General features: G+C 65.1%; 50 protein-coding genes, 1 pseudogene and 1 riboswitch (1 of these 52 running past the window's edge). Of the genes and pseudogenes, 26 read left to right on the forward strand and 25 right to left on the reverse strand.

Annotation, left to right across the window (positions count from 1 at the left end):
• The 8 genes from P7C00_RS12025 to P7C00_RS12060 form a co-directional block, all read right to left on the reverse strand.
• Window positions 1–105: the 5' end (the start) of a DEAD/DEAH box helicase gene (locus P7C00_RS12025; RefSeq protein ID WP_404939146.1), read on the reverse strand. 2,403 nt of this gene lie to the left of the window's left edge; only the first 105 of its 2,508 coding nucleotides appear in the window; the start codon lies at window positions 103–105; its stop codon lies beyond the left edge, outside the window.
• Between the two features lies 1 nt (window position 106).
• Window positions 107–1,033 (reverse strand): DUF1837 domain-containing protein, encoded by a 927-nt coding sequence (locus tag P7C00_RS12030; RefSeq protein WP_404939148.1) that lies wholly within the window; start codon window positions 1,031–1,033, stop codon window positions 107–109.
• A gap of 661 nt (window positions 1,034–1,694) precedes the next feature.
• A complete protein-coding gene (locus P7C00_RS12035) occupies window positions 1,695–2,495 on the reverse strand; it encodes an amino acid ABC transporter ATP-binding protein (protein ID WP_404939150.1) in 801 nt (266 codons plus the stop codon).
• A gap of 16 nt (window positions 2,496–2,511) precedes the next feature.
• On the reverse strand, window positions 2,512–3,753 hold the full coding sequence (locus P7C00_RS12040; protein ID WP_404939152.1) for an NAD(P)/FAD-dependent oxidoreductase: 1,242 nt from the start codon (window positions 3,751–3,753) through the stop codon (window positions 2,512–2,514).
• Window positions 3,754–3,799: 46 nt separating this feature from the next.
• Window positions 3,800–4,510 carry an ABC transporter permease gene (locus P7C00_RS12045; protein ID WP_350404616.1) on the reverse strand — a complete coding sequence of 237 codons (711 nt, stop codon included), beginning with the start codon at window positions 4,508–4,510 and terminating at the stop codon, window positions 3,800–3,802.
• Complete coding sequence (locus P7C00_RS12050) at window positions 4,507–5,226, reverse strand: ABC transporter permease (RefSeq protein ID WP_053150433.1); 720 nt, start codon at window positions 5,224–5,226, stop codon at window positions 4,507–4,509. The genes P7C00_RS12045 and P7C00_RS12050 overlap by 4 nt, the downstream gene beginning before the upstream one ends.
• Window positions 5,227–5,312: 86 nt before the next feature.
• Window positions 5,313–6,065, reverse strand: coding sequence for a transporter substrate-binding domain-containing protein (locus tag P7C00_RS12055; RefSeq protein ID WP_346631588.1), 753 nt, complete (start codon window positions 6,063–6,065; stop codon window positions 5,313–5,315).
• A gap of 16 nt (window positions 6,066–6,081) precedes the next feature.
• Complete coding sequence (locus P7C00_RS12060) at window positions 6,082–6,957, reverse strand: MurR/RpiR family transcriptional regulator (protein WP_047285528.1); 876 nt, start codon at window positions 6,955–6,957, stop codon at window positions 6,082–6,084.
• Between the two features lie 131 nt (window positions 6,958–7,088).
• Here P7C00_RS12060 and P7C00_RS12065 point away from each other — a divergent pair, with 131 nt between their 5' ends.
• The 4 genes from P7C00_RS12065 (at window position 7,089) to nahK (ending at window position 13,666) form a co-directional block, all read left to right on the forward strand.
• The gene (locus P7C00_RS12065; protein ID WP_404939154.1) at window positions 7,089–8,135 is read left to right on the forward strand and encodes an Ldh family oxidoreductase; all 1,047 of its coding nucleotides are present in this window, start codon (window positions 7,089–7,091) and stop codon (window positions 8,133–8,135) included.
• A 208-nt stretch (window positions 8,136–8,343) separates the two neighbouring features.
• Window positions 8,344–9,528 (forward strand): porin, encoded by a 1,185-nt coding sequence (locus P7C00_RS12070; RefSeq protein ID WP_404939156.1) that lies wholly within the window; start codon window positions 8,344–8,346, stop codon window positions 9,526–9,528.
• A 393-nt stretch (window positions 9,529–9,921) separates the two neighbouring features.
• Window positions 9,922–11,085, forward strand: a complete 1,164-nt coding sequence (gene nosP / locus P7C00_RS12075) for a nitric oxide-sensing protein NosP (protein WP_404939158.1) — start codon at window positions 9,922–9,924, stop codon at window positions 11,083–11,085.
• On the forward strand, window positions 11,015–13,666 hold the full coding sequence (gene nahK / locus P7C00_RS12080) for a hybrid sensor histidine kinase/response regulator NahK/ErcS' (RefSeq protein ID WP_346631584.1): 2,652 nt from the start codon (window positions 11,015–11,017) through the stop codon (window positions 13,664–13,666). Before nosP ends, nahK begins: the two co-directional genes overlap by 71 nt.
• A gap of 309 nt (window positions 13,667–13,975) precedes the next feature.
• Here nahK and P7C00_RS12085 read toward each other — a convergent pair whose 3' ends face one another.
• The 6 genes from P7C00_RS12085 to P7C00_RS12110 form a co-directional block, all read right to left on the reverse strand.
• Window positions 13,976–14,641 carry a response regulator gene (locus tag P7C00_RS12085; RefSeq protein ID WP_404939160.1) on the reverse strand — a complete coding sequence of 222 codons (666 nt, stop codon included), beginning with the start codon at window positions 14,639–14,641 and terminating at the stop codon, window positions 13,976–13,978.
• Between the two features lie 47 nt (window positions 14,642–14,688).
• Complete coding sequence (locus tag P7C00_RS12090; RefSeq protein WP_311168208.1) at window positions 14,689–15,231, reverse strand: PQQ-dependent catabolism-associated CXXCW motif protein; 543 nt, start codon at window positions 15,229–15,231, stop codon at window positions 14,689–14,691.
• A 231-nt stretch (window positions 15,232–15,462) separates the two neighbouring features.
• Window positions 15,463–16,254, reverse strand: coding sequence for an ABC transporter permease (locus tag P7C00_RS12095; RefSeq protein ID WP_233323636.1), 792 nt, complete (start codon window positions 16,252–16,254; stop codon window positions 15,463–15,465).
• Window positions 16,251–17,009, reverse strand: coding sequence for an ABC transporter ATP-binding protein (locus P7C00_RS12100; RefSeq protein WP_404939162.1), 759 nt, complete (start codon window positions 17,007–17,009; stop codon window positions 16,251–16,253). The genes P7C00_RS12095 and P7C00_RS12100 overlap by 4 nt, the downstream gene beginning before the upstream one ends.
• Entirely contained in the window at window positions 17,006–17,980 is a 975-nt protein-coding gene (locus P7C00_RS12105) for a YVTN family beta-propeller repeat protein (RefSeq protein ID WP_346631581.1), read from the reverse strand. The genes P7C00_RS12100 and P7C00_RS12105 overlap by 4 nt, the downstream gene beginning before the upstream one ends.
• A gap of 30 nt (window positions 17,981–18,010) precedes the next feature.
• Entirely contained in the window at window positions 18,011–19,195 is a 1,185-nt protein-coding gene (locus P7C00_RS12110) for an ABC transporter substrate-binding protein (protein WP_404939164.1), read from the reverse strand.
• A gap of 191 nt (window positions 19,196–19,386) precedes the next feature.
• Here P7C00_RS12110 and P7C00_RS12115 point away from each other — a divergent pair, with 191 nt between their 5' ends.
• From P7C00_RS12115 to P7C00_RS12135, 5 genes and pseudogenes are all read left to right on the forward strand, one after another.
• The gene (locus P7C00_RS12115) at window positions 19,387–19,509 is read left to right on the forward strand and encodes a hypothetical protein (protein WP_019092738.1); all 123 of its coding nucleotides are present in this window, start codon (window positions 19,387–19,389) and stop codon (window positions 19,507–19,509) included.
• A gap of 2 nt (window positions 19,510–19,511) precedes the next feature.
• Complete coding sequence (locus P7C00_RS12120; protein ID WP_346631579.1) at window positions 19,512–20,783, forward strand: HAMP domain-containing sensor histidine kinase; 1,272 nt, start codon at window positions 19,512–19,514, stop codon at window positions 20,781–20,783.
• Window positions 20,783–21,421: a response regulator gene (locus P7C00_RS12125; protein ID WP_404939166.1), complete on the forward strand. Its 639-nt coding sequence runs from the start codon at window positions 20,783–20,785 to the stop codon at window positions 21,419–21,421. Before P7C00_RS12120 ends, P7C00_RS12125 begins: the two co-directional genes overlap by 1 nt.
• 42 nt (window positions 21,422–21,463) lie before the next feature.
• Window positions 21,464–21,700, forward strand: coding sequence for a type II toxin-antitoxin system ParD family antitoxin (locus tag P7C00_RS12130; protein WP_011060512.1), 237 nt, complete (start codon window positions 21,464–21,466; stop codon window positions 21,698–21,700).
• A 101-nt stretch (window positions 21,701–21,801) separates the two neighbouring features.
• Window positions 21,802–22,027, forward strand: a pseudogene (locus P7C00_RS12135) (type II toxin-antitoxin system RelE/ParE family toxin).
• Window positions 22,028–23,264: 1,237 nt separating this feature from the next.
• On the opposite strand, the gene P7C00_RS12140 reads toward P7C00_RS12135, so the two are convergent.
• Both P7C00_RS12140 and exaA read right to left on the reverse strand, forming a co-directional pair.
• Window positions 23,265–23,924, reverse strand: coding sequence for a pentapeptide repeat-containing protein (locus tag P7C00_RS12140; protein ID WP_404939168.1), 660 nt, complete (start codon window positions 23,922–23,924; stop codon window positions 23,265–23,267).
• 208 nt (window positions 23,925–24,132) lie between these two features.
• On the reverse strand, window positions 24,133–26,028 hold the full coding sequence (gene exaA, locus P7C00_RS12145; RefSeq protein ID WP_346635698.1) for a quinoprotein ethanol dehydrogenase: 1,896 nt from the start codon (window positions 26,026–26,028) through the stop codon (window positions 24,133–24,135).
• 253 nt (window positions 26,029–26,281) lie between these two features.
• Between exaA and pedF the strand changes: the two genes are divergently transcribed.
• The 11 genes from pedF to P7C00_RS12200 all read left to right on the forward strand — a co-directional run bounded on the left by pedF (window position 26,282) and on the right by P7C00_RS12200 (window position 38,676).
• Window positions 26,282–26,743 carry a cytochrome c-550 PedF gene (gene pedF, locus P7C00_RS12150; RefSeq protein WP_346635699.1) on the forward strand — a complete coding sequence of 154 codons (462 nt, stop codon included), beginning with the start codon at window positions 26,282–26,284 and terminating at the stop codon, window positions 26,741–26,743.
• Window positions 26,744–26,748: 5 nt separating this feature from the next.
• Complete coding sequence (locus P7C00_RS12155) at window positions 26,749–27,624, forward strand: substrate-binding periplasmic protein (protein WP_404939170.1); 876 nt, start codon at window positions 26,749–26,751, stop codon at window positions 27,622–27,624.
• 8 nt (window positions 27,625–27,632) lie between these two features.
• Window positions 27,633–28,403 carry a quinoprotein dehydrogenase-associated SoxYZ-like carrier gene (locus tag P7C00_RS12160; RefSeq protein ID WP_404939172.1) on the forward strand — a complete coding sequence of 257 codons (771 nt, stop codon included), beginning with the start codon at window positions 27,633–27,635 and terminating at the stop codon, window positions 28,401–28,403.
• A gap of 35 nt (window positions 28,404–28,438) precedes the next feature.
• Window positions 28,439–29,368 carry a quinoprotein relay system zinc metallohydrolase 1 gene (locus tag P7C00_RS12165; RefSeq protein ID WP_404939174.1) on the forward strand — a complete coding sequence of 310 codons (930 nt, stop codon included), beginning with the start codon at window positions 28,439–28,441 and terminating at the stop codon, window positions 29,366–29,368.
• Between the two features lie 139 nt (window positions 29,369–29,507).
• A complete protein-coding gene (gene pedH, locus P7C00_RS12170; RefSeq protein ID WP_346635703.1) occupies window positions 29,508–31,283 on the forward strand; it encodes a PQQ-dependent alcohol dehydrogenase PedH in 1,776 nt (591 codons plus the stop codon).
• 288 nt (window positions 31,284–31,571) lie between these two features.
• Window positions 31,572–33,092, forward strand: coding sequence for an aldehyde dehydrogenase family protein (locus P7C00_RS12175; protein ID WP_402887818.1), 1,521 nt, complete (start codon window positions 31,572–31,574; stop codon window positions 33,090–33,092).
• A 313-nt stretch (window positions 33,093–33,405) separates the two neighbouring features.
• Entirely contained in the window at window positions 33,406–33,477 is a 72-nt protein-coding gene (pqqA, locus tag P7C00_RS12180; protein ID WP_011060521.1) for a pyrroloquinoline quinone precursor peptide PqqA, read from the forward strand.
• A 61-nt stretch (window positions 33,478–33,538) separates the two neighbouring features.
• Window positions 33,539–34,453, forward strand: coding sequence for a pyrroloquinoline quinone biosynthesis protein PqqB (gene pqqB / locus P7C00_RS12185; RefSeq protein WP_404939176.1), 915 nt, complete (start codon window positions 33,539–33,541; stop codon window positions 34,451–34,453).
• A 360-nt stretch (window positions 34,454–34,813) separates the two neighbouring features.
• The gene (ercA, locus tag P7C00_RS12190) at window positions 34,814–35,977 is read left to right on the forward strand and encodes an alcohol dehydrogenase-like regulatory protein ErcA (protein ID WP_346635706.1); all 1,164 of its coding nucleotides are present in this window, start codon (window positions 34,814–34,816) and stop codon (window positions 35,975–35,977) included.
• Window positions 35,961–37,688: a NahK/ErcS family hybrid sensor histidine kinase/response regulator gene (locus P7C00_RS12195; RefSeq protein ID WP_404939178.1), complete on the forward strand. Its 1,728-nt coding sequence runs from the start codon at window positions 35,961–35,963 to the stop codon at window positions 37,686–37,688. Before ercA ends, P7C00_RS12195 begins: the two co-directional genes overlap by 17 nt.
• 136 nt (window positions 37,689–37,824) lie before the next feature.
• Window positions 37,825–38,676 (forward strand): VanW family protein, encoded by an 852-nt coding sequence (locus tag P7C00_RS12200; protein ID WP_404939180.1) that lies wholly within the window; start codon window positions 37,825–37,827, stop codon window positions 38,674–38,676.
• Here the strand turns inward: P7C00_RS12200 and P7C00_RS12205 are convergent.
• Window positions 38,650–39,198: a YniB family protein gene (locus P7C00_RS12205; RefSeq protein ID WP_404939182.1), complete on the reverse strand. Its 549-nt coding sequence runs from the start codon at window positions 39,196–39,198 to the stop codon at window positions 38,650–38,652. The genes P7C00_RS12200 and P7C00_RS12205 overlap by 27 nt on opposite strands.
• 184 nt (window positions 39,199–39,382) lie before the next feature.
• Here P7C00_RS12205 and P7C00_RS12210 point away from each other — a divergent pair, with 184 nt between their 5' ends.
• The 4 genes from P7C00_RS12210 (at window position 39,383) to P7C00_RS12225 (ending at window position 44,297) form a co-directional block, all read left to right on the forward strand.
• A complete protein-coding gene (locus P7C00_RS12210; protein WP_346635710.1) occupies window positions 39,383–40,051 on the forward strand; it encodes an ABC transporter ATP-binding protein in 669 nt (222 codons plus the stop codon).
• A 1-nt stretch (window position 40,052) separates the two neighbouring features.
• Window positions 40,053–42,533, forward strand: a complete 2,481-nt coding sequence (locus P7C00_RS12215) for an FtsX-like permease family protein (protein ID WP_404939184.1) — start codon at window positions 40,053–40,055, stop codon at window positions 42,531–42,533.
• Window positions 42,523–43,605, forward strand: coding sequence for a lipocalin-like domain-containing protein (locus P7C00_RS12220; protein ID WP_404939186.1), 1,083 nt, complete (start codon window positions 42,523–42,525; stop codon window positions 43,603–43,605). The genes P7C00_RS12215 and P7C00_RS12220 overlap by 11 nt, the downstream gene beginning before the upstream one ends.
• Window positions 43,606–43,709: 104 nt before the next feature.
• Window positions 43,710–44,297: a hypothetical protein gene (locus P7C00_RS12225; RefSeq protein WP_404939188.1), complete on the forward strand. Its 588-nt coding sequence runs from the start codon at window positions 43,710–43,712 to the stop codon at window positions 44,295–44,297.
• 337 nt (window positions 44,298–44,634) lie between these two features.
• Here the strand turns inward: P7C00_RS12225 and P7C00_RS12230 are convergent, their stop codons facing one another.
• Window positions 44,635–45,021: a hypothetical protein gene (locus P7C00_RS12230; protein ID WP_404939190.1), complete on the reverse strand. Its 387-nt coding sequence runs from the start codon at window positions 45,019–45,021 to the stop codon at window positions 44,635–44,637.
• Window positions 45,022–45,229: 208 nt separating this feature from the next.
• Between P7C00_RS12230 and P7C00_RS12235 the strand changes: the two genes are divergently transcribed.
• Window positions 45,230–45,586: a hypothetical protein gene (locus P7C00_RS12235; RefSeq protein ID WP_317072614.1), complete on the forward strand. Its 357-nt coding sequence runs from the start codon at window positions 45,230–45,232 to the stop codon at window positions 45,584–45,586.
• A 15-nt stretch (window positions 45,587–45,601) separates the two neighbouring features.
• Here P7C00_RS12235 and P7C00_RS12240 read toward each other — a convergent pair whose 3' ends face one another.
• The gene (locus tag P7C00_RS12240; RefSeq protein ID WP_346635715.1) at window positions 45,602–47,008 is read right to left on the reverse strand and encodes an FAD-binding oxidoreductase; all 1,407 of its coding nucleotides are present in this window, start codon (window positions 47,006–47,008) and stop codon (window positions 45,602–45,604) included.
• A gap of 145 nt (window positions 47,009–47,153) precedes the next feature.
• Complete coding sequence (locus P7C00_RS12245; RefSeq protein ID WP_346635716.1) at window positions 47,154–48,548, reverse strand: VOC family protein; 1,395 nt, start codon at window positions 48,546–48,548, stop codon at window positions 47,154–47,156.
• Window positions 48,549–48,857: 309 nt separating this feature from the next.
• Here P7C00_RS12245 and P7C00_RS12250 point away from each other — a divergent pair, with 309 nt between their 5' ends.
• Window positions 48,858–49,940, forward strand: a complete 1,083-nt coding sequence (locus P7C00_RS12250; protein WP_346635717.1) for a diguanylate cyclase — start codon at window positions 48,858–48,860, stop codon at window positions 49,938–49,940.
• A 184-nt stretch (window positions 49,941–50,124) separates the two neighbouring features.
• Here the strand turns inward: P7C00_RS12250 and P7C00_RS12255 are convergent, their stop codons facing one another.
• The 5 genes from P7C00_RS12255 to P7C00_RS12275 all read right to left on the reverse strand — a co-directional run bounded on the left by P7C00_RS12255 (window position 50,125) and on the right by P7C00_RS12275 (window position 56,249).
• Window positions 50,125–51,039 (reverse strand): ABC transporter substrate-binding protein, encoded by a 915-nt coding sequence (locus P7C00_RS12255; RefSeq protein ID WP_404939192.1) that lies wholly within the window; start codon window positions 51,037–51,039, stop codon window positions 50,125–50,127.
• Window positions 51,032–51,784, reverse strand: coding sequence for a (2Fe-2S) ferredoxin domain-containing protein (locus P7C00_RS12260; RefSeq protein WP_404939194.1), 753 nt, complete (start codon window positions 51,782–51,784; stop codon window positions 51,032–51,034). Before P7C00_RS12260 ends, P7C00_RS12255 begins: the two co-directional genes overlap by 8 nt.
• Before the next feature lie 11 nt (window positions 51,785–51,795).
• The gene (locus tag P7C00_RS12265) at window positions 51,796–53,844 is read right to left on the reverse strand and encodes a TonB-dependent receptor plug domain-containing protein (protein ID WP_404939196.1); all 2,049 of its coding nucleotides are present in this window, start codon (window positions 53,842–53,844) and stop codon (window positions 51,796–51,798) included.
• 28 nt (window positions 53,845–53,872) lie between these two features.
• A riboswitch (cobalamin riboswitch) is annotated at window positions 53,873–54,076 on the reverse strand.
• Between the two features lie 33 nt (window positions 54,077–54,109).
• The gene (locus P7C00_RS12270) at window positions 54,110–55,183 is read right to left on the reverse strand and encodes an arginine N-succinyltransferase (protein ID WP_404939198.1); all 1,074 of its coding nucleotides are present in this window, start codon (window positions 55,181–55,183) and stop codon (window positions 54,110–54,112) included.
• Between the two features lie 49 nt (window positions 55,184–55,232).
• Complete coding sequence (locus P7C00_RS12275; RefSeq protein ID WP_404939200.1) at window positions 55,233–56,249, reverse strand: arginine N-succinyltransferase; 1,017 nt, start codon at window positions 56,247–56,249, stop codon at window positions 55,233–55,235.
• Window positions 56,250–56,349 lie beyond the last annotated feature (100 nt).

Raw genomic sequence — 56,349 nt, forward strand, 5'->3', positions numbered from 1 at the left:
TGAAGATATTTTCTTTGCCTCTGTATGGGCAGGGAGTAAGTGCAGAGTGCTATAGATGAAAAGTTTTTTGATGTCATTCTGAAAGTCTTGTGTATTAATATCCATATCAATCTAAGGCTTCGTTGAATTCGTTTCTGAAATTTTGCACTGAGGGAAAAGGAATAAAAAACACTTCTAGGCAAAGATGCTTTCTTGAGAAATTTTCTAGCTTTTTATCTAGTTGTGTTGCAATTATTGGGGTTTCGAGAATTAGCCTTTCTTTGAACTCCTGAGCAAGTTCTCTACTGCTTTTGTTGTTCTTGTTGTCATAGGCGTCCCAGTTGTACCCAATTAGGCAGGCATGATTTATTCTAGCCCCAGGTCCAGGCTCACCCAGTTTTATATGTTCGGTGACAGCTTTTTGAACCTCTGGCTCTGCATATTTGAAATGCTTGGTTATCATCGTAAATTCGTGCTTATAGATTTCATCTAAATGAAAGCTTTCAATGCTTTTCAAAGCAGATATGATCGCGTCATCTATCTTTTGGTATAACTTTGATTCGCCAAAATAAAAGTCTACGATTTCATCTTCTTCATTCCATCTTGCATGGATGCCGTCGGACCCATTTGCCTCAAGCTTTCTGTTGGTTTTTAGCTCCATTTTAGAGACTATTTGTGGGGCCTGTATTATTGACTCCATTAGAAAGAATAACAGTGTTTCTCCGGCTTCACCTGTTTTGTCTGGACTATCATCTGTGATGTCCGGGTGACGAAATAGCTTGCGTGCTTCCTTTATTAATTGTGCAGACTCTTTTGCAGTGATAGCTGAAGGCCTGTTTTTAGCGGCAATGCAATAGTGAATGATGTATTGATATAAAAGCTCCGCGAGAGCTTTGGACATTGGTCGACCGTTGCCATCAAACTTTAAATGATGAAATCTTAGTTTTGCATTTAAGCCTTTAATGGTCTGTGTATGCTCAACGGAGTCTAGGCAGTGTTTGTAATCTTCAATGTCAACGGCGATAAATTTATTTATATCTTTTAGATTGACCATTCCTTGTCTCTCATTTGGCGCTTCTGTCGTCGAGCTATTTTTTGTAATGACGGATTAGTTTACTAGGTATCTTAGCGGACAAATCGGATCATCGTTTACGAGTGATATCATGGTGGCATCATTCTTTACTCCAAGTAAATCCCCATTTCTTTAGTGACGGAACAATCCTTTTGCTTCCGGTATTGCGGTGGCGAGCTTACTTTTGGCGTTCGCGGATGCCTGGGCTAATGGATGGGATAAAGGTTGGTGTCGGTTGTGCTTTGAATCGGATAGATAGGCATTCTTGAGATCGCTGCGCTCGCTTTGTTGTCGTTCGCAGCCTTCGGCAGCGGCTATAGGTTAGGGGGCTTTATTTTTAGGGTGGTCGGGAGGCCGCTATCTTGCCTTGGCTTTTGATCTTCCTGCCCCCTTAGACACGACGGCCGAACGCAGGCATTGAGCCGTGGGTAACCCGGCAGGACGCCGGGTTAGCCGCACTGGGCCATGGATGGCCCATTGCGGCGGCCCACGGATCAATGCCGGAGTTCGGGCATGCCGAGCCTAGGCGAGGCACCGAGTGGAGGGGCAGGAGCCTTTGGTTACTTTGGGCTTTTCAAAGTGACTCGCTGTAAGAGCGAAACCATAAGTGGCCGTTACCGCAGCAACGGATATGCCTCCAATATCAATGCACAATCTGCGCAAGAAACGCCTTAGCCCTCTCACTCTTCGGCGCCCCAAAAAACGCCTCCGGCGGCGCATCTTCCACAATCCGCCCCCCATCCAAAAACAACACCCGCTCCGCCACCTGCCGTGCAAACCCCATCTCATGAGTCACGCACAACATGGTCATCCCACTCCCCGCCAACTTCACCATCACATCCAACACCTCACTCACCATCTCCGGGTCCAGCGCCGAAGTCGGTTCATCAAACAACATGATCTTCGGCTCCATGCACAACGCTCGGGCAATCGCCACGCGTTGTTGCTGCCCGCCAGAAAGCTGGCTCGGGTACTTATCCGCCTGATTCTCAATCCCCACCTTGGCCAGAAACCCCCGGGCCAGTTCTTCAGCCTTTTTCCGCGACAACCCGCGCACGGTCATCGGTGCCAGGGTGCAGTTGTCCAGCACGCTCATGTGCGGGAACAGGTTGAAGTGCTGGAACACCATGCCCACTTGGCTGCGTACCTGGGCGGCTTCGCGGGTGTTTTGCGAGAGGTCGGTGCGGTCCACCAGGATCCGGCCTTTTTCGGCAATCTCCAGGCGGTTGATGCAACGGATCAGGGTCGATTTGCCGGAGCCGGAAGGCCCGCAGAGGACGATGCGTTCGCCCTGGCGCACTTTGAGGTCGATGTCGTGCAGGACGTGGAAGGCGCCGTAGAACTTGTTCAGCCCGGCAATATCGATCACCACTTCGCGTGGGTCGGCAGCGGGGCGGGCTGGCGCTTCGGATGCGGCGGGAAGCGGGGCGGTCTGGGTCTGCATGGCGGTTCTCCGTCGGTCAGTTGAAGCGCTCGGCGCGGTAGGGGGTGGGGTCGGTGAAGGGCGTTTCGCCGGTGACCATTTGCGCCAGCAGGTGGCCGCTCACCGGGCCCAGGGTCAGGCCGTGGTGGGCGTGGCCGAAGTTGAACCACAGGCCGGGGTGGCGCGGGGCGGGGCCGATCACCGGGCACATGTCCGGCAGGCACGGGCGGCGGCCCAGCCAGGGTTCGGCGTCGAGGCGTTCGCCCAGGGGGTAGAAGTTTCGGGCCAGGGCTTCGCAGCGGCGCAGTTGGATTTCGTTGATGGGGTCGTCGCGGTCGGCGAATTCGATGCCGGTGGTCAGGCGGATGCCGCCCACCATCGGTGCCAGGACGTAGCCACCCACCGGGTCGAGGATCGGGTGCTGCAGGCGGGTGCCGGGCAGGGCGGCGTAGTGCATGTGGTAGCCGCGCTTGATCGCCAGGGGAATGCGGTAGCCCAGGGGTTCGAAGATGCCGCTGGCTTGCGGGCCCAGCGCCACCACCACTTCCTGGGCGCTGATCGGGCCGAGTTCGCTGTGCACCTGCCAGCCGCCTTCGACCTGGGTCAGGCTCAGGGCGTCGCCGATGATGAATTGGCCGCCGCGCTGCTTGAACAGTTCGGCGTAGCCGCGGGTCAGGCCGCCGGGGTCGCTGACGGTCTTGGGGTCGAGCCAGTGCAGGCCGCCCACGATGTCGGGGTGCAGGCCGGGTTCCAGGGCCAGCAGTTCGGCGCGGTCCAGTACCCGGTAGTTGAGTTCGTAGTCGCGCAGGTCGGCGGCGGCGCGCTGGGCGAAGTCGAAGGCCTCCTGGTCGTTGAAGGCTTCGAGCCAGCCGCCGTCGGCGATCAGCTCCAGCATGTTGGCCGGGCGGGCCAGGGCCAGGTGTTCGGTGACGCAGCGTTCGATCAGCGGCAGCATGGCGCGGGTGGCGGTAGCCAGGCCCTTGGGCGAGGAGTGGCGCCAGTATTGCAGCAGCCAGGGGCCGGCCTTGGGCAGGTGGCGCAGGCTGTAGCGCACGTCCGATTGCTGGTTGAGGCCGTAGCGCACCAGTTTGGTCACTTCCCGGGGGAAGGCGTATGGAATCACGCTGGCACGTTCGATCAGCCCGGCGTTGCCGTGGCTGGTGCCGTTGCCCGGAGGCTGGCGGTCCAGCAGTACCACTTGGCGGCCGCGGGCCTGCAGGTGCAGGGCGCTGCTGACGCCGACGATTCCGGCGCCCAGAACGAGGGTTTGGCAATGCATGTTTGGGTCCTTATGACAGGGGCCGCGCGGCGGCCCGCTAAAGGGTTCAGTTCAGGTGCCGGCCCAGGCGGCCTTCCAGGTATTTGAGGCTGCGCCGCACCACTTCGACGATGATCAGGTAGAGCACCGCGGCCCACAGGTAGATCTGGAAATCGAAGCTGCGGGAGAAGGCCAGTTTGGTCACCCCCATCAGGTCGTAGATGGTCACCAGGGAGGCGATGGCGCTGGCCTTGATCATCAAGATCAGCTCGTTGCCCAGAGGCCCGATGGCGATCAGCAGCGACTGCGGCAGTATCACTTTGCGAAACGCGGTCCAGCGCGACAGGCTCAGGGCCTTGCAGGCTTCGCGCTGGCCCTGGGCTACCGCCAGCAGGCTGCCGCGCAGGATCTCCGCCTGGTAGGCGGCGGTGTTCAGGGTGAAGGCCAGCAGGGTGCAGAACCAGGCGTCGCGGAAGAACCACCACAGGCCCACGTCCTGCCAGAAGCCTTTGAACGAGCCCAGGCCGTAATACAGCATGAACAGCTGGGCCAGCAGCGGCGAGCCACGGAAGAAGTACACGTAGGCCCCGGTGAAGCGCCGCAGGAAACGATTGCTGGACAGCCGCCCGAGGGCGATCAGCAGGCCGAGCACGGCGCCCAGGCTGAAGGAAATCGCCACCAGCTTGGCGGTCACCAGCAGGCCGTCGATAAAGCGCGGGCCGTAGCGCTCCAGCAGTTCCTGGTTGAGGAACAGGTTCAGCAGGTCATCCAGGTTCATGGCTGCAGGCTCCGTTGCGCACGGTTGAAGCGCCGTTCGAGAAAGCTGAACAAGTGCCCCGACAGCGCCGAGAAGAACAGGTAGCCAAAGCAGGCCACGCTGTAGAACAGCATGGGTTCCTTGGTCACGCTGACCGCGAGGTTGGTCTGGCGCATCAGGTCCACCAGGGAAATGGTCGAGACCAGGGAGGTGTCCTTGAGCAGCGACAGCCAGTTGTTGGACAGGCCGGGCAGGGCGATGCGCGTCAGTTGTGGCAGCAGCACCCGGCTGAAGGTGGTGCGCCGCGACAGGCTCAGGGCGCTGGCGGCTTCGTACTGGCCCTTGGGCAGGGTCTTGAACGCGGCCAGCCAGATCTCGCTGGAGAAGGCGGCGAACACCAGGCTGAAGGCGATCATCGCGGCGACAAAGGTGTTGATCGCCACTTCACCGGGGTAGCCCAGGGCGCCGAGGATTTTCTGCGCGGCGATCTGGCAGCCGTAGTAGATGATCAGCAGGGTCAACAGCTCCGGCAGGCCGCGAAACACCGTGGAAAAGGTTGTGGCCCAGGCCCGCGCCCAGCGGTTTTTCGAGCGTGCGGCCAGGGCCACGGCCAGGCCCAGGGGCAGGCCGATGGGCACGCAGGCCAGGGCCAGGGCGATGGTCACCAGGGCCCCGGCGAGCAGGGCCGAGCCCCAGCCGCCGCTGGCAAAGGACAGGAGTGACAGCTGTTCGAACATGCGCGAACCCTCTGGAAAAATGAACCGTGCAGGGCGCCGCCGCGCTCAAGGGAGCGCGGGGCAACGGCAGCGGCAAAGGCGGGCGGTCAGTAGATGTCGAAGGCGAAGTAGCGGCTGGAGATCTGCTTGTAGGTGCCGTCGGCGACGATCTCGTCCAGGGCCTTGTTCAGGCGCTCGCGCAGGGCGTTGTCTTCCTTGCGCACGGCGATCGAGGCGTCGGCGGTGGTGCCATTGACGTCACCGATGATCTTGCAGCAGTCCTTGCCGGTACTTTCAGCCCAGGCCAGCAGCGGGAACTTGTCGGCGATCACCCCGTCCACGCGCCCGGCGGCCAGGTCGCTGTTGGCTTCGTCCAGGGTCGGGTAGAACTTCACGTCGGCACCGGCCGGGCCGTAGTGGTCCTCGGCGTAGATGGCCTGGGTCGAGGAGGCCTGGGCGCCCACGGTGCGGCCCTTGAAGTTGGTCTGCGGGTCGCTGATGTCCGAGTCCTTGGGCACCGCCACCGACAGCGGGGTGCGGTAGTAGTGGTTGCTGAAGGCGATCTTCTTCTTGCGCTCGTCGGTGGCGATCATCGAGGCCACCACGGCGTCGTATTTCTTCGCCAGCAGCGCCGGGATGATGCCTTCCCAGTCCTGGGCGACGATGGTGCATTCGACCTTCATGCGCTCGCACAGGGCGTTGGCGATGTCGACGTCAAAGCCGTGCAGCTGGTTGTTGGAGTCCACGTAGTTGAAGGGCGGGTAGGCGCCTTCGGTGGCGATCTTCAAGGTTTCGGCCTGGGCCGTGGAGGCGGCGATGACCAGGGCGCAAGCGCCGGCGAAGCGGAGGACGTTGTTCATGGAGCACCTCGGTTATTTATTGTTTTGGTCGGGCGGACGATGTGTAACCAACAAACTCGTTATGCAGGGCGGCGGTGGCTTCCAGGCGTTTTTCCACCTCGGGCCCCAGGTGCTTGCACACCTCGTTGACCAACAGGTGCACCAGCGACAGCATGGCCGCGGTGGACTCCCAGAACAGGTTGAATTCGGTGGGCACGCGGAACACCTCGTCGGCGTTCTGCTCGGCCCAGTCGCAGAAGGTGTCGGTGACCAGGGTCACCGGAATCCCGGCCTCGCGGGCCTTGTGGCACAGGGTCAGGGCGTGGCGCGAATAGCGCCTTGCCTCGAACACCACCAGGGCGCAGTCCTCGGCGGGGCTGAGCAGTACGTCGGCGAAATGCCCGGCGGCGCCGTCCACCAGGTGCACGCCGTCGCGCAGGTATTGCAGCAGGTGGACCATGGAAGCGGCGATGCCGCGCTCGGTCTGGAACCCCGCCACGTACACCCGGCGCCGGCTGGCCAGGCGCTGGACCACGGTCTGCCAGGCCGGGGTCAGGCTGTATTCGTAGACCTTGACCAGCGCCGCCACTTCCAGCTCGAAGCTGCGGGGCAGGCCCTGGGCCGCCGGGTTGGGCTGTTGGCGAAATTCCTGCAGGCGGTCGCCCACCAGCCACGGGCCTTCGCCGAGGTCGTTCTTCAGGTCGTTTTTCAGATCCTTGAAATGGCTGTAGCCGATGGCGCGGCAGAACCGGCCGACGCTGGATTCGCTGACGCCGAGTTTTTCGGCGATGTCGGCGGCGGTCTGGAAGGGCAGTTCGTAGAGGTTGGCCAGCATGTAGCTGGCAATCGCCCGGCCCGATGCGGTGGCGCTGGACAGGCTGCTTTCAAGGCGTTGTTTGATGGGTTGGCTCATGGTTGTTTTCATTCTTGTGGGCCGTTGACAATGGAAAATGAATGTTTTCTGTCATGAAGTCAACATTTGACAGTTAACTGGCGTGACGCGATAGTCAGGCACCTTCCAATAACAATTCCAATGGAGCTGCAATGACCGACGCGAACCACGCGACCCCGGCGCAGGCTGACGTCGAGTACCTCGACCTGCCGGCCTTGACCGACTTGCTGCAACGGATTTTTCTTCGCCACGGCACCTCTGCCGAGGTAGCCCAGGTGCTGGCCGACAACTGCGCCCGCGCCGAGCGCGATGGCTCCCACAGCCACGGGGTGTTCCGCATTCCCGGTTACCTGTCGTCCCTGGCCAGCGGTTGGGTCAATGGGCAGGCCGTGCCGCAGGTCGAGGATGTGGCCCCCGGCGTGGTGGCGGTGGACGCCGCAGGCGGCTTTGCCCAGCCGGCCCTGGCGGCGGCCCGCGCGCTGCTGCTGAGCAAGGCCCGCAGCGCCGGGATCGCGGTGCTGGCGATTCGCAATTCCCATCACTTCGCGGCCTTGTGGCCGGATGTCGAGCCCTTCGCCGAAGAAGGCCTGGTGGCCCTGAGCCTGGTCAACAGCATGACCTGCGTGGTGCCCCACGGCGCCCAGCGTCCGCTGTTCGGCACCAATCCGATTGCCTTCGCCGCCCCCCGTGAAGGCGCCGAGCCCATCGTCTTCGACCTGGCCACCAGCGCCATCGCCCACGGTGATGTGCAGATCGCCAAGCGCCAGGGCGAGCAACTGCCACCGGGCATGGGGGTGGACCGCAACGGCCAGCCCACTTGCGATCCGGCAGCGATTCTCGACGGCGGCGCCTTGTTGCCCTTTGGCGGGCACAAGGGCTCGGCGCTGTCGATGATGGTGGAGCTGCTGGCGGCGGCGTTGACCGGCGGCAACTTCTCCTTCGAGTTCGACTGGTCGCAACACCCCGGGGCGCAAACGCCTTGGACTGGGCAACTGCTGATCGTCATCGACCCCAGCCACCTGGGCGGCGGGCGTTTTGCCCAACGCAGCGGCGAGCTGGTGCGGCAGATGCAGGCCGTGGGCCTGGAGCGCATGCCCGGGGACCGGCGCTACCGCACCCGGGCCAAATCGCTGGAGCACGGCATTCCCCTGGCTACCGCCGAGCTGGCGCGACTGCGCGCTTTGGCGGCCGAGGCTTAAGGCCTTATCCCTTGGCACCGGGGTCGCTAAACCCTTGGTGCTACTCCAGGTAGTGGGCCCGGTAGCGGGCCGGTCGTGGATCGGATTTGCCGGTCCCTGCCAGCCCCTCCAAAGCATGCTGAATTTGCCTCCAAGGCAGCCTATGGGCGGCCTTGCCCCGTTTCGATAATCGCCTCCGACATTTCGTCCCCCGTTTGCGGAGCGCGCCATGCATAACAATAAGAACTGCCAGTACCCTCTGATTCCGGCCCTGCTCGTCGGCCTGTCGACCCTTGGCCTGGGCACTGTCGCCGAAGCCGAGATCATGCTGTACGACAAGGACCAGACGACCTTTTCCACCGACGGCTACATCAACGCCTTCTACGTCAACAGCAAGGTCGACCGCGCCGGCGAGCAGTACGACCGCCGGCAGGCGCGGGTGAAGATGGGCTTTCTGCCCAACTACCTGGGCTTCAACATGGGCAAGCAGGTGGACGACCTCAAGCTCGGCGCCCGGGCCTCGTTCTGGGTGACCATCAATGACAGTGAAACCAACGGCACCGACACCGCCATCGACGTGCGCCAGTTCTACGGCACCGTGGCCAACCCGGAGTGGGGCGAGGTGCTGATCGGCAAGGACTTCGGCCTGTTCGCCCGTTCCAACATCCTGCTCGATGAAATGCTCGCCGGGTACGGTCAGGTCAGCGACAGCCTGGGGCTGGTGGACGGCGGCGGGGTGTCGTTCGGCAACATCGGCAGCGGTTATCCCTATCCCTTTCCTTCGTCGCAGATCACCTACCGCAGCCCGGTCATGGACGGCTTGCGGGTGGCGGTGGGCATCCTCGACCCGGTGGATACCAACGACAGCAGCGCCCTGGGCAAGGCCTACCAGAAGAACCCGCGCACCGAGAGCGAGATCACCTACCAGTTCGACCTGGGCGGGGCCAAGTTCTACAGCTGGCTCAACGGCAGCTACCAGACCTCCGACAACACCGACCCCAACGTGCAATCGGTGACTTCCAAGGGCCTGGGCTACGGCCTGCAGGCCAAGATGGGCGGCCTGTCCCTGACCGGTTCCGGGTTCCAGGCCAAGGGCATCAATCCGTTCTTCACCAACAACGCCGGCGAAGCCACGCTGCGCAACGTGGACAGCAAGGGCTACCTGCTGCAGGGCTCGTACAAGCTCGGCAAGAACCGCCTGGCGCTGTCCTATGGCAAGACCCGTGATGACGGCAACGGCGTGGTCGGCAGCGGCGCCGATTACCAGACCCGGGGCGTGGCGCTGTTCCACGACATCAACGACAACCTCAAGCTGGTGGCCGAGTACAACCAGTTCGAGATCGACGGCCACCACACCAGTGCCCAGAACGAAAACACCGACACCTTCGCCGTGGGTGCCGTGCTGACCTGGTAACCCCAGCGCCGGCCCTGGCGTGCGCATCGCGCCCGGGCCGGCGCCGCGCATTCCCATTTCTCCCATATTTGCGCCTTCCCCTGTAGGAGCCGGCTTGCCGGCGAAGAGGCCCTCAAGCCTTGCACCAGCCCGGATGACGCCTTCGCTGGCAAGCCAGCTCCTACGGAGGTCGCGCCGCGCATTCCCCGCCTATTTTCCGCATTGGCGGATTTCCCGTAGGAGCCGGCTTGCCGGCGAAGAGGCCCGCCAGCCTTGCACCAAACCGGCCGACACTTTCGCTCGCAAGCCAGCACCTACGCCCATGGAACCGGCTACCCGCTACCCAAGTAGCATTCGTGCCCCAGGGCCGGCTTCGTACACTCATCCCTCAGATAACCGGCGCCGGAGGCGACGATGCAGCAAGCCCAGAGCGAGGGCGTGGTCAGTGCCATGTCCCAGGCCGTCGATCCGCAGCAGGTGGCCCAGGACCTGGCCAGCCAGTTGCTGCATCCGCACCTGGGCTTCGTGCTGTTTTTCTGTTCCGCCGAATACCCCCTGCAAACCCTCGGCCCGGCCCTGCAACACAGCTTTGGCGGCATCCCCCTGGTGGGCTGCACCAGCGCGGGGGAAATCACCCCCCTGGGCTACGGGCGCAATTGCGTGACCGCCATCGGCTTCGATCACCGGCACTTTTCCATCGCCGCCGAGCTGATCGACCAGATGGAACACTTCAGCCTGATCGACGCCCAGCAGATGGTCGAACGTCTGGTGGGGGATTGCCGCAGCAACACCCTGGCGCCGATCAAGGGCAACAGCTTCGCCCTGACCCTGCTGGACGGCCTGTCGAGCCGTGAGGAAATGGTCCTGGCCGCCCTCAGCGCGGCCCTGGGGGACATTCCGCATTTCGGCGGTTCGGCCGGCGATGACAACTACCTGACCCACACCCACGTGTATTTCGGTGGCGAATTTCACAGCGGCGCGGCGGTGGTGGTGCTGGTCAACACCTGGCTGGATTTCGAGGTGTTCACCACCCACCACATCCTGCCCCGGGAAGAAAAACTGGTGGTCACCGGCGCCGACAGTACCTTGCGCCGGGTCTATGAACTGAACGCCGAGCCGGCCGCCGAAGAGTATGCGCGGCTGATCGGCGTGCCGCTTGCGCAGCTCGACCACCGGGTGTTTGCCGCCAACCCGCTGGCGGTGCGGATCAACCAGCACTACTACGTGCGCGCCGTGCAGCAGGTGCACCCGGACCTGAGCCTGAGTTTCTACTGCGCGGTGGAGAACGGCATCGTCCTCACCGCCATGACCCCCGGCCCTTTGCTGCCCAACCTGCAACAGCTGTTCGACGGCTTGCAGCAGCGCCTCGGCGGGCTGTTGCTGACCATCGGCTGCGACTGCTTTTTGCGCCGCCTGGAGCTGGAGGACCGCGGCAGCCTGGAGCAGATCGGCGCCTTTCTGCGGGAGCAACGGGTGATGGGGTTCAACACCTACGGAGAACAGTTCAATGGCATGCACATCAACCAGACCTTCACCGGGGTCGCCATTGCCCGCAGTCGAACTCCGGCCCGCCGCTGAGCTGCAAGCGCAGCTCGCCTGCCTGCAGCGCGAGAACCGCAAGCTGCGGCGGATCAACAGCGCGCTGATCGAGCGGGTCGAATCCGGCATCACCCGGGGCAACGACCCTTATGCGGCGTTCCAGCATTCGGTGGTGCTGGCCGAGCAGGTGCGCGAACGTACCGACGCCCTGAACCAGGCCATGGCCGAGCTCAAGGCCGGCAACCACTTGCTCAGCGAAGCGCGGCTGCGGGCCGAGACTGCCCACCAGCATCTGATCGATGCCATCGAGAGCATTTCCGACGCCTTCGTGCTGTTCGACCAGGAGCAGCGCATCGTCCTGTTCAACAGCCGCTTCCGTGCCTTCTGGAGCCACAGCCGGGTGCGGATCATGGCCGGCATGCGCCTCTCGGAAGTGCGCCGGCTGATGACCAGCACCGGGCTGTTCAGCGAGGAACCGCGCAGCGGCGCCGACGAGCAGTTGCTCTATCGCCTGCACAACGGGCGCTGGCTGCAGGTCAGCGAGCGGCCGACCCGGGAAGGCGGGCGGGTGATCCTGTTCACCGACATCACCGAGGTCAAGCACAGCGAAACCCTGCGCCGGGAGCAGGCGGTGGCGCAAAAGTCGCACCTGCTGCAACGGGCGGTGGACAACCTGTCCCAGGGCGTGGCCATGGTCAATGCCGAGGGCATTCTCGAACTGTGGAACCGGCGTTTCCTGGAACTCAGCGGGCTGGCCCCGGTGGCCGCTCACCGCTTGTTTGCCGAGGTTATCGGCGACAGCGAGCTGAGCCTGCTGACCCCCGCCAGCCGCGACTGCAATGGCCGGGTGATCCACGAATGCGAGCAGCGCCTGAGCGACGGCCGGGTGCTGGAAATCCGTACCCATCCGCTGCCTACCGGCGGCTTCGTCAACACCTTCACCGACATCACCGAGCGCTACCAGCACGCCGAGGCCCTGAGCGAGAGCGAGCGCTGGATTCGCCTGATCACCGACCATGTGCCGGCGCTGATCGCCTACCTCAATGCCGATCTGGTGTACGAGTTCACCAACAAGGTCTACGAGGAGTGGTACTGCTGGCCCCGGGGCGTGATGCTCGGTCAGAGCCTGCGCGAGGTGCACAGCGAACAGCACTACCAGCGCCTGGAAAGCTATGTGGAGCGGGCTCTGGCGGGGGAGAGCGTGACCTTCGAATTCGCCGAAACCAACATCAACAACCAGGAGCGCTACATGCTGCGCTCCTACGTGCCCAATCGCCTGGCCAATGGTGAAGTGGTGGGGATCTTCGTACTGATCCGCGACATCACCGAACGCCGGCGCACCGCCGAGGCGTTGCATCAGGCCTACCAGAACCTGGAGCTGCGGGTGCGCGAACGCACCGCCGAACTGACCACCCTCAACCAGCAGCTGCTGCGCGAGATCGAAGAGCGCAGCCGGGTTGAATCCCGGCTGCGGGAGGCCAAGGGCGAGGCTGAACAGGCCAACCTGTCGAAGACCAAATTTCTCGCCGCGGTCAGCCATGACCTGCTGCAACCCTTGAATGCCGCGCGGCTGTTCACCAGCGCCTTGCTGGAGCGCCGCGATCCCCAGGCCAGCAGCGCCCTGGTGCGCAATGTCAGCAACTCCCTGGAGGACGTGGAAAACCTGCTGGGCACCCTGGTGGACATCTCCAAGCTCGACGCCGGGGTGATCAAGGCCGATATCGCGCCCTTTGCCTTGAGCGAGCTGCTGGAAAACCTTGCCGCCGAGTACGCCCAGGTGGCCCGCAGCGAGGGCCTGGAACTGCACTTCGTGGCTTGCTCGGCACTGGTGCGCAGCGACATCCAACTGCTGGCGCGGATCCTGCGCAACCTGCTGAGCAACGCCATCCGCTATACCCGCCAGGGCCGCGTGGTGCTGGGCTGTCGGCGCCAGGGGCGCTGGCTGTCGATCGAAGTCTGGGACAGCGGCATGGGCATCGCCGCCGAACGTCTGGAGGAAATCTTCCAGGAGTTCAAGCGCGGCGAAGAACAGCGCCCGGACCAGGATCGCGGCCTGGGCCTGGGGCTGGCCATCGTGGAGAAGATTGCCGGGATTCTCGGGCACCGCATCGGCGTGCGTTCCTGGCCGGGGCGCGGCTCGGTGTTCAGCGTGCAGGTGCCGATCAGCGCCAGCGCACCCTTGCCGGCGCCGCGCCCGGAACTGGGGGAAGCCCTGCTGGAACGTCTGCACGGCGCACGGATCTGGGTCCTGGATAACGACGCGGCGATCTGCGCCGGCATGCGCACCCTGCTTGAAGGCTGGGGCTGCCAAGTGATCACCGCCCTGTCCGAAGAAGACCTGGCACGCCAGGTGGACGACTACCGCGCCGAAGTCGATCTACTGATTGCCGACTACCACCTGGACCGCCAGCAGAACGGCATTGACGCCGTGGCGCGAATCAACGCCCGCCGCGCCCTGGCGATCCCGGCGATGATGATCACCGCCAACTACAGCAACGAGCTCAAGCAGCAACTGCGCGAGCTGGGCCACACCCTGATGCACAAACCGGTGCGGCCGATGAAACTCAAGACTGCCATCAGCCACCTGCTGAGCCCGGCCACCCCCACACCCCATCACTGACGGCCAACCGTAGGAGCTGGCCACTGTCATTACCAACCGTAGGAGCTGGCTTGCCAGCGAAGAGACCCGAGAGACCGCCTTCGCCGGCCAGCCGGCTCCTACGGGCCCAGGCCACTGTCATTACCAACCGTAGGAGCTGGCTTGCCAGCGAAGAGGCCCGAGAGACCGCCTTCGCCGGCCAGCCGGCTCCTACGGGTCCAGGTCACTGTTATTACCAACCGTAGGAGCTGGCTGGCCAGCGAAGGGGCCCGCGAGATCGCCTTCGCCGGCCAGCCGGCTCCTACAGGAACGGTGCACGATCAGCTGCATTCAGCGGCGCAGGTAGGCGCCGAAATCGATATCCCCGGCACTCAGGATCGCTTGCACCCGGTTGTGCACATTGAGCTTGCGCAGGATCGCCGAGACGTGGGCCTTCACTGTGGTTTCGGCAATGTCCAGGGTGTAGGCGATCTGCTTGTTGGACTCGCCCTTGGTCATGCGCTCCAGCACCAGGAGCTGTTTGCGGGTCAGGGCCTGCAGCAGTTCCGGGGGGAAGCTCGGGGTCTCGCTGCTGCGTCGGCCCGGCGGGCTTTTCTGGGTGCGGATGATGTCCGGTGGCAGGTACACATTGCCATTGAGGATCTGTTCGATGGCCTCGGTCATCTGCGAGCGCGGCGAGGATTTGGTGATGAAGCCCACGGCGCCGTAGGTGATGGCCTGGAGCACGATCTGTTTGTCCTGTTCGGCGGAAACGATCACCACCGGAATGGTCGGCGCTTCGTTGCGCAGGGTGATCAGGCCGTTGAGGCCGTGCATGCCGGGCATGTTCAGGTCCAGCAGGATCAGGTCCAGGTCGTCGTGTTCCTGGGTCAGGGCCAGGGCGCTGTCCAGGTCGGCGGTTTCCATCACCTCGCTGCCGGGAAATCCGTCGCTGATGACGTTGTGGATGGCTTCGCGAAACAGTGGGTGATCGTCGGCTATCAGAATTTTATACATGGCCTTTCACCTCGTTATTGTGAGTGTGCGGGGGGGCTTTTGCAGCTTCAGGGAAAGGCTTCCGGCTGGGCCGCCACCACCGGCAACCCGGCGGCCTCCCAGGCGTCCAGGCCGTCGCGATACCAGTACACAGAGGTATAGCCCAGGGCTGCGGCGCGTTTTACCGCGTTCCAGCTCAGCCAGCAATCGGCGCGGCAGTAAAACACCAGCGGCTGGTCCAGGGCGCCGGCGCTGAGCTGTTGCAGATAGCGGCTGAAGTAGTGCTGCCACTCGGGGCTCAGTTCGCCGTCGCCGGTGTTGGCCAGCCAGTGGCTACCGGGCAGGTTGGCGTGGGGCTCGCTGTCAATGAAACGACCTTGCAGCCATTGCCGGCGATAGACGTCGATCAGCAAAGGTTTGCGCGGCTGCTGGAGCAGGGCTTGCAAGCCCTTGGTGTCGATGATCTGCGCGGTTTCGATCCGGGTGGGTGTCGGGCTGCGGTAAAGGCTGGTGCGATAGCCCTCGGCGGAGAACAGCGGGGTTTCGGCGTGGGCCATCCCCAGGGTCAGGCTCAGGGAGAGCAGGGCCAGGGTCTGCAGGGCACGGGGCATAAGGGGGGTGTCCTTCTTGTTATGGGGGTCATTACATGCCAGGGCGAGGGCATTTGTGAATGCGACCATCGACAGCAAAAGCAGTACCAAAGTCGTAGATCGCCCATCGGCAGGCGCTGTGTAGGAGCCGGCTTGCCGGCGAAGGGGGCCTTGGGTTTGGCGTTGGGCTTGCGGGCCTCTTCGCTGGCAAGCCAGCTCCTACGGGGGGGAGGTGGGTGTGAGGGGTGTGGCTCAGGTGCTTTTGCGCAGGGCGGCGTGCTGCGGGTTGAAGGTCAGCACCGCCAGCAGGGAGAACACCAGGGTCAGCCCCAGGCATACCGCCAGGGCCAGGAGGTTGAAGCGTTCATACAACGCAAAGCGCACCAGCTCCACGGCGTGGGTGAAGGGGTTGAGGGCGCACAGCCAGTACAGCCAGGGGCTGGCTTCGAGCATCTTCCACAGCGGGTACAGCGCCGAGGACAGGAAGAACAGCGGGAAGATCACGAAGTTCATCACCCCGGCAAAGTTCTCCAGCTGGCGGATGGCGTTGGACAGCAGCAGCCCCAGGGCGCTGAGCATCAGGGCCACCAGCAGCAGGGCCGGCAGCGCGGCCAGCAGGCCCATGGCCGGCGGCTGCACGCCGTAGAGCCAGGCCACGGCGAGGAAGGCGTAGACCTGCAGCAGCGAGATCAGCGAAGTGGCCAACAGCTTGCTGGCCAGCAGGAAGGCCCGGGGCAGGGGGCTGGTGAGCAGCACGCGCATGCTGCCCATTTCCCGGTCGTAGACCATCGACAGTGAGCCCTGCATGCCGTTGAACAGCAGGATCATGCAGGCCAGCCCGGGAACGATGTAGACCTCGTAGGGAATGTAGGTGCTGTAGGGCTCGATGATGGCGATGCCCAGGGCGGCGCGAAAGCCGGCGGCGAACACCAGCAGCCACAGCAGTGGGCGCACCAGGGCGCTGAGAAAGCGTGTGCGCTGCAGCACGAAGCGCAGCCATTCGCGCAGCACGATGCCGCGCAGGCATTGCCAGTAGGCGTTCATGCCAGGGGTTCTCCGATCGGCGCCGGGCGCGGCAGGGGATTCTGGGTCAGGCGGGCGAAGGCCGTGCCCAGGTCGCCGCCCTGTTCCTGGCTGATGGCGCTGGCCACGCCACTGGCCACCAGGCGCCCCTGATGCAGGATCAGCAACTGGTCGTCGGCCTGCACTTCGTCCAGCAGGTGGGTGGTCCAGAGCACGCTCAGGCGCTGTTCCTGGCACAGCTGGCGAATGTGCCGGTTGAGGGCCAGACGGCTGGCCGGGTCGAGGCCGGCGCTGGCTTCATCGAGCAGCAGCAGGCGCGGTTCATGCAGCAGGGCGCGGGCGATTTCCACCCGCCGGCGGTGGCCGCCATTGAGGGCGCGCACGCTGTCCCGGCGCCGTTCGGTCAAGCCCTGGCGTGCCAGTTCAGCGTCGATCCGCGCCTGCCCCTGGCGCCGCGACAGGCCGTGCAGCGCGGCGTGGTAGTGCAGGTTCTGCTCGACGCTCAGGTCCAGGTCCAGGGTGCTTTGCTGGAACACCACGCCGAGCTGGCGCAGGGCGGCCCGGGCGGCGTTGCGCAAGGAGCAGCCGCCGACGCGGATGTCGCCCTGCTGCAGGTCGTAGAGCCTAGTGAGCAGGGCGATCAGGGTCGACTTGCCGGCGCCGTTGGGGCCCAGCAGCGCGGTAAAGCGCCCGGGAGCCAGGCTCAGGCTGACCTGATCGAGGGCCTGGCGCGGGCCATAGGCGAAGCTCAGTTGGCTGACCTCCAGGGCGTTCATGGGGTCACCACCACGCCCCAGGGATAGCGCCCGACCTTCACCGACTTGAGCACCTTGAGGCTGTTCACATCGATCACCGAAACATCGCCGCTGACCCCGTTGGTGGCCAGCAGCTGGCTCTGGTCCGGGGTGAATGCCAGCTGCCAGACCCGCCGCCCCACCAACAGGTAGTCGAGGATCTCGTAGGTCTTGGCGTCGATCACCGCCACGTGGTTGGCCGGGCCCAGGGCGACGAAGGCGTACTTGCCATCGGCGCTGAGCTTGATGCCCACCGGCTGCACCTTGTCCGGGTGCACGCCCTTGATCTTGAAGTTCAGGGTCTTGAGCACCTGGCGCGTGGCCACGTCGAGGATGGTCACGGTGCCGCCGATTTCCGCCGAGGCCCAAAGCCTGGAACCGTCCTGGTTGAACTCGACAAAGCGCGGGCGCTGGTCCACCAGGGTGCTGTCGGCCAGGGTCTGGGTGCTGGTGTCGATCCAGTGCAGCATGTTGGTGGTTTCACTGGTGTTCACCGCCCACTTGCCATCGGGGCTCACCGCCATGCCTTCGGGCTCGACCCCGACGTTGATCTGGCCGAGGACCTTGGCGGTCTCGGTGTCGATCACCGTGACCAGAGCATCGTCCTCGTTGGACACGTACAGCCAGCGGTTGTTGGGGTGCAGGGCGAACTGCTCGGGGTCCTTGCCGGATGGCAGCTCCTTGACGATCTTGCGGGTGGCCACGTCCATCACCTGGACCCGGTCCGAATCGCTGGCGCAGATGTACAGCAGCTTATTGTCATGGGACAGCAGCAGCCCGCGCGGGCGCTGGCCCACCGGCAGGGTCTCGGTGACTTCCAGGGTCTGCAGGTCGATCAGGCTCAGGCTGTTGTCCTTTTCGTTGGAGACCCAGGCCGTGGCGGCCATGGCGTGCCCGGCGGCGAGCAGCAGGGCCGCGCAGAGGGCGGAGCGGCAGAGAAGGGGGCGGCGCATGGCGGATTCCTTGTTGTTGTGGTGATCGGATCAGGGGTAGCGGCAGGTCACTTCGGGACGGTCGTAGCCCAGGCTGTCCATTTCGTTGAAGGGGTGCAGGAAACCGTCCTGGGGCGAAGTGCTGACTAGGGCTCGGGGTTGCACCAGGGGAATCGGCTGGCGCAGTTCGCCGTTCCACGGCCGGTAGCTGAGCTTGCGGCCCTTGAACCCGTCCAGCGGCAGCTGGTCGCTGAGCAGCAGCGCCTGCAGGGCCCGAGGGTCGGCCTGGCGCAGTTTGCTGACGGCGCTGGCGACGCTGCGCACGGCCATCCAGGCGGCGAAGTCGCGGTCGTTCATCCAGCGTCCGGCCTGGGCTTCGAAGCGCTTTTGCAACTGCGCGGCGCCGAAGGTCTCGACACTCTTGTGCCAGCCGGTGGGGGTCAGGCCCTGGGTGCCGGCCACCGGGCGCGGGTACCAGGTCTGGTAGGGCAGGTATTCGCCGAAGTCGCCGCGCTCGTCGGCCACCAGCACCACGTCGTACTCGGCGGTCTGGGTGAACAGCGGCATGTCGGCCTGGGCGCTGCGGCGCTGGTCGTTGTCGAAGCTCCAGGTCTTCTCGGCGACGATCTTCAGGCCGAAGCGCTGCATGGCCCGGCGCAGGGCGTCGGCGTAGGCGCGGTCGTCCTCGGTCTGGCCGACGATCAGCAAGGCCCGCTGCCATTTGCGCAACACCATGAACTGCACCAGGGCGTCGGCCAGCATCGCCCGGCCGGGCAGGCTGTGCAGCACGTTGCTCAGGCACTGGCTGCTGCGCAGGCGGTCGTCGGGGCTGCCGGCGTTGAACAGCAGGCTGTCGGGCAGGGCCGCCGACAATTCGCGCAGGCTGGCCGCCGGGGCATTCACCACGAACAGCCGCAGGCCCTGGTCGTGCTGGGCCCTGGCGGCTTGCAGCAGGGCCGCGGGGCTGTCGACGCTGGCGCTGTCGAGCTGGAACTGCTGCTTGAGAAAGCGCCCGGTGCTGTTGCTGTCGACAATCGCCAACTGGGCGCCTTGCAGCCCGGCGTCGGCGGGCTCGGGGATGATGTTGGACAGCAGCGGGCCGGGATCGGGGCGATAGCCCAGGTAACCGATGCGCACCTGCAAGGGTTCCTCGCTGGCCTGGCTGACGGTCATGGACAACAGCACCGAGGCCAGGACCAGCAGGCAAGTCGGGATAAGCGGGGCAGGCTTGTGCATAGGGCGCTCCACGGCAGGTGGCGCCAGCATAGGAACAGTGCCGGGACGGGGAAATATGCAGAAAGTAGCGCCCGGGCAGTACCAAGGTAGTAACCCGGCGCGGGCGCGGCAGTCTTAGCATGGTCCCAGCGGCCTCGATCCTGGCCTGAACCCGCCCCGACCCCTGAGCCCGAACCTTGAGAGCGACGCCCATGCGCATCATCAAAGTGCTGCTCCTGCCCTTGCTGCTGATTCTCAGCCTGATCGGCGTCGATCGCCTGCACGGCCCGCGCCCGGTCGTGCCCCTGGCGGTGCCGCTGGTTCCGGGGCGCTAGGCATGTCGGCGCTGTGGCGGATCAACCTGTGGGTGACGGCGTTCTTTGCCGTGGTGACCCTGGCCTGCGCCGGCTTGCTGCTGCACCAGGCGGTGGCCGATGTCGAGCGTGAGATGCAGTCCGCCGAGGCGGTGGTGGAGTACCTCAGCGACAGCGCCGAGCGCAACCCGGCGGGCCTGCAACCGCGTCTGACCCAAAGCCTGCGTCATGTGCGGGTGCACTGGCTGGCACCGGACGAGGCCGCACAGATGCCCGAGCAGGCCGGGCTGGATGCCTGGCTCGGCCGCCAACTGTTCAGCGACCGCCGCCACAGCGCCCGCGAGCTGGACCTGGGCGACGGGCGCCGGGTGCTGATCGCCGTGGACGCGCGCGACGAGATCGATGAAGTCTGGGATTCCCTGCAACAGCTGTTGAGCCTGTGCGGCCTGGCCCTGCTCTTGAGCCTGCTGAGCATCCGCTGGGCGGTCCGCCGCGGCATGGGCCTGCTGGACGATTTACTGCGGGCCTTGCAGCAGGTATCCGGTGGGCAACTGGCGGTGCGCCTGCGCGAGGCCGGCCTGCCGGAAGCGCGACAACTGGCCGGACACTTCAACCGCATGACCACGACCCTGGAACAGACCCGGGCCGACAACACCCAACTGACCCAGGCCCTGCTGGCGGTGCAGGAGCGCGAACGCACCTACCTGGCGCAGACCCTGCACGACGACCTCGGGCAATACCTGGCGGGCATTCGCGCTCAGGTCTGCCTGCTGCGCATGGTGGCCGACCAGCCTACGGTGGTGGAACACACGGCCCAAGCCCTGGAGCTCAACTGCGAGCGTTTGCAGCAGGGCTTTCGCGCCCTGGTGCAGGACTTGTACCCGGTGGTGCTGCAGCACTTGCCGCTGGCCGAAGCCTTCGGTTTGCTGGTGAGCCAATGGCAGGACAGCCAGGGCATCGATTGCCAGTTGCGGGTGGGCGCCGACCTTCCGGCGTTGCCCGACGTGAGCAAGACCCACCTCTACCGTCTGCTGCAAGAAGCGCTGACCAATGTCGCCCGGCACGCCGGCGCCAGCCAGGTTCGGGTGCGCCTGCAACGCAGCGCCCGGGGCTTGCGCCTGCTGGTGCGCGACAACGGCTGCGGCGCCCCCCAGCCCCAACGCCCCGGCGTCGGCCTGCACTCGATGGCCGAACGCGCCCGCAGCCTGGGTGGCGAACTGCACATCCTCAGCCGTCCCGGCGCCGGTTGGGCACTGGCCTTGAACATGCCCTTGAACATTCCCATGGAGGCCTGATGAACATCTTGTTGGTGGATGACCACGCCGTGGTCCGCCAGGGCTATGCCAGCCTGCTGCGCGCGGTATTGCCGGCGATGCAGGTACGCGAAGCGGCCAGCGGCGAAGAGGCCCTGGCCCGAGTGGCCGAAGACGTGCCGCAACTGGTGATCATGGATTTCGGCCTGCCGGGTATCAGCGGCCTGGAGACCACCCGCCGCCTGCGCCAGCGCCTGCCGCAACTGCGGGTGCTGTTCTTCAGCATGCACGACGAACTGCCCCTGGTGCGCCAGGCCCTGGAGGCGGGCGCCTCGGGTTACCTGACCAAGAACTCCGCGCCCCAGGTGCTGATCGAAGCGGTGCACCGAGTGCTGGCCGGGCACGCCTACATCGAACAGCCCCTGGCCACCCAACTGGCCTGCACCCCGGTGCAGAACGCCAGCGACCCGCGTTTGCAGAGCATGACCCAGCGCGAGCTGGAGATCTTCGTGATGCTGGCCAAGGGCACCCCGGCGCGGGTGATTGCCGAGCAGCTGTGCATCAGCGCCAAGACTGTGTCCAACCATTTGACCTTGCTCAAGAGCAAGCTGCAGGTCAGCTCCCATGCGGAGTTGGTGCATTTGGGGATTGATATGGGGGTGGTGCGGGTGGCGGGGTGAGGGGGTATGGTTTGGTAAATTTTGTCAAAAGCGGACAAAGCCATGAGCACCATGAACATCTCCCTGCCGGACGCTCTCAAGTCCTTTGTCGATGATCAAGTCAGCCAGCGCGGCTACAGCACCAGCAGTGAATATGTGCGTGAGCTGATTCGCAAGGATCAGGATCGGCAACATCTGCGTGGCCTGTTGTTGGCCGGTGCTCAATCGGCGCCGGGCACTGCTGTGCAGGGTGACTATTTCGAATCCCTGCGTGCCAGGGTTCACAAGGCGCGAGGATGAAAGCCAAGCCGGTCATGCCACGTGCCCTTGCCAGCCAGGACGTGGGAGGCGCTATCAGCGACTAGCTTGACCAACAGGCCGAGCAGGCTGCGCTCGGTTTTATCGATGCTTTGGAAAAGGCCTATCTTCATATCGGCCGCCATCCGGCCTCGGGTATGTCTCGCTACGCCCACGAGCTGGATCTGCCGGGGGGGGCTTTGCTGGCCGCTGAAGCGCTATCCCTATCTGGTGTTCTACGTTGAACGCGATGACTACATCGACGTATGGCGGGTTTTGCATGGTATGCGGGACTTTCCTGAGTGGTTGGCTGAAGGTGTTTTCCGGTAGTGGTGGGGGATGTTGGGGGCTTTTTGTGGTGAGGGGGTGGGGTGTATATCCGTTGCTGCGGGTGTGGCTGCTGGTGGTTTCGTCTTGATGGTTTGGGGTTTGGGTACATATCCATTGCTGCGGTAACGGCCACTTAGGGTTTCGCCCTTACGGCGACTCACTTTTTTCAAACGCCGGAGTGCCGGCCCAGCGAAAAGTAAGCAAAAACGCTTGCCCCTCCATGGGCCCCTCGCTGGGGCTCGGGGTGCCCTCTCTCCGGCATTGCTCCGGGGGCCCGCCGCCAACCGGCCATCCATGGCCGGGTGGCGGCTAGCTCGGCATCCTTGCCGAGCTGCCCCCTACGCAACGCCTACGCTCGGCCGGCTGGAAAGGGGCCTGAAGATCAAGAGCAAGAGCAAGATCAAAAGCCAAGCGCGTTTACGCGCTGTCCGTAGGAGCCGGCTTGCCGGCGAAGAGGCCCGTAAGTCATGCAGCGCCTGGGCGGGCGCCTTCGCTGGCAAGCCAGCTCCTACAGCAGTCAGATAGACCGTGCAGTTCCCCGTAGGAGCCGGCTTGCCGGCGAAGAGGCCCGTGAGACATGTAGCGCCTGGGCGGGCGCCTTCGCTGGCAAGCCAGCTCCTACAGCAGTCAGATAGACCGTGCAGTTCCCCGTAGGAGCCGGCTTGCCGGCGAAGAGGCCCGTAAGTCATGCAGCGCCTGGGCGGACGCCTTCGCTGGCAAGCCAGCTCCTACAGCAGACAGATAGACCGTGCAGTTCCCCGTAGGAGCCGGCTTGCCGGCGAAGAGGCCCGTAAGTCATGCAGCGCCCGGGCCGACGCCTTCGCTGGCAAGCCAGCTCCTACAGAAACGCACCCACCCTTAGCTTCAGGCCGGCCGCAAGGCCGCCGTCGCGCTCTTGATTTTGATTTTGATCTGAACGCCCCGTTAACCACGATGGCTGAACGCAGGCATTGAGCCGTGGGTAACCCGGCAGGGATGCCGGGTTAGCCGCCACCCGGCCAGGGATGGCCGGTGGCGGCGGCCCACGGATCAATGCCGGAGTGAAGGCATGCCGAGCCTAGGCGAGGCACCGAGTGGAGGGGCAGAGCGTTTTGCTTACTTTTGCGCTTTTCAAAAGTGAGCCGCTGTAAGAGCGGAACCAATATCCGCCCCACCCGCAGGAATGGATATGTACCCAATCCCTGCTGTAAAAGCGGAATCATAAGCCGCCCCACCCGCAGCACCGAATATGCCCCCCCTACTTATCCCACGTCCCCGGACACCCCCCACACCCCTCCATATTGGCATCCTGAAAATTCCCATAATGCTGCCGCGTCCCGCGCAAATCGGCCCGCTCCAGATTGCTCTCGCCCAACTTGGCCTCTTGCAGATTGGCCTCGCTCAGATTGGCCCCTTGCAGGTCGGCCTTGTTCAACCAGGCCATCTCCAGATCCGCCGCCTGCAGATTGGCCCGGTGCAGCTTGGCTCCGGACAGCCGGGCAAATTGCAGATAGGCCGCGCTGAGGTTGGCGTTCTCGAATTGCGCGCCCTGGGCAAACAGGCCCCAGCCCTGAATCGCCATCAGCTTGGCGTCGGTGAAGTCCGCCAGCCGCAGGTTGCTCTGTTGCAGGCTGGCGCGGGTCAGGTTGGCGCCCTGCAGGCGGGCTTTTTCCAGGTTGGCCAGGTCCAGTTGGGCATGGCGCAGGTCGGCGCCGGAGAGGTCGGCGCCGGCCAGGTTCATCTTGCGCAGGTCCTGGTTGGCCAGGTTGGCGCCGCGCAGGTTGGCACCCGGGCATTGGCTGGATTCGGCAATCAGGCAGCCGTTGATGGTCAGGGGGACGTCGTTGCCGTCGTCGTCGATGTTCACCGCGAAGGCGGGGGACAGGCTCAACAGCAGGACAAGGGGCAGGTAGTTCATGGTGCGGTGCTCCAGGCGGGAGTGAAGACGGGGGTGGCGAGAAGGCGGGCTCCCGGTCGACCGGCGCCCTGGGGTCGTAGCCGTCCAGAACCCGGCCCCCGGGGTGTGTCTGGTACATCCCGGGGCGGGTTTCGGGGCCGCTGCGCGCTGGTACGCCAGCCCGGCCCAGCGGGAGCAAGCTCCCTCGCCACAGATAGGGCGGTGACGATCAGCGCTGGGCGCTCTGGTTATCCCAGCTCGGGATCTTGAACACCCAGAACGAACCGCCTTGGGCCACCGGCTTGGTCAGCTCGGCCATGTCGCCGCCCCACAGTGGTACCGCGCCGCCGTAGCCCACGGTCACGCCGATGTACTGTTCGCCGTCCTGTTCCCAGGTGATGGGCGGCGAGACGATGCCGCTGCCGGTCTGGAATTTCCACAGCTCCTTGCCGGTCTTGGCATCGAAGGCCTTGAAGAAGCCGTCACCGGTGCCGGTGAACACCAGGTTGCCCTTGGTCGCCAAGACGCCGGCCCACAGCGGCAGCTGTTCCTTGTGCTCCCACACCAGCTTGCCGGTAGTCGGGTCCATGGCGCGCAGGGTGCCGACGTGGTCGTCGTACATGCGCTTGATACGGAAGCCCATTCCCAGGTACGCCGAGCCTTTCTTGTAGTTCACTTCCTCGGTCCAGTACTCCTCCTTCCACTGGTTGCCGGGGATGTAGAACAGCCCGGTGTCCTGGCTGTAGGCCATGGGGTTCCAGTTCTTGCCACCCAGGAACGGCGGCGAGACTTCCACCGGCTTGCCCTTGGTTTCACCCGGCAGCGGTTTGGCCGGACGCTGGCCGGGATTCTCTACGGGGCGCCCGGTCTTGAGGTCGATGTGGCTGGCCCAGGTGATGTTGTCGACAAAGGGGAAGGCGTTCTGCAGTTTGCCGTTGTTGCGGTCTACCACGTAGAAGAAGCCGTTGCGGTCGGCGTGGCCGGTGGCCTTGACCACCTTGCCGTCCTTGTTCTTGTAGTCGAACAGCACCAGTTCGTTGTTGCCGGAGAAGTCCCAGGCGTCGTTCGGCGTGTGCTGGTAGAACCATTTCACTTCGCCGGTGCTCGGGTCGACGCCGACCTGGCCCGAGGTGTAGAGGCTGTCGTAGTCGTGGGGGTTGCCGTCTTTCGAGGTCCGCGCCCAGGTGTTCCACGGGCCGGGGTTGCCGGCGCCGACGATGATGGTGTTGGTCTCGGCATCGAAGCTGGCGCTCTGCCAAGGGGCGCCGCCGCCGTGGCTCCAGGCTTCGACCTTGCCGGTTTCGCTGGTCTTGTCGTCCGGCCAGGACGGTGCCTTGACGTCGCCGGTGGGGGTGCTGTCCTTGCCGTTCAGACGGCCCATGTGGCCTTCGACGAAAGGCCGCATCCACACTTCTTCGCCGGTCTCCGGGTCACGGGCGAACAGCTGGCCGACCACGCCGAATTCGTCGCCGGAGCTACCGTGGATCAGCAGCACCTTGCCGCTGGTCTTGTCCTTGATCAGCACCGGGGCGCCGGTCATGGTGTAGCCCGCGCTGTGGTCGCCGAATTTCTTGTTCCACACCACCTTGCCGGTGTTCTTGTCCAGGGCGATGACCCGGGCGTCGAGGGTGCCGAAGTAGATCTTGTCGCCGTAGATCGCCGCACCGCGGTTGACCACGTCGCAGCACGGGCGAATGTTGTCCGGCAGGCGGTGGTTGTAAGTCCACAGGCGCTTGCCGGTCTTGGCGTCCAGGGCAAATACCCGCGAGTAGGAGCCGGTGACGTAGACCACGCCGTCGCGGACGATGGCCTGGGATTCCTGGCCGCGCTGCTTCTCGTCACCGAAGGAGTAGGACCAGGCCGGGGTCAGCTTGAACACGTTCTTGTCGTTGACCTGGGCCAGCGGGCTCCAGCGCTGGGCGTTGGTGCCCATGCCGTACTGCAGCACGTCCTGGGTGCTCAGGTGGTCGTTGGCGATGTCTTCCCAGGTCACGTTCTTGCTGGCAGGTGCCGCCGGGGCGGTGGCCGCTGTGGCCGCCGCGCCCAGGGACAGGCTGCCGGCCAGCAGCAGGGCCCGGACGGCGAGGCTCAGGGGGGAGAGGGCGGGGAGCGATCTTATTGTCATGGTTGCAGTTCCCAGTGGAGGTTTTGGCCTGACTAGGGTCTGCCCCGGGACGGGTGTTGAGATACGGAAAAAGTCCCGCCCTTGCCGGGAATAGTTCCCGGGCGGCACCTGATTTAGGCCCGCGCCACAAGCCCTACTACCAAGGGAGTAGAGCGCGACCACCAAAGCAGCATACGGCCGCCCGCCGGCTGTTTCTAAGATGGCGCCATGGCCTCTGTATTGAGGTCTTGCGTGCAATCTTGAGGGCATAACAATGACAACAAAACGCAACGCCTTGCTCGCGGTAGGGTTGCTGACCGGTGCCGTGTTCACCGGTTCCGTATGGGCCCATGGCAACGTGGTGCCCCAGGCGGTGGAAACCAAGGGACTGACGCCGATCAAGGATGCCGGTGTGAGCGTCGATGGCGACGGCTGGGCCGCGGTCAACCCGTACCGCACCTCGCCCGAGCACGACAAGGCAGTGGAAATCGGTGCCTCGGCCTACAACCAGAACTGCGCCGCCTGCCATGGCCTGGAAGCCAAGTCCGGCGGCATCGCTCCGGACCTGCGCATGCTCGATGCCGGCGAGGCCGGGGATGAATGGTTCGTCGAGCGGGTGCGCCACGGCGCGGTGCGCGATGGTCGGGTGTACATGCCGAAGATGGCCGACTACTTGAGCCAGGAAGCCCTGTGGGCGGTGCGCACCTACCTGGACAGCGTGCGCGTCGAGGAGTGATCGCCATGGGCCGCCTGGCGCTGTTTTTCAGTGGCTTGCTGCTGTGCTGCGCGGCGGCGCAGGCCGGGGTGCGCAACTACGACACGATGATCGCCTCCGGTGAGCTGAAGGTGGCGGTGTACCAGGATTTCGCCCCCTACAGCTTCGAGGATCGGGGCCAGCCCCGGGGCGTCGACGTCGAGCTGGCGCAAGCCCTGGCCGAGGCCCTGGGAGTGCGCCTGCAACTGATCTGGGCGCCCCCGGGAGAGAAGCTCGACGACGATTTGCGGGACTACATCTGGCGCGGCAGTCCGCTGCGCCACCAGCAGTTGGCCGACCTGATGATGCGCGTGCCCTATGACCACGACTACGCGCAAAAGCGCAACGAACTGGGGGAGCTGGCCAACGATCACGTGGTGATGTTCGGCCCCTATCAGGAGGAGCGCTGGCAGGTGGCATTCGACCGCCGCCGGCTGGACTCGGTGGCCAGTGTCGCGGTGTTCCAGGAGCACCCGATCGGGGTCGAGGTGGACAGCGTGCCGTCGTTCTACCTGACCTCGGTGTTCAACGGCATGCTCAGTGCCAAGACCCATCATTACCCCAGCGTGCAGCAGGCGTTCGACGCTCTGCGGGCCGGGCAGGTGGACGCGGTGATGGCCATGCGCGGCGAGATCGACTGGCAGTTGCACGAGGCCGGTGACCCGCAACTGGCCCTGGCGGAAAACGCCTACCCGAACATGGGCAAGCAGGTGTGGGAGATCGGCATGGCGGTGCATGAAAGCAACCGCCAGCTGGCCTATGCCGTGGAGGAGGCCCTGGAGGGGCTGATCCGCGACGGTCGGCTCAAGGCGCTCTACGCCCGTTATGGCCTGCGCTACGAGGTCCCGGAGATGTATCAATAGGAGCTGCGATGAACTGGCGAGCGACCTGTCTGTTGGTGTGCTGGCTGCCCTTGGCGACCCCGGCGCTGGCCGCCGATCCGCAGGCCCCGGGTCCGGACCCGGTGCCCTCGGTGATGTGGGCCTTCTACCACAAGCAACTGCTGGGCGATGCCGCGTTCGTCTTCGATGACCGGGTCAAGCTGCTGGCGCCGCCCTTTGCCGAGGATGCGCGGCAGGTGCCCCTGGAGATCGACGCCCGGGCCTTCACCGGCGAGGTGGTGCGCATCCTCGCCTGGGCCGAGCTCAACCCCTTGCCGCGCATTGTCGATTTCGAGCCGGGGGAGCGGGTGCTGCCCTGGCTGTCGATCCGCATCCGCATCGAGCAGGCCACGCCGTTGCGCGCCGCCGTGCTGACCCGCGATGGCCTGTGGCACGTGGGCTCGACCCTGATCGATGCTGCGGGTGGTGGCTGCACCGCCCCCAGCGTGGTGCGTACCCAGCCCGGTTGGGAAGAGCACATCGGCGAGGTGCTGGGCGGGCGCTATCCCCGGGGTGATGCCAGCCGCCTGCGCCTGCAAGTGTCCCACCCGATGGACAACGGCCTGGTCAGCGGCATCCCTGAGTTCTTCCTCAATCACGCCGAATTGCGCGACCAGAACGATCAGCGTCTGGCCAGCCTCGAACTGTTCCCGGCGGTCAGCGAAAACCCCAGCCTGGGGTTCGCTATCCGAGGGGCAGGGCAGACCCGTTTGCTGTTGCGCGACAACAGCGGCAATCAGTTCGAGGCCAAGCTGCCCTGAGCGCATCCTTTGACCCACCCGAGCCGAGGCGCACCATGCGTTGGATCCTGCTGTTGCTGCTGTGCCTGGGCCTGCCGGCCCGGGCCGATCTGGACTATCAACTCAAGCCCCGGCAGATCGCCGCGGGGACCTGGCTGCTGGAAGGCAGCACCGACAATTTCGCCAAGGCCAATGGCGGCAACATCGTCAACACGGCGTTTATCGTCACCGACAGCGGCGTGGTGGTGATCGACAGCGGACCATCGAAGCGCTACGGCGAGGCCCTGCGCCAAGCCATTGCCGCCACCACCGACAAGCCGGTGATCCAGCTGCTGCTGACCCATCATCACCCTGACCATGTGCTGGGCAACCAGGCTTTCAGTGACGTGCCCATCGGCGCCCTGGCCGGCACCACCGCCCTGCTGCGCCAGCAGGGCGACGCCATGGCCGAGAACCTGTACCGCATGGTCGGCGACTGGATGCGCGGCACCGAGGTGGTGTTGCCGACCCAGGTGCTGGAGCCCGGCGTTCTCGAAGTGGGCGGGCATCGCTTGCGCTTGCTCGGTTTGAGTGGGCACACCGGTGCCGATCTGGCGATTCTCGACGAGAACACCGGGGTGCTGTTTGCCGGTGATCTGGTGTTCTACCAGCGGGCGCTGACCACCCCCAACAGCCCGGGGCTGGAGGCATGGCTCAAGGACCTGGATACCTTGCAGGGCCTGTCGTGGAAACTGATCGTTCCCGGGCACGGACCGGTGGCCAGCGATGCTGCGCCCTTTGCCCAGATGCGCGACTACCTGGGTTGGCTCGACGGGTTGATGCGCGACGGCGCGGCCCGGGGTGACGACATGAGCGAGATGATCCGCCGCCCGATCCCCGAGCGTTTTGCCGGCATCAGCCTGACTCGCTACGAGTTGATCCGCAGCGTCAGCCACCTGTACCCGCGTTACGAACGCCAGCGCCTGCAGCGTATCGACGGCCTGTAGGCGCCGGTTGCCGCTCCAGTACCAAGGAACTAGAAAACTCCGCACTGCGGGCAATTGTTGGCAAACAGGCCGGGACCAAGAATTCCCGGCAGACCGGGAAAATTTCCCGGGAACAACAATAACCGCAGAGGTAGCCGTCATGACCCAACCCCCACGTCGTCCCTTTTTCGCCGTGAGCCTGGTGCTCAGCGCCATGCTGCTGTCCAGCGCGGCCTTGGCCGCCGTCACCGATGAAGAGATCCTCCAGGACCCGAAGAACCCTGAGCAGATCGTCACCAACGGCCTGGGCGTCCAGGGCCAGCGCTACAGCCCGCTGGACCTGCTCAACGTCGATAACGTCAAGGAACTGCGGCCGGTCTGGGCTTTCTCCTTCGGCGGCGAGAAGCAGCGCGGCCAGCAGGCCCAGCCACTGATCAAGGACGGGGTGATGTACATGACCGGTTCCTATTCCCGGGTGTTCGCCGTGGATGCGCGCACCGGCAAGAAGCTCTGGCAGTACGACGCGCGCCTGCCCGATGACATTCGCCCTTGCTGCGACGTGATCAACCGCGGCGTGGCGCTGTACGGCGACCTGGTGTTCTTTGGCACCCTGGACGCCAAGCTGGTGGCCCTGAACAAGGACACCGGCAAGGTGGTGTGGAGCAAGAAGGTCGCTGACCACAAAGAGGGGTATTCCATCAGCGCGGCACCGATGATGGTCAACGGCAAGCTGATCACCGGGGTCGCCGGCGGCGAGTTCGGCGTGGTTGGCAAGATCCAGGCCTACGATCCGAAAAACGGCGAGCTGCTGTGGATGCGCCCCACCGTGGAAGGCCACATGGGCTATGTGTACAAGGACGGCAAGGCCATCGAGAACGGTATTTCCGGTGGCGAGGCGGGCAAGACCTGGCCGGGCGATCTGTGGAAGACCGGCGGCGCGGCGCCGTGGCTCGGTGGCTACTACGACCCGGAAACCAACCTGCTGCTGTTCGGCACCGGCAACCCGGCGCCGTGGAACTCGCACCTGCGCCCCGGCGACAACCTGTATTCCTCGTCGCGCCTGGCCCTGAACCCGGACGACGGCACCATCAAGTGGCACTTCCAGAGCACCCCCCACGACGGGTGGGACTTTGACGGCGTCAACGAGCTGATCTCCTTCAACTACAAGGAGGGCGGCAAGGAGATCAAGGCCGCCGCCACCGCCGACCGCAACGGCTTCTTCTACGTGCTCGATCGCACCAACGGCAAGTTCATCCGCGGCTTCCCCTTTGTCGACAAGATCACCTGGGCCACCGGTCTGGATAAGAACGGTCGGCCGATCTACAACGAGGCCAGCCGTCCCGGCGCCCCGGGCAGCGAAGCCAAGGGCAGTTCGGTGTTCGTCGCCCCGGCCTTTCTCGGCGCCAAGAACTGGATGCCCATGGCCTACAACCGCGACACCGGGCTGTTCTATGTACCGTCCAACGAATGGGGCATGGACATCTGGAACGAAGGCATCGCCTACAAGAAGGGCGCGGCGTTCCTCGGCGCGGGCTTCACCATCAAGCCACTCAACGAGGACTACATCGGCGTGCTGCGGGCCATCGACCCGATCAGCGGCAAGGAAGTCTGGCGCCACAAGAACTTCGCGCCGCTGTGGGGCGGGGTGCTGACCACCAAGGGCAACCTGGTGTTCACCGGCACGCCTGAAGGCTTCCTCCAGGCGTTCAACGCCAAGACCGGCGAGAAGGTCTGGGAGTTCCAGACCGGCTCCGGGGTCCTGGGTTCGCCCGTGACCTGGGAGATGGACGGCGAACAGTACGTCTCGGTGCTCTCCGGATGGGGCGGTGCGGTGCCGCTGTGGGGCGGCGAAGTGGCCAAGCGGGTCAAGGACTTCAACCAGGGCGGCATGCTCTGGACCTTCAAACTGCCCAAGGAGCTGGTGAGCAAACGCTAATCGTAGGAGCCAGCTTGCTGGCGAAGGCGCCCGCACGACCGCTTTCGCCGGCAAGCCGGCTCCTACAAAGCCCCCGCGATATCCCTGCCAACCGTAGGAGCCAGCTTGCTGGCGAAGAGGCCCGCAAGAGCGCCTTCATCGGCAAGCCGGCTCCCGCACAGGGCAATCAACCTACGACCAAATGACGAGAGCCCCCCCTGCCAACGATGGATTCGTCCGGCACCCGGGGCTCTCTACCATCGGTCCATCGCCTGTCGTTGGACAGGCCTCGACCAGCAGAGGCTCAGCATGATCTACGCACAACCCGGAACCCCAGGCGCCGTCGTGTCCTTCAAGCCACGCTACGGCAATTTCATCGGCGGCCAGTTCGTGCCGCCGGTGGCTGGCCAGTACTTCACCAACACCTCGCCGGTCAACGGTGAAGTGATCGCCGAATTCCCCCGTTCCAGCGCCGCCGATATCGACCTGGCCCTGGACGCCGCCCATGCCGCCGCCGAGGCCTGGGGCAAGACCTCGGTCCAGGACCGCTCGCGGGTGCTGCTGAAGATTGCCGACCGCATCGAGCAGAACCTGGAAATCCTCGCGGTCAGCGAGACCTGGGACAACGGCAAGGCGGTGCGCGAAACCCTCAATGCCGACGTGCCCCTGGCCGCCGACCACTTCCGTTATTTCGCCGGCTGCATCCGCGCCCAGGAAGGCGGCGCCGCCGAGATCAACGAACTGACCACCGCCTACCATTTCCACGAACCCCTGGGCGTGGTCGGGCAGATCATCCCGTGGAACTTCCCGCTGCTGATGGCCGCCTGGAAGCTGGCCCCGGCCCTGGCCGCCGGCAACTGCGTGGTGCTCAAGCCTGCCGAGCAGACCCCGCTGTCGATCATGGTCTTCGCCGAGCTGATCGCCGACCTGCTGCCGGCCGGGGTGCTGAACATCGTCCAGGGCTTTGGCCGTGAGGCCGGCGAGGCCCTGGCCACCAGCAAGCGCATTGCCAAGATCGCCTTCACCGGCTCGACCCCGGTGGGCTCGCACATCATGAAATGCGCCGCCGAGAACATCATTCCGTCCACCGTGGAACTGGGCGGCAAGTCGCCGAACATCTTCTTCGAAGACATCATGCAGGCCGAGCCCAAATTCATCGAAAAGGCTGCCGAAGGCCTGGTGCTGGCGTTCTTCAACCAGGGTGAAGTCTGCACCTGCCCGTCCCGGGCCCTGGTCCAGGAATCGATCTACGAGCCGTTCATGGCCGAGGTGATGAAGAAGATCGTCAAGATCAAGCGCGGCAACCCCCTGGACACCGAGACCATGGTCGGCGCCCAGGCATCGCAGCAGCAGTACGAGAAGATCCTCTCCTACCTGCAGATCGCCCAGGAGGAGGGCGCCGAACTGCTCACCGGCGGCGCCGCCGAGCTGTTGGAAGGTGACCTGTCCAGCGGTTATTACATCCAGCCGACCCTGCTCAAGGGCCACAACAAGATGCGCGTGTTCCAGGAAGAGATCTTTGGCCCGGTGGTGGGCGTGACCACCTTCAAGGACGAAGCCGAAGCCCTGGCGATTGCCAACGACAGCGAGTTCGGCCTGGGCGCCGGGCTCTGGACCCGTGACATCAACCGCGCCTACCGCATGGGCCGGGCGATCAAGGCCGGTCGGGTGTGGACCAACTGCTACCACCTGTACCCGGCCCACGCCGCGTTCGGTGGCTACAAGAAATCCGGCGTGGGTCGCGAGACTCACAAGATGATGCTCGACCACTACCAGCAGACCAAGAACCTGCTGGTGAGCTACGACATCAATCCCCTGGGCTTCTTCTAAGGGCAACAGCAGGCGCGGTGGTTGGGTGCCACCGCGCTTGTGCGGGACGGACACGGGGAGGGCTCATGGGTGGGCACCTCCCCGTGTGCGTTGTGGGCGCAGCACGCGATGCGCGCCCCCTACCGGGGCAAGCCCGCACCACCGCCATCCCTGTAGGAGCCAGCTTGCTGGCGAAGAGGCCCGCAAGACCAACCCCCAATCTCCCCCTACCAATGCACCCCGCCGGCTCGTCCCAAAGTAGCATTCGGCCCCCGCGCCTCCCGTGCATTAATGCCTCTACCGGAATCCCCCGGCACAACAAGAGGCTTGACCCATGTGGCATAAACCCGCGTACACCGATCTGCGCATTGGCTTTGAAGTGACCATGTACTTCGCCAACCGCTGAGCCGTCCCACTCCGGCCGCTCCTGGTGTTGGCCGGAGTCTTTTGCCCTTCTGGAGCACGTCATGCATATCCGCATTCTCGGTTCCGCGGCGGGTGGCGGTTTTCCCCAGTGGAACTGCAACTGCCGCCACTGCGCCGGGGTGCGCGACGGCAGCCTGCGCGCCGAGCGCCGCACCCAATCGTCCATTGCCCTGAGTGACCGCGGCAGCGACTGGATTCTGTGCAATGCCTCGCCGGATATTCGCCAACAGCTGGAGGCATTCCCGGTGCTGCAACCGGCCCGGCAGCTGCGGGACACGGCCCTGGCCGGGGTGATTCTGCTGGATAGCCAGATCGACCATTGCACGGGGCTGCTCAGCCTGCGCGAGGGCTGTCCGCATCAAGTCTGGTGCACCGAGATGGTCCACCAGGACCTCTGCAGTGGCTTCCCCTTGTTCAACATGCTCGGCCACTGGAACGGTGGCCTTGAGTGGCAACCGATCCACCTCGACGGCCGTGAGTTCAGCCTGCCGGCCTGCCCGGACCTCGCCTTGCGGGCCATTGCCCTGCGCAGCAGCGCGCCGCCGTATTCGCCCCATCGCGGCAACCCGCATCCGGGGGACAATATCGGCCTGTTCATCGAGGATCGGCGCAGCGGCGCCAGCCTGTTCTATGCCCCGGGGCTGGGGCAGGTGGATGAGGCCTTGCTGGCGTGGATGGATCGCGCCGACTGCCTGCTGGTGGACGGCACCCTGTGGCGCGACGATGAAATGCGCATCTGTGGCGTCGGCGACAAGCTGGGCAGCGAAATGGGCCATCTGGCGCAAAGCGGCCCCGGCGGCATGCTTGAAGTGCTGGAGCGTTTTCCCCGGGCGCGCAAGGTGCTGATCCACATCAACAACACCAACCCGATCCTCGACGAAGACTCCGCCGAACGTGCGCAACTGGCCCGCCGTGGCATCGAAGTGGCGTACGACGGCATGTATATTCACCTCTGATCTGCACAGCGCATGCACCGCACGCCGTACGCTACATACCGTAGGAGCCAGCTTGCTGGCGAAGGGGCCCGCAAGACCGCCTTCGCCGGCAAGCCGGCTCCTACAATGCGTGGGGCTGCAAGATTGCCTTCGCCGGCAAGCCGGCTCCTACAATGCGTGGGGCTGCAAGATTGCCTTCGCCGGCAAGCCGGCTCCTACAGTGCGTGGGGCTGCAAGATTGCCTTCGCCGGCAAGCCGGCTCCTGCAGGGGGGATGCAGGCAGGGTCCGGATCACCCCAGCCGATGGTCGGATTGCTTTCAGCAACGGATGCTTTAGGCTGGCGTTCTCCTTCCAGAACAATAAGAAAACAGGCTTCCCCCATGAGCCAGAATCTCAGTCTGCTGCGCAAGTTCGTGTCCCCGGAAATCATCTTTGGTGCCGGTTGCCGGCATAACGTCGGCAACTATGCGAAGACCTTCGGTGCGCGCAAGGTCCTGGTGGTCAGCGACCCCGGGGTGATCGCCGCCGGTTGGGTCGCCGACGTCGAGGCCAGTCTCCAGGCCCAGGGCGTCGACTATTGCCTGTACAGCCAGGTGTCGCCCAACCCGCGGGTGGAGGAGGTGATGCAGGGCGCCGAGGTCTACCGCGAAAACGCCTGCGACGTGATCGTCGCCGTCGGCGGCGGCAGCCCGATGGATTGCGGCAAGGGCATTGGCATCGTGGTGGCCCACGGGCGCAGCATCCTCGAGTTCGAGGGGGTGGACATGATCCGCGTGCCGAGCCCGCCCTTGATCATGATTCCCACCACCGCCGGCACCTCGGCGGACGTCTCGCAGTTCGTGATCATCTCCAACCAGCAGGAACGGATGAAGTTCTCCATCGTCAGCAAGGCGGTGGTGCCGGATGTGTCGTTGATCGACCCGGAAACCACTCAGGGCATGGACCCGTTCCTCTCCGCCTGCACCGGTATCGACGCCCTGGTGCATGCCATCGAGGCGTTCGTTTCCACCGGCCACGGCCCGCTCACCGATCCCCATGCCCTGGAAGCCATGCGTCTGATCAACGGCAACCTGGTGCAGATGATCGCCAACCCCGGGGACATCGCCCTGCGGGAGAAGATCATGCTCGGCAGCATGCAGGCCGGGCTGGCGTTCTCCAACGCGATTCTCGGTGCGGTGCATGCCATGTCCCACAGCCTGGGGGGCTTTCTCGACCTGCCCCACGGCCTGTGTAACGCGGTGCTGGTGGAGCATGTGGTGGCCTTCAACTACAGCTCGGCGCCGGAGCGCTTCAAGGTGATTGCCGAGACCTTCGGCATCGACTGCCGCGGGCTCAACCAGCGGCAGATCTGCGGGCGTCTGGTGGAGCACCTGATCGCCCTCAAGCGCGCCATCGGCTTCCACGAAACCCTGGGCCTGCATGGGGTCAGCAGCAGCGATATTCCGTTCCTGTCCCAGCATGCGATGGACGATCCGTGCATCCTCACCAACCCGCGCGAATCCAGCCAGCGTGACGTCGAGGTGGTCTATGGCGAGGCCCTCTGACGACCAGCAACGGGCCCTGGCCGGGCTCTTGGGGCTGGGCAACCACTCCGCGCGCAAGAGCCATTACCCGGAACTCGCGGCGCGCCTGGAGGACCTGGAAACCGAGCGCAACCGCTACAAGTGGCTGTTCGAGCACGCAGTGCACGGGATCTTCCAGGCCAGCCTGCAGGCCGGCCTGCGCGCGGCCAACCCGGCCCTGGCGCGCATGCTGGGTTATCAGGACCCGCAGGAAGTGCTGTTCTCCCTGGCCGACCTGGCCGGCAATCTGTTCGTGGGTGGCGCTGCGGAACTGGCGGCCATCGGCGAGCAGCTGCAGCGCCAGCGCAGCCTGTTGGGTTATGAAACCCAGCTGCGGCGCAAGGACGGCAGCAGCATCGATGTGCTGATGAACCTGCTGCTCAAGCCGGACCAGGACGGGCTGGTGGAAGGTTTCGTCGCCGACATCACCGAACGCAAGCTGGCCCAGCAGCATCTGGAACAGCTCAACGACCAGCTGGAGCAGCGGGTCGCCGCGCGCACCGATGAGTTGCTGGAAGCCAACCGCAACCTGCAGCAGCAGATCGCCCGGCGCGAACGTATCGAGTGCGACCTGCGGGATGCCCGGGACGCCGCCGAGGCGGCCAATCGCAGCAAGGACAAGTACCTGGCCGCCGCCAGCCACGACCTGCTGCAACCCCTGAATGCCGCGCGCCTGTTGATCTCCACCTTGCGCGAGCGGCGCCTGCCGGCCGCCGAGCAACTGCTGGTGGAACGCACCCACCAGGCCCTGGAGGGTGCCGAGGACCTGCTCACCGATCTGCTGGACATCTCCAAGCTCGATCAGGCGGCGGTCAAGCCGGACCTGGCGGCTTATCGCCTGGATGAAATGCTCGCGCCGCTGGTGTCGGAGTTCCAGTCGGTGGCCGAGGCCGCGGGCCTGGATCTGCGAGTACGGTTCGGTGATTTCGCCCTGTTCACCGACCTGCGGCTGATGACCCGGATTCTGCGCAATTTTCTCAGTAATGCCTGCCGTTACACCGAACGCGGCAGCATCCTGTTGGCGGCGCGCCGTCGCGGCGATCAGCTGCGGCTGGAGGTGTGGGACACCGGGCGCGGCATTGCCGCCGACCGCCTGGAGTCGATCTTCCTGGAGTTCAATCAGCTGGATGTGGGCCGCGCCGCCGACCGCAAAGGGGTTGGTCTGGGGTTGGCCATCGTCGAGCGTATCGCCAAGATCCTCGGCTATCGGGTGCAGGTGCAGTCTCGGCCAGGACGGGGCTCACGGTTCAGCATCGAGGTGCCCCTGGCGGAACGGGTGCCATTGCCCATCAGCTTGCAGGCACCGCAGCCGGGCACCGGCAACCCGCTGCCGGGCCGGCGTTTGCTGGTGCTGGACAACGAGCTGAGCATCCTCGAGAGCATGGCCGCGCTGCTCGGGCAGTGGGGTTGCGAAGTGCTTACCGCCACCGATCAGGCGGCGGCCCTGGCGGTGCTCCAGGGGCGGGCGCCGGAACTGATCCTGGCGGATTTTCACCTCGATCACGGGGTGACCGGCTGCGAGGTGGTGCAGCAGCTGCGTGAGCACTTCCAGCAGCCACTGCCGGCGGTGATCATCACCGCCGACCGCAGCGACCCGTGTCGCCGGGCCTTGCAGCAGCTGGGGGCGCCGTTGCTCAACAAGCCGGTGAAGCCGGGCAAGCTGCGGGCCGTGCTCAGTCAGTTGCTGGGCTAGGGCCGGATCTCTAGAACGTGGCACTCGAGTGCGGGGCTTCTAGTATGGGTTCAGGCTTGCCGCTAAGATGCCGCTCTTTTTTTCAAGGACGAAGCCGGTTCCTGCGCCGTCGCGCCGGGCCGCCGTTTAGCCATCGATGAAACCCTTGTCCTCGTACCACCCGCTGCTGTACTGGATGCGAGTACGTCAGAAGCGCCTGATGCGTCACCTGGCCTGGCGCTTTTCCGGGCGCCGTTATGCCCGGCCCGAGGCCGACAGCCCGCGCTTGCCCCATCGCCTGATCAAGCACACCTCGAAACTGATTCGCACCCTGGGCGACTCCGACCTGGCGCTGCAGCACAACAAGGTGATCAACCTCAGGCTGGCGGTGGCCTGCATCGATGGCGTGCGCATCGCCCCTGGGGAGTATTTTTCTTTCTGCAAACTGGTGGGCCGGCCCAGTCGCGAGCGCGGTTTTGTCGAGGGCATGGAGTTGTCGTTCGGCGAGGCGCGCAGCGGCATCGGTGGTGGCATCTGCCAGTTGAGCAACCTGATCCACTGGATGGCGATTCACTCGCCGCTTGAGGTGGTGGAACGGGCCAACCACAGCTTCGACCCGTTCCCCGACGAGGGTCGGGTGCTGCCCTTCGGTTCCGGGGCGGCGATCTTCTACAACTACATTGATCTGGTGCTGTACAACCCCGGGCCCCAGACCTTGCAGCTCAAGCTGCAGGTCGGCGCGCAACAGCTGGAAGGCGAGCTGCTCTGCGAGCAGCCGCGCGAGCATCGCTATCACGTTTACCAGCGGGCCCATCGCTTTGTTCGTGAGGGTGCCCGGGTGTACCGGGAGAACCAGATCTGGCGCGACATCCGCACCAAGGGGCAGGACGCTGTGCTGTTGCGTCAGGAGTGCCTGTATCGCAACCGGGTGGTGGTCAAGTACCCGGTGGCCGAGGCGCTGCTCGATCAGTCGGCGCCGGGCTCAGATGATGCCCAGCATCCACAGTAGGCCCAGGTAGACCGCCGCACAGCCCAGGGGCCAGACCACCAGCAGGCGGGTCTGGCTGAAGAACGATGGCGCCTTGCCCACCAGGGTCGAATCCTCCAGCTGTTGCAGGGTCTTGGGGGGCACGCCTTCCTCGACCGGGGCGTTGAGCTGGGCTTCGATCAGCGGCTCGACCTCTTCGACCTTGCGGATCATCCCCCGGCCCGTGGCGAACAGCGCCGCGCCGACGAAGATCAGCAGGTAGATCACCAGGAACTTCCAGTGGGAGGAGTAGCTCAGGTCGATGAAGCTGGGGGTCGGGCTGTTGTCCCAGAACCAGTTCAGCGGCTGGGTATTGGCATTGACCTGGTACACGAAGTATTTGATCGGGCGATTGATGGTCGAGGCCATGGCGGTGTAGCTGTCCAGGCGCCAATAGAGCATTTTCAGGGTCGAGAAAAAGGTCGAGATCAAGGCACCGGCAAACAACAGTGCGCCTGCGGCGATGTACAGCCGGTACTGCAATTGGGCCCTGGTGTAGGTCATGGGTGCTTCCTGCGATGAAGAAAAGGGGCGCAATACTATATTTCGTGGCGGCTGGACGATAGGGGCCAGTAGTCGTCCATCGGTCGCAGAGCTCCTGACGGCCTGTGGGCGGTGAAGGTTTGCGCAAGTCCGGGGGCGACACGGGTTATCCTTGGCTCCCCTCTCAGGTCGGACGAGTCAGCCCATGCTTGAAGTACAAGGAGTGTTCAAGAGCTACGCCACGCCCCAGGGGCCGCTGGCGGTGCTGCAGGGTGTCGATTTGCACCTGGGGCAGGGCAGCAGCCTGGCGCTGATGGGCGAGTCGGGCAGCGGCAAGAGCACCCTGCTGCATCTGGTGGCGGGGCTGGACAAGGTCGATCGCGGCAGCATCCGCATTGGCGAGCACTGCCTGGAGCAGATGAACGAACACCAGCTGGCCCACTGGCGCCGTACTGAAGTGGGCCTGGTGTTCCAGCAGTTCAACCTGATCAGCAGCCTGCGGGTCGAGGACAACCTGAGCTTCCAGGCGCGCCTGGCCGGACGTTTCGATTCCCTGTGGCAGGCGCAGTTGGTGGAGCGCCTGGGCTTGGGAGACTTGCTGCGGCGTTACCCCGAGCAGCTCTCCGGCGGTCAGCAGCAGCGGGTCGCCCTGGGTCGGGCCCTGGCCTCCAAGCCCGGGCTGCTGTTGGCGGATGAGCCCACCGGCAGCCTCGACGAGGCCACCAGCGACGAGGTGTTGCAGCTGTTACTGGAACTCCTGGCCGACAGCCCCACCAGCTTGTTGATGGTCACCCATAGCCAGCGGGTGGCCAGCCGCTTGCAACAGACGGTGGTGCTGCAACGCGGTCGTCTGGCCGACCCGGTCGGGGGTTGAGATGCGGGTCTTTGCCACAGCGATGCAGGCGCTGCTGAGCCACTGGCGTCAGCATCCGGTGCAGTTTTTCAGTGTGCTCACCGGACTCTGGCTGGCCACCAGCCTGTTGACCGGGGTCCTGGCCCTCAACAGTCAGGCCCGGGACAGCTATGCCCGGGCCAGCCAGTTGATCGGCGGCGAGCCCCAGGCCAGCCTGAGCAGCGCCAATGACGCGAGTTTTTCCCAGCAGTGGTTCGTCGACCTGCGCCGTGCCGGCTGGCCGGTGTCGCCGGTGCTCCAGGGGCGGGTGCTGCTCAAGGATCACCCGGACCAGCCCCTGCAAGTGATGGGCATCGAGCCGTTATCGCTGCCCGCCAGCTCCGCGGTGGCCGGGCAGGTCCTGGGGCTGCAACAGATGGTCGAGTTCTTCAGTGCGCCGGGCACCACCTGGCTGGCGCCGCAGACTCTGGCCAGCCTGGGCGTCCAAGAGGGCGGGCAACCCCAGGTACTGGATGGCCAGCGTTTGCCGCCGCTGCGGGTGCGGGCGGACATGGCCCCGGGGCTGCTGTTGATGGACATCGGCTTTGCCCAGCAGGTGCTGGGCCAGCCCGGGCAATTGAGCCGCTTGCTGCTGCCCAAGGACTTTGCCGCCCAGGCGCCGCCACTGCCGAGGGCACTGGCGGGGCAACTGGTGCTGCGTCAGGGCGAAGCACAGAGCGACCTGGCGCGCCTGACCGAAAGCTTTCACCTGAACCTGGATGCCCTGGGATTTCTCTCCTTTGTGGTGGGGCTGTTTATCGTGCATGCCGCCATCGGCCTGGCCCTGGAGCAGCGGCGCGGTTTGCTGCGCACCCTGCGTGCCTGCGGGATCAGTGCACGGCTGCTGATCGGCTGCCTGAGCGTAGAGCTGGGAGGGTTGGCGCTGTTGGGCGGTGTGGCTGGTGTGGTCAGCGGCTACCTGCTGGCCGGGCTGTTGCTGCCGGACGTGGCCGCCAGCCTGCGGGGCTTGTACGGCGCGCAAGTGCCGGGGCAGTTGAGCCTGAGTCCCTGGTGGTGGTTCAGCGGCATCGGCCTCAGTCTGCTGGGGGCCTTGCTGGCCGGTGGCGCCAGTCTGTTACGGGCGGCGCGCCTGCCGTTGCTGGCCCTGGCCAACCCCCAGGCCTGGCATCAGGCCCATGCCCGCTGGTTGCGGCGCCAGGGCTGGATTGCCTCTCTGGCGTTGTTCGTCGCCCTGGCGGCGTGGCGTTGGGGTGACAGTCTGGCCAGCGGTTTCGTGCTGATGGCGGCTTTGCTGCTGGCGGCGGCCCTGGGCTTGCCGGTGCTGCTCAATGCCGTGCTGGGCCGTTTGCTGGGGCGCAGTCGCGGGGTGCTGGGGCAGTGGTTTCTCGCCGATTGCCGGCAGCAGTTGCCCGCCCTGAGCCTGGCCCTGATGGCCTTGCTCCTGGCCCTGGCGGCGAACATCGGCGCCGGCAGCATGACCGCCGGTTTTCGCCAGACCTTCAACGACTGGCTGGAGCAGCGCTTGAGCGCCGAGCTTTACGTCAACCCGCAAAGTCCCGAACAGGCTCGGCAATTGCTGGACTGGCTGCCGCGTCAGCCCCAGGTAGCGGCGGTGCTGCCCAGCTGGCAGGTGGCGTTGCAGGTTCAGGGCTGGCCGGCGGACCTGTACGGGGTGATCGACCATCCGAGCTATCGCCAGCATTGGCCATTGCTGGAGGCCCTGGGGCCCGATCCCTGGGCGCAGTTGGCGGCGCACGACAGCCTGATGCTCAGCGAGCAGTTGGCCCGGCGACTCAAGGTCCGCCTGGGGGATCGCCTGGAACTGGCGGTGCCTGCCGGGCATTGGGCGCCCCAGGTGGTGGGGATCTATGCCGACTACGGCAATCCCAAGGGGCACTTGCTGGTGAATGCGCAGCACCTGCTGGAGCATTGGCCGCAGCTGGCGCCGAGCCGTTTCAACCTGCGCCTGGAACCGGGTGCGGTTGCGCCGCTGATCGGCGCGCTGCAACAGCAGTTTCACCTGGACGACAGCCGGATCATCGATCAGGCCCGGCTCAAGGGCTGGTCACTGCAGGTCTTCGAGCGCACCTTCGCCGCCACGGCGGCGCTCAATAGCCTGACCCTGGGGGTGTCCGGCGTGGCGCTGTTCATCAGCTTGCTGACCCAGAGCCAGAGCCGCCTGGGGCAGTTGGCGCCACTCTGGGCCCTGGGGGTGGGCCGGCGCCAGTTGATGCTGCTGAACCTCGGGCAGACCTGGCTGTTGGCGGTGCTCACCCTGATGCTGGCGTTGCCCCTGGGGATTGTCCTGGCCGGGTGCCTGAACAGCGTGATCAATGTCCAGGCCTTTGGCTGGAGCCTGCCGTTGCGGGTGTTTCCATGGCAGCTCCTGCAACTGCTGGGCTTGGCCATGCTGGCCACTCTGGCGGCCTCGGCCTGGCCGCTGTTCAAGCTGTACCGTGCACAACCGGCGGATTTGCTGAGGACCTTTGCCCATGAAGATTGATTGCCGGTGGCTGTCGCTGCTGCTTCTGGCCCTGGCGCTGGCCGGCTGCGACCAGGACGCCGCGGCGCCCCAGGGTTTCGCCGGGCTGGGCAATGAGGCCTCGGCCTTTACCCCGGTGCTGCCGGGGCGCAGGTTCAGCTTTCCTGCCGATCATGGCCCCCACGACGGTTTTCGCATCGAGTGGTGGTACCTGACCGCCGACCTGAAGGACGCCCAAGGCCGGCATTTCGGCGTGCAATGGACGCTGTTTCGCAGCGCCTTGCGCGCCGCGCCCGAGCAGCCGGGCTGGGGCGCACCGCTGGTCTGGCTGGGGCACGCGGCGGCCACTTCGGCCAACAGTCACCATGCCGCCGAGCGTTTTGCCCGGGGCGGGGTGGGGCAGGCCGGGGTCACGGCGCAGCCGTTCCAGGCCTGGATCGATGACTGGCGTTTCACCAGCCTGTCCGCCGGGGACAATCCCCTGGCACAGATGCAGGTGCAGGCCAGCGGGCCGGGGTTCGCCTATCGGTTGCACCTGTCCAGCAGCCAGCCTCTGGTGCTGCAGGGCGCGGGCGGCTACAGCCGCAAGTCGGACCAGGGCCAGGCGTCCTATTACTACAGCCAGCCGTTCTTCCAGGCGTCGGGGCAGTTGCAGATCGACGGCCAACACTATGAGGTCAGCGGCCCGGCGTGGCTCGATCGGGAGTGGAGCAGCCAGCCCCTGGCCGCCGACCAGACCGGCTGGGACTGGTTCTCCCTGCACCTGGACAACGGTGAACGCTTGATGCTGTTCCAGGTGCGGGAAAACAATCGCGCGCCTTACATCACCGGCACCTGGATCAGCGCCGATGGCCATACCCAGAGCCTGGGGCGCGAGCAGATCCGCATGACCCCGGTGGACTATTCCCAGGTACTGGGGCGTCGCCTGCCTACGTCCTGGCACTTGCAGATCCCCGACAAGGGGCTGGACATCAACACCCGAGCGCTCAATCCCCAGGCCTGGATGAACCTGAGCATTCCTTACTGGGAGGGGCCTGTGCACTTGAGCGGCAGTCACAGCGGCAGCGGTTACCTGGAGATGACCGGGTATTGAGGGGGAGGGCGTTCTTCCCGGTGAAAGCCGTCAAGGCGTCTATGCTCAGGGGCCTGGTCTGAACCCACGGACAGGTTTTTTCAACCACTAAGGAAGGTCGAACCATGAAAACCCTCAATACCCTGACCCGCGCCATCGCCCTGGCCACTGTGCTCGGTGCTGCCAGCCTCAGCGCCCACGCTGCGGATATCCCGCTGTCGGGCGCCATTGAAGCCGACCAACTGGTGACCAAGGTCATCTCGGTGGATGCCGCCAAGCATCAGGTGGTGCTGGAGGGCGCCGGTGGCAAGCCGGTGCATGTGCAACTCAGTGACCAGGCCAAGGACCTGGGGCATTTGAAGAGCGGCGATCAGGTCAAGGTCACCGTGACCCACTCGGTGGTGGCGGTGCTGGATACCGATGTGCACAAAGGCAAGCCGGAGGCTGCCGAATCCACCGGTGTGGTGCGCGCCACGGCGGACAATCCCCACCCGGGCGGCGCGGCGTATCGCCAGGTGCAGGTGCAACTGAAGATCACCGACATCGATCTGAAGAAGAACCAGCTGACCTTCGAAGGCCCGGCGGGCAACAAGAAAGTAGTGAGCGTGGAGAAACCCGAAGTCCAGCAGCGCCTCAAGGACCTCAAGGTCGGTCAGAGCGTACTGGTGACCTACACCGATATCCTGCAGGTCACCACCGCCAACGAGGGCTGATGCGGCAGGGCTGGGGGGCGTATTGCTCCGGGAGTTGCGGATAATGCTGGTGTCCAGTTTTATTCAGAATCTGCTCACGGACTTTCCCCCTCAGTTGCACTAGAATGCCAATCGTTCGCCCGGTGCAAGGGCTCTTTACCGGTGCATGGATTGCCAAGGCCAGAGCACTGGGCGAACACCCTCCCTGAGTCCTGTACTGCGACTGCCGTATCCTGCGAGCACTGCGTTTTGTGACTGTCGCGTCCTGCGTTTTTCGAGCCCTTGAAAGGCGCTCGGCCTCCCATTCAAACACTCCCCGGCAGGTTTGCTGTGCTGCGCCGTGGTTCGTCGTGGGCGCTCAAAGGGCAATGGGCTGCAGGCTGACCTGGCGGGCGCGGAGGCTGACCCACTGGGGTGTGCACTCGGGGCCGCCCAGAAGGGACAGAAGGACGATCGATTGGCCTATTGCCAGAGCCGCGACACCCTCTTCCTCGACCCGAACCAGGTGCCCGCTGACTTGCAAGGCCCCCTGGTCCCAGTGCAGGCGGGCCGGGCCGTGGGTACAGGGCTCCAGGTTGTCATTCCAGCTGAATTCGTCTTCCAGGCTCAGTTCCACTTCATAGTCTTGCCCGACCTGCGGCCGGGGCCCCAACCAGTGGCCGCGGCCGTTGCCGAAGGCACTGGAGAAGCCGACGCAGAGGTCTTGCGCTGCAGTGAGGTGGATATCCGTCAGGGTGATACGCATGCCAGGGTTTCCCGATAGGCAGTGAATGAGAGTGGCGCCAAGCTGTTTGCGCGGTTGCCGCGCCGGGCAAGGCTGAAGGCTCTGCCGGCGTCTGGCAAGTGCCCACGGTTTTTCATTGCGCAGTCGCGGGGCCTTCAACAAAATGGCCGACTGCTCCGCGGGACCGCTCGCGGAGGTGGATGGTAGTGGAGATCCTGGATTGATCTGGTTGAAGCGTTTTCTCATGTCGATCGGCGCACTGACGCTGATACTGGTTGCCCTCGGGATTGCCTGGACGAGCCCTTTCAAAGAAGCCGTGCACACATTGCCGGAACATCCCCTAGCCCGGTGGCAGGGCGGTGTCGATGGTGGGTACTACGTTGAAGTCACCCGCAGCGAAGCGCCTTACTACTTCGTCCAGATGCGTTATGAAAGCGGCGACCTGTGGTCCGAGGGCTGGCTGCGGCATGAGCACGGCGGCGGTGCTCCGTTCAGCGCTGACGATGTGATCGCCTTTGACGGCGACGGGGTGATTTACCTGCAGCAACGCAAGGTGCTGGCCGACGACAAGTCCGGGGCCCGTTGAGCCCCGGAGTGCGACCTATTGGTTGCGGGTGTCGCTGCCGTAGGCATCCCATAGCTTGTTGCGAAACTTGTTGTGCGGATCGACCCGCGCCTTCAGCGCCAGAAACTCCCCCGCCCGCGGATAGGCCGCCCGAAACTGCTGCGCGGTGGCGTGGATCTGATAGGGCAAGTAGTAGCTGCCGCCGCGCTTGATGGCGCTGTCCACCAGGGCGCGGGTCCATTCGCCGACCTCATTGCGCTCGGCCTGCGCGGTGCTCTGCTGGTAGTACAGCACCAGGGCGAAGACCTCGGTCTTGGCCCAGGCCAACAGGGTGCCGGGGTCGGCCTTGGCGTGGCGGATCGACAGGTTGATCACATTGACCTTGTGCGCCCGCAGGGTCGCGCCCATTTCAGCGACGAAGCTTTCCAGCTGGTCGGGGGGTACGAAGTATTCCTGCAGCACGTAGGTGCGCTTGGCCCGGGAGCCGGGTTCCAGTTCACGCACGTCGAGGCTGGCTTCGTGGTTGCGCCAGGACACTTGGGGCTTCTTCAGCACCAGGGGGTCGATCACCTCTTGGCGCAGGGTCTTGCCCCCGGGCCATTGGCTCACCACTTTCAGGGCTTTCTGTTCTTTCCAGTAGTTCTGGTCCAGGGGCGTGAGGCGTTCCTTGACCGTTACCGGCAGGTCGGTCTGGCTGTAGGAAACCGCGCGCAGGGTCTGGTACTGGTCGGGGTAGAGCACGGCGTTATGCAGAATGACCTTGGGGTTGTGCTCGACCTGGGCGAGGAAGTAGGGGCGGTAGTCGCTCAGGGGCATTTCTTCGAAGCTGCGCAGCAGGCGCACGTTGTCGCTCAGGCGCAAGGTGGCTTCGACTATCACCCCGAGGCCGCCGTAGCCGCCGATGGCGCCGTAGAACAGTTCGGCGTTGCTGTGGGGGCTGGCCTCGACCACCTGGCCGTCGGCCAGCACCAGCTTGATGGATTTCACCGAGGTCACCAGCGGTCCATAGCCGACGTAGCGGCCATGGGCGTTGACGCTCAGGGCGCCGCCGACGGTGAAATTGGCGTAGCTCTGCATGATGCTCACGGACAGATCGTAGGGGTCGATGAAACTCTGCAGGGCGCGCCAGGTGATACCGGGCTGCACGGTGATTTCCTTGTGCTCCCGGGAGAAGCCGAGCACCCGGTCGAAGCCGCGCATATCGATCTGCAAGGCATGCTCGGTGGCGGTCTGGCCGCCCATGCTGTAGCGGCCGCCGCCAATGGCGATGGGGCCAGGGTGTTCGGCCACCAGTTTGACGATCTGCTCCAGGGTGGTGGGGCGGGCCACCTGGTCCACCACGATGGGGTTGAGCTGGGTGATGTCGTTGACGGTTTCTGCTGCGTGGGTGCTCAGCGCTGCGCCGAGGGCACAGCATAAAAGCAGGGCGGTCGCGAATCTCATGTCGCCGTGTCCATCCTTGGTGGTGGCGCGCCGCGGGTTCGGGCGCAAGTGACGGCAGAATAGCGCTCCGGCCAGGCCATGACCATGGGGGGAAACGACGGCAGGGGAGACGGCATCGACCCGCAAGGCCGATGCCGGACAGGGCTCAGAGCGCAGGCAGGCCCAGGCTGGCGGCGCATTGCTCCAGGGAGCGCTGCTGGGTCTGGGCGTAGAGCTGCAACTCATCCAGGGTGGCGCGGCCCAGGGCCGTTTCGAAGGCCTGGCGGTTGGAGTGTGCGGCGTAGTGGCTCTGGCTGTCGTCCCCCAGGTTGGACTGGAAGATCCCGGCGGCGCTCACTGGCAGGAAGTCCTCATACACCAGGGGTTCGGCCCGCAGGTGCCCGGCCGCCAGCAGCGCTGACAAGGTGGTGGGCCGCTGGGGCTGGTTGCGCGCCGCCAGTCCGGCGTCGCTGACGAAGTAGCGGAAATAGGCCAGGCCCTGTTCACGCATGGCGTCGTGGTTGTCGGGGAACTCGTCGAAGTGCGCCTGCATCAGCTGGTTGTAGCGCTGGGCGTTGCTCTCGCTGGGGAAGTCTCCCAGGGCGTCGCGGGCCGCGTTCAGCAGGCGGTCGTAGAGGGCCCGGCCCTTGGGCGTCAGTGCCGCGCCGCGTTGCTCGATCTCGCCGAAGCGGGCGCTGTGGCTGCCCTGGCGCAGGTCCTGGTCGGTGAAGGCCACGCTTTCCTCCAGGGCCTTGAAGCTGGTCTGGCGCAGCAGGATCGGGCACGCCCGGCGGGGCGGACCCTCGATCACCGCCTTGGGGGTGATGCCGTGCTCGGGCATCAGCCGTTGCACTTCATCGATATCCAGGGTCCGCGGGGTCAGGTGATTGATGTGCGGGCCCTTGAACGCCACCACATCGGCGATCAACCGGTGCTGGGCGCTGAGGCTGGCGTACTGGGCGGCGGTCACTGTGGCGTGGTGGTGCCAGCGGAAGGTCTCCAGGGCTTCCTGAATGAAGCGTTGGGCATCGCGGTCATCCAGGCCACCCTGGGCGTGGGCCTGTTCGATCAGTTCCAGCACTTTGGGGGTGAAGATCGAACGCCGGGCCAGCACCTGTTCGGCAAAGCGCCGCAGTTCGAGGTTGTCGATCAGTTCCAGGCGCAGCAACGAGGTGAAGACCCGGAACGGGCTGACGTGCAGGGCCTCTTCATGCACCGCGCGAAAGGCCGTGGAGTGCACCGGCACCCCGGCGGGGGTCAGGTCGTAGTAGCCCACCGGCTGCATGCCCATCACCGCGAACAGCCGGGCCAGGGTTGCCAGCTCGGCGGCGCTGCCGACACGGATGGCGCCGTGGCGCTCCAGGTCCAGGCGCTGCAGTTCGCCGCTGTGCTGCAAGTGCCGGGCAATGGCCGGCTGCTGTTCCAGGACCTGGGCATTGACCTGCGCCACCAGCTCCATCAAGGCGCCGTAGAGGGGCACCTCCTCACGGTACATATCCGACATCGCCCGGGAAAATCCCTGGCGGATCAGATCAGGACTGACGAAGTGCTGGTTGCTCATGGACAGGGTTCCCGTGACAGTGGATCGAGGCATGAAAAGGGCGGGGCGGCCTTGATTCTGCTGGGGGCTGCGGGGGCTGACAAACGAAGTTTCCTCTGAACTTCATTCTGCAAATGAATGCATGGCGCGCGACCCCGCTCCGGCTGGTGGAAGGCTGGAGGTTGAGCGCCGCAGATTCCCGCCGTGCGGGCCCGACCGGGCACGGGTAGGGGGTGTACACTGATGGCGCTTTGAACCCATGCTGATAGACTTTCACCGGTTGATGGGTACCCACTCGATCCACCTTTTCCATCGCTGGACGGAGGCGACTTGGCCCCTGCGCAGTACACCAGAGGGAAGGGACTGTCACTGGCCAGGAGGCTTTACACCTCGCGTACCCTGGGCCTGGCCCTGGGCTTTTTCTGCGTCGCCACGGGCATGTCGCCGCTGCAACCGGCGCCCTGGGTCTGGGGCTTCATGCTGTTCAACGCCTTCGCCTGGCCGCACCTGGCCTATCAGTGGGCCCGATTGTCCCGGGTGCCGTTTCGTGCCGAGTACCGCAACCTGCTGATGGATTCGCTGCTGGGCGGGTTCTGGGTCGCGGCCATGCATTTCAATCCGCTGCCGCTGGCCACCACCCTGGGCATGATGGCGATGAACAATATCGCCCTGGGCGGGGTGCGTTTCTTTCTGGCCGGTTGTGGGGCCCAGGTCCTGGGCATCGGCATCGGCCTGTGGGTGTTCGGGCCGTCGTTCATTGCCCTGACCACGCCGGAGCAGTTGTATGCCTGCCTGCCGATGCTGACCCTGTACCCGATGGCGCTGGGCTACATCTGCTACCAGCAGGCAGTGACCCTGGGTCGGCACAAGCGCGAGCTGCTGGCCCTGAGTCGTACCGACAGCCTGACCGGGCTGCTCAACCACGGCGCCTGGAAGGACCAGCTGGAGATCGAGTTCCAGCGTTGCCAGCGCCAGACCCATGGCGGCGCCATCGCCCTGATCGACATCGATCACTTCAAGGCCATCAACGACACCTACGGCCATGTGGCCGGGGATGTGGTGCTGCGCCAGTTGAGCAAGATCCTCAAGCAGAACCTGCGAGTCAGTGATCAGGCCGGGCGTTATGGTGGCGACGAGTTCTGCGTGATCCTGCCGGACGTGCCGCTGGAACATGCCGCCGACCTGATGGAAGCCCTGCGCGGGCGTTTCGCGGCCCTGGGTTACGAACAGAGTCCGACGTTGCAGGTGAGCTTGAGCATTGGCCTGGCGGCGTTCAGCTCCATGCACGAGGACGCCATGGGTTGGTTGAACGATGCCGACCAGGCCTTGTATGCCGCTAAGACCTGCGGTCGCAACAACGTCACCTGCCATCCGCCGGAACTGCCTTCGCGCAGGGTGTTGAATCCCCTGTAATACCTGCCTCTTGTCGGGCTTGCCCGCGATAGCACCGGGGGTACGCCCCGGGGATGGTGGTGCTCCCTTCGCCGGCAAGCCGGCTTCTACAGAGGCTGTGGTTGGTAGGAGCGGGCTTGCCCGCGAAAGCGTCGGGAGGGACGCCGCGAGGTTGGCGGTGTTCCATTCGCCGGCAAGCCGGCTCCTACGGGGCGGGGTGCAGGCGCCGGGCCAGTTCCAGCGCGGTGCGGCCGCTGGCGATGCCCGGTACCAGTTGGGTGAAGGGGATGTCGAGCAGCCGCTCCTCGCGCACCGCCCGCAGCCGCGACAGCACCGGGTCACGCTGCAGCAGCTGGCGTTTGCGCGTGGCCGGTGACCACAGGGCGTCCGCCAGGAGCAGCACGTCCGGGTCGTTGTTCAGCAGGGTTTCGCTGTCTACCGTCAGGCGCGGGCGGTCGATGGCGGCGAAGCTGTTGCGGGCCCCGGCGGCCTGCAGCAATACCCCGACAAACCCACGCTGGCCCTGGCTGGCGAGGCCGTTGACCTCGCTGTCCAGGTAGAACACCGCCGGCGTGTCGCGGCCCCGATACAAGGCTGCTGCCGCGGCAAGGTCGGCGTCCATGGCCGCGATCAGTTGCTCGGCCCGGGCTGGCTGATGCAACAGCCGGCCCAGGGTCTGCAGGTCGCGGCGTATATGCCCGAAGTAGTCCTCATCATGCCCGGCGCAGGCCGACTCCAGCAGGTAGCTGCCGACGCCGATGGCCCCCAGGCGCTCCCGGGAGCTGAAGTTGTCGGGAAACGCCGAAGCGAAGCCGCCCACCACCAGGTCGGGCTTCAGGCTGTAGAGCACCTCCGCCGACGGGTATTGCCGGGCGATCACCGGCACGCCGTGGTACTGCCCCTGAGCCTGGGCCCGACTGTCGTCGTCCAGGTAGGCGACGCCGATCATCGATGGCCCGGCGCCCAGGGCCAGCAACAGGTCGGCGCTGTGCTGGTTGAGGGCAACGATGCGCCGGGGGGCGTCCTCGACAGTCCAGGTCTTGCCGCAATTGTAATAGCTGGCCGCCAGGGCCGGGCCGGTCGCCAGCCATAGCAGCAGGCCGAGGATTTTCCTAGGCATCCGCCACCCCCGCATAAGGCGAGGGGATCAGCAGATCCTGCACCGGCTCACCTGCCAGCAGATGCCCTTGCACCAGGCGCACGACCTGGCTGTCGTCGCTGACCCGGTACCAGCAGCCATCGGGGTGCACGGTCAGCACCGGCCCCAGGTTGCAGGGGAACTGGCAGGCGGTGCGAGTCAGCAGCACGCCGCCGGGGGTTTCCATGTGCTCAAGGCGCAGCAGTTCACGGCGCAGGGTCTTCCACAGCGCCAGGGCACCGCGGCGCACGCAGCGCGGGCCGGTGCACAGGAACACCTGCCGGGCATGGGGCGGCACCCGGGACCAGTCCGGGTCGCTGGCCACGGCATTGACCTGATCGCAGGGCAGGTGCCGTTCGCGCTGGGCGATGCTGGCACAGGCCAGCGCCGCATCCAGCCCGCGACGGCCCAGGGCCTGGGCGGTGATCCACAGCTGCGGCGCCTGGGGGTGGGCCCGGGCCAGGCGTCCCAGTTCATCGCGCAGCCAGTCCAGGTAGGCGCTGTCGGAACTGGGCTCCAGGTCCACCACCAGCAGCGCCGCGCCGTCCTCGGGCAAGGGTTCCTCCAGGGCGGCCCAGAGGCTGTCGAAGCCGTCCAGGGTGTCGATCACCCGGGTGCCGGCGTCATCGCTGCGCAGCGCCTTCAGCTCCCGGCCAAAGGCCTCGCCCAGGGCGCCGCCGTGCAGGCCGGGGCCGACGAACAGCACCCGTTGATAGTCCTTGTGCATGTCGATGGGCCTCAGAAGCGGTAGGTGTAGCGTACTTCGGTAGTGAAGGGGCGGCCGAGGTTGTCCACCGCCGGCGAGCTGCTGGTCATGCTGGTGGTGTAGTCGCGGTCGAACAGGTTCTCCACCAGCAGGCTCAGGCGATGTTGCTGGGCCCTGTCGAGGTAGCGATAGGCATCGGCGTCGACCACCGAGTAGTGGCCGTAGTCGACCTTCTTCGCGCTGTCGATCTGGCCGATGTAGCGGAGTGCACCACCCACTCCCCACTGACGATCCTCGGACTCGTAGCCCAGTCGCGAGCGGGCGAAGAAGCCGGGGATATTGCTCAGGGTCACGCCGTTGCGCGACTCCAGCAGATTGCGGGTCAGGTCCGCCGAGAGGTTCCATCGCGGGCTGAACTGCCAGCGGCCGTCGACCTCCATGCCGCGCACCTTGATCCGCCCCTCGCCATTGACCCAGTGGATGCCATCGAGGGCGATCAGGTCGTCGATCTTGCGCTGGAAGGCGGTGACGCTGGCGTTGAACTCGCCGGCCAGCAGGCTGCCCTTGTAGTCCAGGCCGAGTTCAGCATTCAGGCTCTTTTCCGGCTTGAGGTTGCGGTTGCCTTGTTCGTAGTCCTCGTTGACGAACAGCTGCTCGGCGTTGGGCAGCTTGAAGGCGCTGCCGTACTGGCCGCGCAGCTGCCAATGGGCATTGAGGTCGTACAGGGAGGTGAGCATGCCCACGGTGGCGCTCTCGCCGCCGCTCATCTTCTCGTGGCGGATGCCCAGGCTCGGATGCCAGTCGGGCAGGGCCGCGAACACCGGCCGCAACTGGGTGTACAGGGCATTGGCCTGGGCCTGGTTATTGTCGATCTTGAGCACATCGTCCTGGCCCTTGAACCACTGGTTGTCGGTGCCGAACACCAGCACATGGCCGCCGTCCAGCTCGGCCTTGCCTTCGGCCTGCAGGCCCCAGTCGGTGAAGCCCCAGTAGTCGTTACGGTTCCTGGTCACCAGACTGCCGTCTTTGAGGCTGTCGATCTTGGTGTAGCGCGTGTCCCAGTCGTTGACATGGCCCTTGATGAAGTAGCTGAAGCGCTCGCTCAGGCGCTGCTCGAAGGTCGCGGTGGCGATCTGCTGGACGCGGTCGTTGGTGGTTTTCTTGTTGTTCACCGGGCGGGCGAAATCCAGGTTGGCATCGCTGTACTGGTAGAACAGTTCCAGGCGCGAATCGTCGGCGAAGCCCTGGATCGCCTTGGCGCCGAAGGTGGTCACTTCATAGGCGCGTTTCTTGTCCCGGGTGCTGGCGCTGTAGGCGCTGTTGCGATAGGGCTGGTAACCATCGGAGACGTTGTGGCTGACATAGGCCAGCAGGCCCAGGTCGCCCAAGCCGTTGCTGAGGATGCGCTCCACCCGGGCATCGCCGCTTTGGCCCATGAAGCTGTCCAGGCCCAGGTTGACCTCGCCGGAGGTGTCGCGGGTCTGGGGGCTGCGGGTGACGATGTTGATCACCCCGGACACCGCCTGGGTACCGAACAGCAGGCTCTGGCCGCCCTTGAGCACCTCGATGCGCTCGATGGCATTGGCCGGCAAGGTGTCCAGGTACAGGCCGCCGTACAGGCGGTTGTTCAGGCGTACGCCGTCCAGCAGGATCAGGGTGTCGTCGTTGCGGCCCCCAAGCAGGGAATAGGTGCCGTAGTCGAAGGGGCCGTTTTTCGGCGCGACGTAGAGGCCGGGCACGTACATCTGCAGGACCCGGGTGATGTCGCTGCTGGGGCCGGCGCGTTCGATCTGCTGGCGATCGATGATCTCCACCTTGCTGCCGTACCTGGCCATCTCGGCCACGGTGGTGGATTCCACCGAAGGCGCGGAAACGAACTGCTGCTCCAGTTGCAAGCCGCCGTCCTCGGCCAGCAGCAGGGGGCTGAACAGGCAGCCCAGCAGGGCGCCGCCCAGGGAGCGGCGCGGTGCACGCCAGTCGCAGGCAGGGTAAGTGTTGAAGGTTGTTGTCATTCTTGGTCTTCTCGAAAGTGTCTTCGGGAAGCACGCAGGAGAAGGTATCGGCCACAGGCACGCGACCATACCGGCCCATGCCCGCCCACCGCAGGATTGCCAAACAGAAGTTCCAGGCCGGTCTCCGGGCTTGCGAGTCTGGCGGCATTCGCCTTCCCATACCTTGGGTACAGTGGCGTGTTGAATGCAGCACTCGCTTACCGTTGCGGGGGCAGCACCGGACTGGCCCTGAAGGGGCGCACCGGTTTCCCGTTTCACCTCGTGCACGGCGGCATGAGGCACCTGAAACTGGGCGGCATATGAACATTCGCCCCGGCGTTCGTCAATCTCGTGGCTACAGGGGCAGGGCGGCGCCAGGCGCGAGGGCGATTCCGGACGGGCCCAGAGGCCGCGCCGGGCAGGCCAACAGTGGCACGGCGCGTACCGAGTCCCCTGGCTGCAGTTGCAGGCGTTTGGCGGTTAGGCGGTCCACTAGCAGGCAGCCCGAAACCAGGCGCCCAGGGGCGGCGGTGATGCGGCAGCTTTCCAGGCGGCGGTTGTGAATCAGCCACACCGGCGCCTGTTCGTCCGGGCGGCCCACCAGCAAGGGCAGGGTCTGGCTTTCACGCACGCTGCGGATCTTCGCCACTTCGGCCTCGATCAGCGGCCCGCCGTCGAAGATATCGATGCAGCCCTGATGGCTGAAGCCTTCGTCGCGCAGGATGTTCACCGCCTGCTCGGTGCTCTGGTGGGCCTGGCCGATGGCCGCCTGGGCCTGTGGGCTGAGCAGGCAGGTGTACAGCGGCTGGCGCGGCATCAGTTCGGCGATGAAGGATTTGCTGCCATGGCTGGACAGGCGATTGGCCTGCTGGAAGTCCATCTTGAAGAAGTGTCGCCCCAGGCTGTCCCAGAACGGTGAGCAGCCCTGGCTGTCGAGCTGGCCACGCAATTCGGCCACCAGCTTGTCGCCGAACAGCGCCGGGTGCTCGGCGACGAACAGCAAGCGTGCAGTGGACAGCAGGCGGCCGGTGTAGCCCTGGCGCTGGTCGCGCCGCAGAAACAGCGAGCACAGCTGGGATTGCCCGGTCATCTCGTTGCACAGGAACAGGGTCGGAACCTGCTTGTCGATACCCAGCCCCGGGGCTCTGCCACGGGTGATGCCGACCCGGTAGTTGTAGCAAGGCTCGCGCAGGCCGATGGCGCCGCTCAGGCCACAAATGCCGATGACTTGCTGGTCGTCGTCCTCCAGCACGAACAGGTAGTCGGCATCGGCCCGTTCCACCTGGCTGGCGAAGGTGCGCTGAGCCCAGCGCAAGCGATGGGCCAGGCGCTCGGGGTCGGTGGAGAGGTTGTTCAACTCGCGACAGCTGCCTTCCAGCAAGGCCAGCACCCCCGGCAGATCGGTAACGCGGATCGGACGGACGATCATCGGTGGACTCCTTGCAGCGGTCCCGGGCAGCGCAGCAACAGCGGGCAACTCATAACGCGATTCCCCGTACCGGTTCGCCCGGTGTCAGTTGCAGGGCCTGGAGCATCGACAGGTCGAGCCCGACCACATCGCCCGGGGCTTCATCCAGGGGCGCGACAATGGCGCGAAATCCTTGCAGTCGGTCATTGCTCAGCAACCAGTGGCGACCGCGGCCGCTCTGGGGGCTGAGGTAGCTGATCGCGACCCGGCTCTGAACGATCGAGCGTAGCTGGTTGTTGCGGGCTTGCAGGGTCGGTCCGGCATCAAACAGGTCCACATACTGGGTAGGCGCAAAACCCTCGTCGACCAGGATGTCGCAGGCTTCTCGCGCATAGGGGTGAATCTGTCCGATGCAGTCCTGGGCCGACTGCGGCAGCATCGGGATGTACAGCGGGTACTGGGGCATGAGTTCGGCCAGAAAGCCCCGGCCCTGCAGGGCGCACAGGCGTTCGGCCTCGATGTAGGGCAGGTCGAAGAAGTGCTGGCCCACCGCCTCCCAGAACGGCGATTCGCCGGCAGCGTTGCTGTAGCCGACGATCTCGCTGATGGTGCTCTCGGCAAAACGCTGGGGGTGAGCGGCCATGAACAGCAGGCGCGCCCGGGACGTCAGCTGCGCCAGGGGCGTGCCCGACAACGCCGGGTCCACATGGAAGCTGCGCAGCAGGGTCTGTTCGCTGAGGTCCTGGCACAGGGACAGGGTCGGCACCCCGTGCTCGATGTTCAGCTCCCTGGAGCTGCTGATGAAGGGCCGGTTGCGCAGGCTGTAGAACGGCGCGGCAAAGCCCGCCGTGGCGAGAATGTCGGAGCAGCCGTGGAGCAGGCCGCTGGCAGGGTCCTCAAGCACCAGAAAGTAGTTCTCCGGGCCCTGGCTGGCCTCGGCCTTGGCGAAGGACGCCAGGGAGTCGAGGATCTTTTCCCGCAGGCAGGTTTCGTCATCCACCAGGGACGTTACGCCCAGCAGGCGTTCGCGGGCCAGGCGCCGCAGTTGGGGCAGATCGAATAACGCCACGGGACGCAAGGCCAGCATGGGTGCACTCCTGTATCAAGGGCCGCTCGCCCCGGGGGCGAACATTGGCCAGACATCACTGTCGGTTACCACGCAGTTCCACGGCCACGGCATCCGGCGG

This window comes from Pseudomonas sp. JDS08PS003 (assembly GCF_045013505.1).
Classification (GTDB): domain Bacteria; phylum Pseudomonadota; class Gammaproteobacteria; order Pseudomonadales; family Pseudomonadaceae; genus Aquipseudomonas; species Aquipseudomonas protegens_B.

Coding starts and splice junctions, on each gene's coding strand:
- P7C00_RS12065 (WP_404939154.1), top strand. CDS start 7,089: ATGACCGACGCGAACCACGCGACCCCGGCGCAGGCTGACGTCGAGTAC.
- P7C00_RS12095 (WP_233323636.1), bottom strand. CDS start 16,254: ATGAACGCCTACTGGCAATGCCTGCGCGGCATCGTGCTGCGCGAATGG.
- P7C00_RS12125 (WP_404939166.1), top strand. CDS start 20,783: ATGAACATCTTGTTGGTGGATGACCACGCCGTGGTCCGCCAGGGCTAT.
- P7C00_RS12070 (WP_404939156.1), top strand. CDS start 8,344: ATGCATAACAATAAGAACTGCCAGTACCCTCTGATTCCGGCCCTGCTC.
- P7C00_RS12165 (WP_404939174.1), top strand. CDS start 28,439: ATGCGTTGGATCCTGCTGTTGCTGCTGTGCCTGGGCCTGCCGGCCCGG.
- P7C00_RS12030 (WP_404939148.1), bottom strand. CDS start 1,033: ATGGTCAATCTAAAAGATATAAATAAATTTATCGCCGTTGACATTGAA.
- P7C00_RS12230 (WP_404939190.1), bottom strand. CDS start 45,021: ATGCGTATCACCCTGACGGATATCCACCTCACTGCAGCGCAAGACCTC.
- P7C00_RS12085 (WP_404939160.1), bottom strand. CDS start 14,641: ATGTATAAAATTCTGATAGCCGACGATCACCCACTGTTTCGCGAAGCC.
- P7C00_RS12240 (WP_346635715.1), bottom strand. CDS start 47,008: ATGAGATTCGCGACCGCCCTGCTTTTATGCTGTGCCCTCGGCGCAGCG.
- P7C00_RS12270 (WP_404939198.1), bottom strand. CDS start 55,183: ATGATCGTCCGTCCGATCCGCGTTACCGATCTGCCGGGGGTGCTGGCC.
- P7C00_RS12115 (WP_019092738.1), top strand. CDS start 19,387: ATGCGCATCATCAAAGTGCTGCTCCTGCCCTTGCTGCTGATTCTCAGC.
- P7C00_RS12245 (WP_346635716.1), bottom strand. CDS start 48,548: ATGAGCAACCAGCACTTCGTCAGTCCTGATCTGATCCGCCAGGGATTT.
- P7C00_RS12105 (WP_346631581.1), bottom strand. CDS start 17,980: ATGCGCCGCCCCCTTCTCTGCCGCTCCGCCCTCTGCGCGGCCCTGCTG.
- P7C00_RS12210 (WP_346635710.1), top strand. CDS start 39,383: ATGCTTGAAGTACAAGGAGTGTTCAAGAGCTACGCCACGCCCCAGGGG.
- P7C00_RS12120 (WP_346631579.1), top strand. CDS start 19,512: ATGTCGGCGCTGTGGCGGATCAACCTGTGGGTGACGGCGTTCTTTGCC.
- P7C00_RS12155 (WP_404939170.1), top strand. CDS start 26,749: ATGGGCCGCCTGGCGCTGTTTTTCAGTGGCTTGCTGCTGTGCTGCGCG.
- P7C00_RS12175 (WP_402887818.1), top strand. CDS start 31,572: ATGATCTACGCACAACCCGGAACCCCAGGCGCCGTCGTGTCCTTCAAG.
- P7C00_RS12100 (WP_404939162.1), bottom strand. CDS start 17,009: ATGAACGCCCTGGAGGTCAGCCAACTGAGCTTCGCCTATGGCCCGCGC.
- P7C00_RS12205 (WP_404939182.1), bottom strand. CDS start 39,198: ATGACCTACACCAGGGCCCAATTGCAGTACCGGCTGTACATCGCCGCA.
- P7C00_RS12225 (WP_404939188.1), top strand. CDS start 43,710: ATGAAAACCCTCAATACCCTGACCCGCGCCATCGCCCTGGCCACTGTG.
- P7C00_RS12200 (WP_404939180.1), top strand. CDS start 37,825: ATGAAACCCTTGTCCTCGTACCACCCGCTGCTGTACTGGATGCGAGTA.
- P7C00_RS12045 (WP_350404616.1), bottom strand. CDS start 4,510: ATGAACCTGGATGACCTGCTGAACCTGTTCCTCAACCAGGAACTGCTG.
- pqqB (WP_404939176.1), top strand. CDS start 33,539: ATGCATATCCGCATTCTCGGTTCCGCGGCGGGTGGCGGTTTTCCCCAG.
- P7C00_RS12160 (WP_404939172.1), top strand. CDS start 27,633: ATGAACTGGCGAGCGACCTGTCTGTTGGTGTGCTGGCTGCCCTTGGCG.
- P7C00_RS12140 (WP_404939168.1), bottom strand. CDS start 23,924: ATGAACTACCTGCCCCTTGTCCTGCTGTTGAGCCTGTCCCCCGCCTTC.
- P7C00_RS12260 (WP_404939194.1), bottom strand. CDS start 51,784: ATGCACAAGGACTATCAACGGGTGCTGTTCGTCGGCCCCGGCCTGCAC.
- P7C00_RS12110 (WP_404939164.1), bottom strand. CDS start 19,195: ATGCACAAGCCTGCCCCGCTTATCCCGACTTGCCTGCTGGTCCTGGCC.
- ercA (WP_346635706.1), top strand. CDS start 34,814: ATGAGCCAGAATCTCAGTCTGCTGCGCAAGTTCGTGTCCCCGGAAATC.
- pedF (WP_346635699.1), top strand. CDS start 26,282: ATGACAACAAAACGCAACGCCTTGCTCGCGGTAGGGTTGCTGACCGGT.
- P7C00_RS12035 (WP_404939150.1), bottom strand. CDS start 2,495: ATGCAGACCCAGACCGCCCCGCTTCCCGCCGCATCCGAAGCGCCAGCC.
- P7C00_RS12195 (WP_404939178.1), top strand. CDS start 35,961: ATGGCGAGGCCCTCTGACGACCAGCAACGGGCCCTGGCCGGGCTCTTG.
- P7C00_RS12050 (WP_053150433.1), bottom strand. CDS start 5,226: ATGTTCGAACAGCTGTCACTCCTGTCCTTTGCCAGCGGCGGCTGGGGC.
- P7C00_RS12275 (WP_404939200.1), bottom strand. CDS start 56,249: ATGCTGGCCTTGCGTCCCGTGGCGTTATTCGATCTGCCCCAACTGCGG.
- pedH (WP_346635703.1), top strand. CDS start 29,508: ATGACCCAACCCCCACGTCGTCCCTTTTTCGCCGTGAGCCTGGTGCTC.
- nahK (WP_346631584.1), top strand. CDS start 11,015: ATGGCATGCACATCAACCAGACCTTCACCGGGGTCGCCATTGCCCGCA.
- P7C00_RS12220 (WP_404939186.1), top strand. CDS start 42,523: ATGAAGATTGATTGCCGGTGGCTGTCGCTGCTGCTTCTGGCCCTGGCG.
- P7C00_RS12130 (WP_011060512.1), top strand. CDS start 21,464: ATGAGCACCATGAACATCTCCCTGCCGGACGCTCTCAAGTCCTTTGTC.
- P7C00_RS12060 (WP_047285528.1), bottom strand. CDS start 6,957: ATGAGCCAACCCATCAAACAACGCCTTGAAAGCAGCCTGTCCAGCGCC.
- nosP (WP_404939158.1), top strand. CDS start 9,922: ATGCAGCAAGCCCAGAGCGAGGGCGTGGTCAGTGCCATGTCCCAGGCC.
- P7C00_RS12255 (WP_404939192.1), bottom strand. CDS start 51,039: ATGCCTAGGAAAATCCTCGGCCTGCTGCTATGGCTGGCGACCGGCCCG.
- exaA (WP_346635698.1), bottom strand. CDS start 26,028: ATGACAATAAGATCGCTCCCCGCCCTCTCCCCCCTGAGCCTCGCCGTC.
- P7C00_RS12215 (WP_404939184.1), top strand. CDS start 40,053: ATGCGGGTCTTTGCCACAGCGATGCAGGCGCTGCTGAGCCACTGGCGT.
- P7C00_RS12265 (WP_404939196.1), bottom strand. CDS start 53,844: ATGGTCGCGTGCCTGTGGCCGATACCTTCTCCTGCGTGCTTCCCGAAG.
- P7C00_RS12090 (WP_311168208.1), bottom strand. CDS start 15,231: ATGCCCCGTGCCCTGCAGACCCTGGCCCTGCTCTCCCTGAGCCTGACC.
- P7C00_RS12055 (WP_346631588.1), bottom strand. CDS start 6,065: ATGAACAACGTCCTCCGCTTCGCCGGCGCTTGCGCCCTGGTCATCGCC.
- P7C00_RS12040 (WP_404939152.1), bottom strand. CDS start 3,753: ATGCATTGCCAAACCCTCGTTCTGGGCGCCGGAATCGTCGGCGTCAGC.